This is a genomic window from Stenotrophomonas sp. 05N37 (genome assembly GCF_056397365.1).
The window spans coordinates 283,229-338,944 of record NZ_JBFTNG010000001.1 but is presented as its reverse complement, the minus strand read 5'-3'; the positions used below and the strand labels follow the sequence as shown (position 1 = coordinate 338,944).

The 55,716-nt window shown below is 66.1% G+C and carries 53 protein-coding genes and 2 pseudogenes; 31 read left to right on the top strand and 24 right to left on the bottom strand.

Annotated features, from left to right (window positions below; all coding sequences use genetic code 11):
- Positions 1-324 precede the first annotated feature (324 nt).
- From AC1DGC_RS01535 to AC1DGC_RS01490, 10 genes are all read left to right on the top strand, one after another.
- Complete coding sequence (locus AC1DGC_RS01535; protein ID WP_478047077.1) at positions 325-624, top strand: YciI family protein; 300 nt, start codon at positions 325-327, stop codon at positions 622-624.
- A complete protein-coding gene (locus tag AC1DGC_RS01530) occupies positions 621-890 on the top strand; it encodes a BolA family protein (protein ID WP_478047076.1) in 270 nt (89 codons plus the stop codon). Before AC1DGC_RS01535 ends, AC1DGC_RS01530 begins: the two co-directional genes overlap by 4 nt.
- A 149-nt stretch (positions 891-1,039) precedes the next feature.
- Positions 1,040-2,077 (top strand): LacI family DNA-binding transcriptional regulator, encoded by a 1,038-nt coding sequence (locus AC1DGC_RS01525; protein ID WP_259203368.1) that lies wholly within the window; start codon positions 1,040-1,042, stop codon positions 2,075-2,077.
- A 90-nt stretch (positions 2,078-2,167) separates the two neighbouring features.
- Positions 2,168-5,227 carry a TonB-dependent receptor gene (locus tag AC1DGC_RS01520; RefSeq protein ID WP_259203367.1) on the top strand — a complete coding sequence of 1,020 codons (3,060 nt, stop codon included), beginning with the start codon at positions 2,168-2,170 and terminating at the stop codon, positions 5,225-5,227.
- A gap of 233 nt (positions 5,228-5,460) precedes the next feature.
- Positions 5,461-7,074, top strand: coding sequence for a glucoamylase family protein (locus AC1DGC_RS01515; RefSeq protein ID WP_394162555.1), 1,614 nt, complete (start codon positions 5,461-5,463; stop codon positions 7,072-7,074).
- A gap of 27 nt (positions 7,075-7,101) precedes the next feature.
- Complete coding sequence (locus AC1DGC_RS01510) at positions 7,102-8,421, top strand: sugar ABC transporter substrate-binding protein (RefSeq protein WP_478047466.1); 1,320 nt, start codon at positions 7,102-7,104, stop codon at positions 8,419-8,421.
- On the top strand, positions 8,418-9,299 hold the full coding sequence (locus tag AC1DGC_RS01505; protein WP_478047075.1) for a carbohydrate ABC transporter permease: 882 nt from the start codon (positions 8,418-8,420) through the stop codon (positions 9,297-9,299). Before AC1DGC_RS01510 ends, AC1DGC_RS01505 begins: the two co-directional genes overlap by 4 nt.
- Positions 9,296-10,132, top strand: coding sequence for a carbohydrate ABC transporter permease (locus tag AC1DGC_RS01500; protein ID WP_259203364.1), 837 nt, complete (start codon positions 9,296-9,298; stop codon positions 10,130-10,132). The genes AC1DGC_RS01505 and AC1DGC_RS01500 overlap by 4 nt, the downstream gene beginning before the upstream one ends.
- A gap of 47 nt (positions 10,133-10,179) precedes the next feature.
- Positions 10,180-13,314: a discoidin domain-containing protein gene (locus tag AC1DGC_RS01495; RefSeq protein WP_259203547.1), complete on the top strand. Its 3,135-nt coding sequence runs from the start codon at positions 10,180-10,182 to the stop codon at positions 13,312-13,314.
- A 53-nt stretch (positions 13,315-13,367) separates the two neighbouring features.
- Positions 13,368-14,243 (top strand): endonuclease/exonuclease/phosphatase family protein, encoded by an 876-nt coding sequence (locus tag AC1DGC_RS01490; protein WP_394162696.1) that lies wholly within the window; start codon positions 13,368-13,370, stop codon positions 14,241-14,243.
- 78 nt (positions 14,244-14,321) lie between these two features.
- On the opposite strand, the gene AC1DGC_RS01485 is transcribed toward AC1DGC_RS01490, so the two are convergent.
- Both AC1DGC_RS01485 and AC1DGC_RS01480 read right to left on the bottom strand, forming a co-directional pair.
- Positions 14,322-14,768 carry a hypothetical protein gene (locus AC1DGC_RS01485; RefSeq protein WP_449335898.1) on the bottom strand — a complete coding sequence of 149 codons (447 nt, stop codon included), beginning with the start codon at positions 14,766-14,768 and terminating at the stop codon, positions 14,322-14,324.
- A 60-nt stretch (positions 14,769-14,828) separates the two neighbouring features.
- Complete coding sequence (locus tag AC1DGC_RS01480) at positions 14,829-18,308, bottom strand: Rne/Rng family ribonuclease (protein ID WP_478047074.1); 3,480 nt, start codon at positions 18,306-18,308, stop codon at positions 14,829-14,831.
- A gap of 407 nt (positions 18,309-18,715) precedes the next feature.
- Between AC1DGC_RS01480 and AC1DGC_RS01475 the strand changes: the two genes are divergently transcribed.
- On the top strand, positions 18,716-19,693 hold the full coding sequence (locus AC1DGC_RS01475; protein ID WP_478047073.1) for an RluA family pseudouridine synthase: 978 nt from the start codon (positions 18,716-18,718) through the stop codon (positions 19,691-19,693).
- 42 nt (positions 19,694-19,735) lie between these two features.
- Here the strand turns inward: AC1DGC_RS01475 and zupT are convergent, their stop codons facing one another.
- The 3 genes from zupT to AC1DGC_RS01460 form a co-directional block, all read right to left on the bottom strand.
- Positions 19,736-20,545 (bottom strand): zinc transporter ZupT, encoded by an 810-nt coding sequence (gene zupT, locus AC1DGC_RS01470; protein ID WP_259203357.1) that lies wholly within the window; start codon positions 20,543-20,545, stop codon positions 19,736-19,738.
- Between the two features lie 89 nt (positions 20,546-20,634).
- Positions 20,635-21,051: an energy transducer TonB gene (locus tag AC1DGC_RS01465; protein WP_259203356.1), complete on the bottom strand. Its 417-nt coding sequence runs from the start codon at positions 21,049-21,051 to the stop codon at positions 20,635-20,637.
- Positions 21,052-21,055: 4 nt separating this feature from the next.
- Positions 21,056-21,397 (bottom strand): 4a-hydroxytetrahydrobiopterin dehydratase, encoded by a 342-nt coding sequence (locus AC1DGC_RS01460; RefSeq protein ID WP_259203355.1) that lies wholly within the window; start codon positions 21,395-21,397, stop codon positions 21,056-21,058.
- 102 nt (positions 21,398-21,499) lie between these two features.
- On the opposite strand from AC1DGC_RS01460, the gene AC1DGC_RS01455 reads away from it, so the two are divergent.
- Positions 21,500-22,099, top strand: a complete 600-nt coding sequence (locus AC1DGC_RS01455; protein ID WP_478047072.1) for an NfuA family Fe-S biogenesis protein — start codon at positions 21,500-21,502, stop codon at positions 22,097-22,099.
- 9 nt (positions 22,100-22,108) lie between these two features.
- Positions 22,109-23,824, top strand: coding sequence for a hypothetical protein (locus AC1DGC_RS01450; protein WP_478047071.1), 1,716 nt, complete (start codon positions 22,109-22,111; stop codon positions 23,822-23,824).
- Positions 23,825-23,846: 22 nt separating this feature from the next.
- Here AC1DGC_RS01450 and AC1DGC_RS01445 read toward each other — a convergent pair whose 3' ends face one another.
- Complete coding sequence (locus AC1DGC_RS01445) at positions 23,847-24,287, bottom strand: barstar family protein (protein WP_394162565.1); 441 nt, start codon at positions 24,285-24,287, stop codon at positions 23,847-23,849.
- Positions 24,284-24,745, bottom strand: a complete 462-nt coding sequence (locus AC1DGC_RS01440; protein ID WP_478047070.1) for a guanyl-specific ribonuclease — start codon at positions 24,743-24,745, stop codon at positions 24,284-24,286. The genes AC1DGC_RS01445 and AC1DGC_RS01440 overlap by 4 nt, the downstream gene beginning before the upstream one ends.
- A 246-nt stretch (positions 24,746-24,991) precedes the next feature.
- Here AC1DGC_RS01440 and AC1DGC_RS01435 point away from each other — a divergent pair, with 246 nt between their 5' ends.
- Positions 24,992-25,603 carry a superoxide dismutase gene (locus AC1DGC_RS01435; RefSeq protein ID WP_259203346.1) on the top strand — a complete coding sequence of 204 codons (612 nt, stop codon included), beginning with the start codon at positions 24,992-24,994 and terminating at the stop codon, positions 25,601-25,603.
- A gap of 103 nt (positions 25,604-25,706) precedes the next feature.
- Here the strand turns inward: AC1DGC_RS01435 and AC1DGC_RS01430 are convergent, their stop codons facing one another.
- Entirely contained in the window at positions 25,707-26,558 is an 852-nt protein-coding gene (locus AC1DGC_RS01430; protein ID WP_394162569.1) for an endonuclease/exonuclease/phosphatase family protein, read from the bottom strand.
- A gap of 174 nt (positions 26,559-26,732) precedes the next feature.
- On the opposite strand from AC1DGC_RS01430, the gene AC1DGC_RS01425 reads away from it, so the two are divergent.
- On the top strand, positions 26,733-28,295 hold the full coding sequence (locus AC1DGC_RS01425; protein ID WP_259203341.1) for a POT-type proton-dependent oligopeptide transporter: 1,563 nt from the start codon (positions 26,733-26,735) through the stop codon (positions 28,293-28,295).
- A gap of 8 nt (positions 28,296-28,303) precedes the next feature.
- Complete coding sequence (locus AC1DGC_RS01420; protein WP_478047069.1) at positions 28,304-28,927, top strand: rhomboid family intramembrane serine protease; 624 nt, start codon at positions 28,304-28,306, stop codon at positions 28,925-28,927.
- Between the two features lie 163 nt (positions 28,928-29,090).
- Here the strand turns inward: AC1DGC_RS01420 and AC1DGC_RS01415 are convergent, their stop codons facing one another.
- Entirely contained in the window at positions 29,091-29,267 is a 177-nt protein-coding gene (locus AC1DGC_RS01415; RefSeq protein ID WP_259203337.1) for a hypothetical protein, read from the bottom strand.
- A gap of 213 nt (positions 29,268-29,480) precedes the next feature.
- On the opposite strand from AC1DGC_RS01415, the gene AC1DGC_RS01410 reads away from it, so the two are divergent.
- The 9 genes and pseudogenes from AC1DGC_RS01410 (at position 29,481) to AC1DGC_RS01370 (ending at position 36,220) form a co-directional block, all read left to right on the top strand.
- Positions 29,481-29,783, top strand: coding sequence for a GNAT family N-acetyltransferase (locus AC1DGC_RS01410; protein WP_259203336.1), 303 nt, complete (start codon positions 29,481-29,483; stop codon positions 29,781-29,783).
- A 63-nt stretch (positions 29,784-29,846) separates the two neighbouring features.
- The gene (locus AC1DGC_RS01405) at positions 29,847-30,710 is read left to right on the top strand and encodes a DUF3298 and DUF4163 domain-containing protein (RefSeq protein ID WP_449335731.1); all 864 of its coding nucleotides are present in this window, start codon (positions 29,847-29,849) and stop codon (positions 30,708-30,710) included.
- Positions 30,711-30,724: 14 nt separating this feature from the next.
- Entirely contained in the window at positions 30,725-31,843 is a 1,119-nt protein-coding gene (gene cfa, locus AC1DGC_RS01400; protein ID WP_478047068.1) for a cyclopropane fatty acyl phospholipid synthase, read from the top strand.
- Between the two features lie 639 nt (positions 31,844-32,482).
- A complete protein-coding gene (locus AC1DGC_RS01395) occupies positions 32,483-32,857 on the top strand; it encodes a DUF6869 domain-containing protein (RefSeq protein ID WP_478047067.1) in 375 nt (124 codons plus the stop codon).
- Between the two features lie 30 nt (positions 32,858-32,887).
- The gene (locus tag AC1DGC_RS01390; protein WP_259203332.1) at positions 32,888-33,202 is read left to right on the top strand and encodes a hypothetical protein; all 315 of its coding nucleotides are present in this window, start codon (positions 32,888-32,890) and stop codon (positions 33,200-33,202) included.
- A 943-nt stretch (positions 33,203-34,145) separates the two neighbouring features.
- Complete coding sequence (locus AC1DGC_RS01385; RefSeq protein ID WP_394162578.1) at positions 34,146-34,466, top strand: hypothetical protein; 321 nt, start codon at positions 34,146-34,148, stop codon at positions 34,464-34,466.
- An 82-nt stretch (positions 34,467-34,548) separates the two neighbouring features.
- Positions 34,549-34,725 (top strand): annotated as a pseudogene (locus tag AC1DGC_RS01380) (integrase core domain-containing protein); the annotation flags it as partial.
- A gap of 48 nt (positions 34,726-34,773) precedes the next feature.
- Positions 34,774-35,751 (top strand): RHS repeat domain-containing protein, encoded by a 978-nt coding sequence (locus AC1DGC_RS01375; protein WP_478047066.1) that lies wholly within the window; start codon positions 34,774-34,776, stop codon positions 35,749-35,751.
- A complete protein-coding gene (locus AC1DGC_RS01370) occupies positions 35,744-36,220 on the top strand; it encodes a tetratricopeptide repeat protein (protein WP_313422934.1) in 477 nt (158 codons plus the stop codon). Before AC1DGC_RS01375 ends, AC1DGC_RS01370 begins: the two co-directional genes overlap by 8 nt.
- Positions 36,221-36,245: 25 nt before the next feature.
- Here AC1DGC_RS01370 and AC1DGC_RS01365 read toward each other — a convergent pair whose 3' ends face one another.
- Together AC1DGC_RS01365 and AC1DGC_RS01360 are read right to left on the bottom strand one after the other, a co-directional pair.
- Entirely contained in the window at positions 36,246-36,800 is a 555-nt protein-coding gene (locus AC1DGC_RS01365; protein WP_478047065.1) for a SymE family type I addiction module toxin, read from the bottom strand.
- Positions 36,801-37,330: 530 nt separating this feature from the next.
- Positions 37,331-37,580 (bottom strand): annotated as a pseudogene (locus AC1DGC_RS01360) (helix-turn-helix domain-containing protein); the annotation flags it as partial.
- Positions 37,581-37,626: 46 nt separating this feature from the next.
- On the opposite strand from AC1DGC_RS01360, the gene AC1DGC_RS01355 reads away from it, so the two are divergent.
- Positions 37,627-37,899 carry a hypothetical protein gene (locus AC1DGC_RS01355; protein WP_394162584.1) on the top strand — a complete coding sequence of 91 codons (273 nt, stop codon included), beginning with the start codon at positions 37,627-37,629 and terminating at the stop codon, positions 37,897-37,899.
- 383 nt (positions 37,900-38,282) lie between these two features.
- Here the strand turns inward: AC1DGC_RS01355 and AC1DGC_RS01350 are convergent, their stop codons facing one another.
- Entirely contained in the window at positions 38,283-40,454 is a 2,172-nt protein-coding gene (locus AC1DGC_RS01350; RefSeq protein WP_478047064.1) for a M3 family metallopeptidase, read from the bottom strand.
- Positions 40,455-40,619: 165 nt separating this feature from the next.
- Here AC1DGC_RS01350 and AC1DGC_RS01345 point away from each other — a divergent pair, with 165 nt between their 5' ends.
- Positions 40,620-41,105 (top strand): glutathione peroxidase, encoded by a 486-nt coding sequence (locus AC1DGC_RS01345; RefSeq protein WP_259203322.1) that lies wholly within the window; start codon positions 40,620-40,622, stop codon positions 41,103-41,105.
- A 79-nt stretch (positions 41,106-41,184) separates the two neighbouring features.
- Here AC1DGC_RS01345 and AC1DGC_RS01340 read toward each other — a convergent pair whose 3' ends face one another.
- The 6 genes from AC1DGC_RS01340 to AC1DGC_RS01315 all read right to left on the bottom strand — a co-directional run bounded on the left by AC1DGC_RS01340 (position 41,185) and on the right by AC1DGC_RS01315 (position 48,221).
- Entirely contained in the window at positions 41,185-41,730 is a 546-nt protein-coding gene (locus AC1DGC_RS01340) for a TlpA family protein disulfide reductase (protein WP_394162588.1), read from the bottom strand.
- 157 nt (positions 41,731-41,887) lie between these two features.
- On the bottom strand, positions 41,888-42,667 hold the full coding sequence (locus tag AC1DGC_RS01335) for a ferredoxin--NADP reductase (protein ID WP_019185907.1): 780 nt from the start codon (positions 42,665-42,667) through the stop codon (positions 41,888-41,890).
- Between the two features lie 94 nt (positions 42,668-42,761).
- A complete protein-coding gene (locus AC1DGC_RS01330; RefSeq protein WP_478047063.1) occupies positions 42,762-44,633 on the bottom strand; it encodes an ABC transporter ATP-binding protein in 1,872 nt (623 codons plus the stop codon).
- A gap of 102 nt (positions 44,634-44,735) precedes the next feature.
- Positions 44,736-46,595 (bottom strand): sulfatase-like hydrolase/transferase, encoded by a 1,860-nt coding sequence (locus tag AC1DGC_RS01325; RefSeq protein WP_478047062.1) that lies wholly within the window; start codon positions 46,593-46,595, stop codon positions 44,736-44,738.
- A 250-nt stretch (positions 46,596-46,845) separates the two neighbouring features.
- Positions 46,846-47,289: a carboxymuconolactone decarboxylase family protein gene (locus AC1DGC_RS01320; RefSeq protein ID WP_394162594.1), complete on the bottom strand. Its 444-nt coding sequence runs from the start codon at positions 47,287-47,289 to the stop codon at positions 46,846-46,848.
- 35 nt (positions 47,290-47,324) lie between these two features.
- Positions 47,325-48,221 carry an RNA polymerase sigma-70 factor gene (locus AC1DGC_RS01315; RefSeq protein WP_478047061.1) on the bottom strand — a complete coding sequence of 299 codons (897 nt, stop codon included), beginning with the start codon at positions 48,219-48,221 and terminating at the stop codon, positions 47,325-47,327.
- A 171-nt stretch (positions 48,222-48,392) separates the two neighbouring features.
- Between AC1DGC_RS01315 and AC1DGC_RS01310 the strand changes: the two genes are divergently transcribed.
- Positions 48,393-49,910: a fumarate hydratase gene (locus AC1DGC_RS01310; protein WP_259203312.1), complete on the top strand. Its 1,518-nt coding sequence runs from the start codon at positions 48,393-48,395 to the stop codon at positions 49,908-49,910.
- Positions 49,911-50,069: 159 nt separating this feature from the next.
- Here the strand turns inward: AC1DGC_RS01310 and AC1DGC_RS01305 are convergent, their stop codons facing one another.
- Positions 50,070-50,705, bottom strand: a complete 636-nt coding sequence (locus AC1DGC_RS01305; protein ID WP_478047060.1) for a LysE family translocator — start codon at positions 50,703-50,705, stop codon at positions 50,070-50,072.
- 153 nt (positions 50,706-50,858) lie between these two features.
- Here AC1DGC_RS01305 and AC1DGC_RS01300 point away from each other — a divergent pair, with 153 nt between their 5' ends.
- A complete protein-coding gene (locus AC1DGC_RS01300; RefSeq protein ID WP_449335719.1) occupies positions 50,859-51,494 on the top strand; it encodes a glutathione S-transferase family protein in 636 nt (211 codons plus the stop codon).
- A gap of 67 nt (positions 51,495-51,561) precedes the next feature.
- Entirely contained in the window at positions 51,562-51,909 is a 348-nt protein-coding gene (locus tag AC1DGC_RS01295; RefSeq protein ID WP_478047059.1) for a hypothetical protein, read from the top strand.
- An 8-nt stretch (positions 51,910-51,917) separates the two neighbouring features.
- Here AC1DGC_RS01295 and arsC read toward each other — a convergent pair whose 3' ends face one another.
- The 3 genes from arsC to AC1DGC_RS01280 form a co-directional block, all read right to left on the bottom strand.
- Positions 51,918-52,271, bottom strand: a complete 354-nt coding sequence (gene arsC, locus AC1DGC_RS01290) for an arsenate reductase (glutaredoxin) (RefSeq protein WP_449335717.1) — start codon at positions 52,269-52,271, stop codon at positions 51,918-51,920.
- Positions 52,271-53,434 (bottom strand): phospholipase A, encoded by a 1,164-nt coding sequence (locus AC1DGC_RS01285; protein ID WP_259203305.1) that lies wholly within the window; start codon positions 53,432-53,434, stop codon positions 52,271-52,273. The genes arsC and AC1DGC_RS01285 overlap by 1 nt, the downstream gene beginning before the upstream one ends.
- A 158-nt stretch (positions 53,435-53,592) precedes the next feature.
- On the bottom strand, positions 53,593-54,078 hold the full coding sequence (locus AC1DGC_RS01280; RefSeq protein WP_478047058.1) for a DUF456 domain-containing protein: 486 nt from the start codon (positions 54,076-54,078) through the stop codon (positions 53,593-53,595).
- A gap of 232 nt (positions 54,079-54,310) precedes the next feature.
- On the opposite strand from AC1DGC_RS01280, the gene AC1DGC_RS01275 reads away from it, so the two are divergent.
- Positions 54,311-54,514 (top strand): cold-shock protein, encoded by a 204-nt coding sequence (locus AC1DGC_RS01275; RefSeq protein WP_019185917.1) that lies wholly within the window; start codon positions 54,311-54,313, stop codon positions 54,512-54,514.
- A gap of 91 nt (positions 54,515-54,605) precedes the next feature.
- On the opposite strand, the gene AC1DGC_RS01270 is transcribed toward AC1DGC_RS01275, so the two are convergent.
- Complete coding sequence (locus AC1DGC_RS01270; RefSeq protein ID WP_259203303.1) at positions 54,606-55,088, bottom strand: glycine zipper 2TM domain-containing protein; 483 nt, start codon at positions 55,086-55,088, stop codon at positions 54,606-54,608.
- Positions 55,089-55,206: 118 nt separating this feature from the next.
- On the bottom strand, positions 55,207-55,644 hold the full coding sequence (locus AC1DGC_RS01265) for a hypothetical protein (protein ID WP_478047057.1): 438 nt from the start codon (positions 55,642-55,644) through the stop codon (positions 55,207-55,209).
- Between the last annotated feature and the right edge of the window lie 72 nt (positions 55,645-55,716).

Here is a 55,716-nt window from a genome sequence, read left to right as displayed (position 1 = left end):
ACCGGTCGCCGTGCCGTGCCCGCGGCCGGAACATTCCGGGCGGTACGAAGGCTGGCATGACATGACACGCCTGCGTCGGCGCGGTTCCACACTTCAAACAGCAAGGCGCGCCGCGATGGGCAGCGACAGGACTACGGGGAGGTCGTCTACGTGGACTGGTGTGGGGCAGCGGGTCGGTCGTCGGGTGGCGGTGAAGCCGTCTGCCGACGGGGCTGCTGCGTCCAGCCACGTGCAATGGACCCAAGAGTACGGGTTCGGGCCGGCAGTGTCCAGCGAGGCGGGCTAGAATCGTCGGGTTCGTTTAGCTGAACCCTGGAGTTGCCTGTGTGGTACGTGATTGAAGGCTATGACGGCGCCGATGTGCTGGCCGCCCGTATGTCGGTGCGCGAGGCGCACCTGGCCCGTTTGACCGCCCTGCGCGATGCAGGCCGGCTGCTGCTGGCCGGGCCGTGCCCGGCGATCGACAGCGAGGACCCGGGCCCGGCCGGTTTCAGTGGCAGCGTGGTGATCGCCGCCTTCGATTCGCTCGACCAGGCCCAGGCCTGGGCCGATGCCGATCCCTACGTGGCCGCCGGGGTCTATATCCGCGTACAGGTGCGCCCGTTCCGCAAGGTGCTGCCGTGAACCGGGTCGAGCGCATCCGCGCGGCCCTGCAGCAGGCGCTGGACCCGGAGCTGCTGGAGGTGGAGGACGACAGCCACCGCCATGCCGGGCATGAGGGCGCGCGCGACGGTCGCGGCCATTTCAACGTGCATGTGGTCAGCGCCGCGTTCGAAGGGAAGCTGCCACTTGCGCGCCACCGGGCGGTCTATGCCGCCTTGGGCAGCATGATGGACACCGATATCCATGCGCTGTCCATCCGCGCCGAAGTGCCAGTCAAAAACGGCTGAAAGCCTTGTCCTGCCTTGTCCTGGCGAGTCCCTCCGGGGACCGTCAGGGACAGCGTTGCGTTACCGCCGTGCGACATTGGCCTAACGTAGTGTTTACATTCAGGATTGAAAACGCTTACATTCCGCGCCAAGCCCCAGATCTCTAAGCCGTGGAGGGCGGCGAAGTGAACAAGGCAGCCATCACAATCAAAGATGTAGCCCGCGAAGCCCGGGTCTCCGTGGCCACGGTGTCGCGTGCGCTCAATGGACATGAAAATGTCGCCGAACCGGTGCGCAAGCTGGTGCTGGAGGTGGCCGCGCGCCTGCGCTACACCCCGCATGCGGCCGCGCGCAGCCTGAGCAGCCGGCGCACCAACACCATTGGCGTGGTCCTGCCGGACCTGTACGGCGAGTTCTTCTCCGAGCTGATGCGCGGCATCGACCAGGTGGCCCGCGAGCGCCGCCAGCACCTGCTGGTGTCCAGCTACCACGGCGACCAGGAGCAGCAGGGCGCGGCCCTGCGCGCGATGCGTGGCCGCGTGGACGGCCTGCTGGTGCTGTCGCCCTATGCCGAGAGCCCGGGGTTCCTGACCGACAACCTGCCGCAGGCGCTGCCCACGGTCCTGATCAATACCTACCTGCCCGAGCAGGATCATCCGGTGCTGAGCATCGATGACCATGCCGGCGCGATGGCCATGACCCGCCATCTGCTCGATGTCGGCCATCGCCGCATCGCCTTCATTTCCGGCCCGGATCTCAACTTCGATGCCCGCGAGCGCCTGCGTGGTTTCCGTGACGCGCTGGCCGCGTTCGGTGCCGACGCCGCCGGCATCGAGTTGCCCGGCGACTTTGACGAAGCCTCCGGCCATCGCGCCGGACAGGAGTTGCTGGCAGCCGGTGCGCTGCCCGATGCGGTGTTCGCCGCCAACGACATGATGGCGCTGGGCTGCCTGTATGCGTTCGCGCAGGCAGGCGTGCGGGTGCCGGCCGATGTCGCCCTGGCGGGCTTCGATGACATTCCGCTGGCGCGTTTCGTTCACCCATCGTTGACCACGATGCAGGTGAGTATCGCCGAGCTCGGCGATAAGGCGATGACGCGTCTGTTGCAGTTGATGGACGGCAACAACACGGAAGCGGCCGGTGACAAGCAGACGCTTGTGCCGCGCCTGATCGTGCGTGATTCAAGCAAACCCAGAAACGAGCCGTAGGTTACGACCGTTGGTCGTGACGCCTTAAAACAACGCAATAAATAAAACGACAGGGGCCGCAACGACGGCCACCACCACCCGGAGATTCACATGACGTATTCCAATCACCGCAATCGCACGCCGGCTCGCAGCCTGCTGACGAGCGCATTGGTCACCTGCCTGATGCTGGGCGCCGCCCCGAGCGTGATGGCGCAGTCGGCCACCTCTTCGCTGCGCGGCCAGGTCGCCCAGGCCGAGGCCGGCACCGAAGTGACCGCGACCAACCTGGCCAGCGGCACCGTGCGCCGCGCGACCACCCGTGCCGACGGCAGCTACTCGCTGATGGGCCTGGATCCGGGCACCTACGACGTCGTGGCCAATGGCCAGACCCAGAAGGTGACGGTGACCGTGGCCTCGGCCGCGACCCTGAACTTCGGCGGCGCGCCGGCCAACGGCAGCACCGCCAACGCCACCAACCTGGATACGGTCAACGTGGTCGCCCCGACCCTGTTGCAGGAAGTGCGTACCTCCGAAGTGGGCAAGACGGTCAGCCTGCAGCAGATCCAGACCACCCCGCAGGTGTCGCGCAACTTCCTGGAATTCGCCGACGCGGTCCCGGGCATGATCTTCACCCGTGATGCCAAGGGCAACACCTCGCTGCGCGGCGGTGCCACCAATGCCGACGGCACCAACGTCTACATCGACGGCGTGGGCCAGAAGAGCTACGTCAAGGGCGGCGGCGTGGCCGGCCAGTCCGGCAGCGCCGGCAACCCGTTCCCGCAGCTGGCCATCGGTGAATACAAGGTCATCAGCGGCAACTACAAGGCCGAGTACGGCCAGGTCTCCAGCGCGGCCGTGACCGCGGCGACCAAGTCCGGTACCAACGAGTTCAAGGGTGAAACCTTCTACCGTTACACCAACGAAGACATGCGCGCCAAGACCCCGGCCGAGCGCCAGGCTGGCCAGACCAAGGAGGCATCGGCCGAGAAGGAATACGGTTTTGCATTGGGTGGCCCGATCATCCAGGACAAGGCCCACTTCTTCGTGACCTATGAAGCCAAGCGCTTCGACCTGCCGGTCACCATCGCGCCGGAAGGCTCGGTCACCAACCGCGTCGGCCTGCTGCCGGCAGACGCCGCCGCCGGCCTCGGCCCGTCCAGCCAGCCGTTCGAGCAGGACCTGATCTTCGCCAAGATCGACTTCGAGCCGACCGACAACGATCGCATCGAGCTGAGCTTCCAGGACCGCGACGAGACCCAGCAGCAGTTCAGTGGCCAGACCGCGCCGGAAGCCGGCCGTGAAGTGGTCAACACCGATCGTCGTTATGCGCTGCGCTGGAACCACAGCGGTGAGCGTTACTACAACGAAATGATGCTCACCCACGAAGATTCGTTCAACAACCCGACCCCGCTGACCCTGGGCAACGGCTTCACCTACACCGCGCCGGACGGCACCGAAGACCGCACCCTGGTGAAGATCGGCGGCGCCTCGGCGCTGGATTCGCAGGTGAAGGGCCAGAAGGGCTGGGCGATCGAAGACAACCTGACCCTGGATGGCATCCAGTGGGCCGGTGACCACACCATCAAGATGGGCGCCAAGTACAAGCAGATCGACCTGTACGCCTCCGATGCGGCGCAGATCAATCCGCAGTTCACCTACTCGCTGGGCGATCCGGACTTCCCGTCCGACATCCCGTACAAGGCGCAGTTCGTCAAGCCGGTGACCGGCGTGTCGGGCGTGTCCGGCGAAGTGCGTTCGAAGTCCAAGCAGATCGGCCTGTTCATCCAGGACGACTGGCAGGTCAACGACCACCTGCAGCTGAACATCGGCCTGCGCTGGGACTACGAAAAGACCCCGGCCTACCTGGACTTCGTGACCCCGCAGGCCGTGGTCGACGCGATCTACTCGCAGGATCCGCGCGCTGCTGCCGGCCAGACCTACGCCGATTCGCTGGCGCTGGGCGGGCTGGACATCAGCAACTACATCAGCAACGGCCACAACCGCAAGGCATTCAAGGATGCCTGGCAGCCGCGCCTGGGCTTCTCGTATGACATCAACGCCGACGAGCAGCACGTGATCCACGGTGGCGCCGGTCGTTCCTACGATCGCGACCTGTTCGACAACCTGCAGCTGGAAACCACCAAGCTGGCCCTGCCGCAGCCGACCATCTACTTCCGCAACCCGGCCACCGGCAGCTGCCTCAATGGCCAGGCCGCCTGCTATGACTGGAACCCGAACCTGCTCAACGGCATCGGCAACCTGCAGAGCCTGGTGGGCTCCACCAGCAATGCCGGCCTGGAAGTGGATCTGCTCAACAACAACCTGAAGGTGCCGTACTCCGACCAGTTCAGCCTGGGCATGAGCAACCAGGTCGGTGACTGGCTGACCGATGCCACCATCTCCCGTACGCTGAGCTATGACGGCTTCGCCTTCACGCTGGGCAACCGCTACCCGACCGGCCAGTTCTTCGATGACCCGCGCCTGTGCGGTGGCACCGACCCGGGCCTGAGTCAGGCCTGGAGTTGCAACGTGCCGGGCTTCGGCAGCCTGATCATCGGCCAGCAGGGCATCAAGACCCGCGCAACGCAGGTGCTGCTGTCGGCGCAGAAGCCGTTCACCCAGGAAAGCGGCTGGGGCTCCTCGATCGCCTATACCTGGACGACCGCGCGCCACAACCGCGACATCAATGAGAAGTACGCCTTCGACCGCGGCCTGATCGGCGACTACCCGACCATCCGTTCCAACGGCGCGCCGCGCCACCGCCTGGTGGTCACCGGTTCGTACGCGGGCTTCTGGGGCATCACCTTCGGCGGCAAGGTCACCCTGGCCACCCCGACCGCGGTGAACGACTGGTACCCGGTCACCCAGTCGACCGGTTACGACCTGCCGACCCCGGGCGCCGCGGTGCCCAACGGCAATGGCAAGTTCCTGCTCGGTGGCAAGATCTTCGGCTACCGTTCGGTCGACCTGCAGGCCACCAAGACGTTCAAGATGCCGGGCGATACCGAGCTGTACGCGCGTATCGACATCATCAACATCTTCAACTTCGACAACTTCTCCAACTACAACTACACCAAGACCAACGGCAAGCTGCTGGCCAGCTACAACGAGACCGGCGACATCGTCGGTACCCCGCGCCAGGTCAAGGCGGAAGTCGGCTTCCGCTTCTGATGTCGCATCACCCTGCAACGCCTTCACCGGCGTTGCAGGGGCAGCACCGCCGGCCGGCCCAGGCCGACCGGCGGACTGCACAGGCGCTTGCCGTCCCCGGATGGGCAAGCGCGTGTGCGGTCGGTGGAACGGCATCCGCCCTGGCGGATTTTTTTGGATCGTGATCTGTAAACGATTTCAGCTTGGTTGAGGCTATGCTCTCCAGCACGAACATGCGCAAAAGGTGGTGGTGGATGAATGCATCTCGGATGGTGTCGCTGGCGTTGCTGTCCGTGGCCATCGCCGGTTGCCAGCAGCAGGCGCCGCAAACCCCGGCGAAACCCAAGCCGCCGGTGATCCTGGTCGAGGCCGACGTGCCGCCGCGCCCGATGAAGCCGGAACTGCCGCCGCTGTTCGACGATATCGAGCGCCGCACCTTCCAGTTCTTCTGGGACACCACCAACGAGGTCAACGGGCTCAGCCCGGACCGGTATCCGTCGCGCCCGTTCGCCAGCATCGCCTCGGTCGGCTACGCGCTCACCGCCTATCCGATCGGCGTGGAAAACGGCTGGGTCAGCCGTACCCAGGCGGTCGACCGCACCCTGCTTACGCTGAAGTTCTTCCGCGACCTGCCGATGGGGCCGCAGCGCACCGGCAAGGGCGGCTACAAGGGCTTTTACTACCACTTCCTGGACATGCAGCAGGGCGCCCGCTACGACAGCTGGGTGGAACTCTCCAGCGTGGATACCGCGCTGCTGATGATGGGCGTGCTGTTCGCGCAGTCCTATTACACCGGTGACGACGCGCGCGAGAAGGAAATCCGCGAGATCGCCGACACCCTGTACAAGCGCGTGGACTGGCCGTGGCTGCAGCAGCGTGCGCCGCTGATCTCGATGGGCTGGTTCCCCGAGAGCGGTTTCATCGACCACGACTGGATGGGCTACAACGAGGCGATGATGGTCTACATCCTCGCGCTCGGCTCGCCGACCCATCCGGTCAGCCCGGATGCGTGGACGGTGTGGACGCGCACCTACGACAACGACTGGGGCGTCTACCAGGGCCAGGAATACCTGTCCTTCGGGCCGCTGTTCGGGCACCAGTACACGCACGTGTGGGTGGACTTCCGCGACATCCAGGATGCCTACATGCGCGAGCGCGGCAGCACCTACTTCCTCAACAGCCGCTCGGCCGCGCTGGCCCAGCGCGAATACGCCATCGCCAACCCGATGAACTGGAAGGACTACGGCGAGAACGTGTGGGGCCTGACCGCCAGCGATGGCCCGCAAAACACCACCCAGGAATACCGCGGCGAGCAGCGCCAGTTCCGCCATTACTCTTCGCGCGGCGCCGGCCTGCGCGAGAACTTCGACGACGGCACGATCGCCCCGACCGCGGCGATCGCCTCGGTGGTGTTCGCCCCGGAGGAAGTGATCCCGGCCACGCTGGAGATGCACAAGCGCTACGGCGACTACATCTATTCCAGCTACGGGTTCCTGGATTCGTTCAACCCCAGCTTCAACTACGACATCCCGATCAAGACCGGCCGGATGGTGCCTGATCGTGGCTGGGTGGCCAGCGACTACATCGGCATCGACCAGGGCCCGATCCTGACCATGATCGCCAACTACCGTAACGATTTCGTCTGGGACGTGATGAAGAAGAACGCGCACATCCGCAAGGGCCTGGAACGCGCGGGCTTCAGCGGTGGCTGGTTGACCCCCGAAGGCGAGGACCAGCCGATGGAACTGCAGAAAGATGAAAAGGCCGCTTCGGCACGCTCGGTCGGCATCGCCGAATCGCGCGCGGCGGCGGCCCAGGAACAGAAGAACAATTCCAACACCAACCGCAACCAGCAGCAGGGGAAGTAAGCAGTGCCATTGTCGTCGCGCCCGAAGCTGGGGTTGAGTCTGTTGCTGCTGCTGGTCGGCAGCGTGATGTTGGGTGGCTGCCGCAAGGAGCCGGAGGGAGTCACCGTGCGCTTCTGGGCCATGGGCCGGGAGGCCGAGGTGGTCAGTGGCCTGATCAGCGAGTTCGAAGCGGAAAACCCGGGCATCCACGTGGATGTGCAGAACATCCCGTGGACCGCCGCGCACGAGAAGCTGTTGACCGCGTTCGCCGCCGACGGCCTGCCGGATGTGTGCCAGCTCGGCAACACCTGGATCCCCGAGTTCGCCGAACTCAATACGCTGGTGCCGCTGCAGCCGTACGTGGCGCAGTCCAAGGTGGTGGACCCGGCCGATTACTTCGAGGGCATCTGGGATACCAACGTCGTGCATGACGAGCTGGTCGGCGTGCCGTGGTACGTCGATACGCGCCTGCTGTATTACCGCAAGGACCTGCTCGCCCAGGCCGGCTACGACCACCCCCCGCGCACCTGGGAGGAGTGGAACCAGATGATGGCCGCCATCAAGAAGATGCAGGGGCCCAAGCGCTACGCGGTGCTGATGCCGATCAACGAGTTCGAGCAGCAGCTGTCCTTCGCCCTGCAGCAGCCCGATCCGCTGCTGCGCGATGAGGACACCCGCGGCAACTTCAGCAGCCCGGGCTTCCGCAAGACCCTGGGTTTCTACGAAAACATGTTCGCCCAGGGCTGGGCACCGCGCATGTCCGAGACCCAGATCTCCAATGTATGGGACGAGTTCTTCCGCGGCTTCAACGTGTTCTACCTGTCCGGCCCGTGGAATATCCGCGAGTTCAAGAAGCTGCAGCCGAAGGAACTGGAAGGCAAGTGGGGCACCGCCGCGCTGCCCGGTCCGGATGGCCCGGGCGCGGGCATCGCCGGTGGCACCAGCCTGGTGATCTTCCGCTCCTCGCAGCAGAAGGAAGCCTCGTGGAAGCTGATCGAGTTCCTGTCGCGCCCGGCGATCCAGGAGCGCTTCCATTCCATCATCGGCGACCTGCCGCCGCGGCGCAGCACCTGGGACTACCCCTCGCTGGCCAACGACCCGCTGGCGCAGCCGTTCCGCGACCAGCTGGAACGCGTCAAGCCCACCCCGAAGGTGCTGGAGTGGGAGCGGATCGTGCAGGAAATGCGGATCATCACCGAACAGGTGGTGCGTGGTGGCCTCGACCAGGATGTAGCAGTGAAGGAACTGGACAAGCGCGTGGACAAGGTCCTCGCCAAGCGCCGTTGGATGCATGAACGCGATGCGCAGGAGAAGGCCGCCGGTACCGGCGTGCATTCCAGCGCCGTGGCCACGGGAGCAGCGCAATGAAACAGCGTTCGCTCGCCGGCTGGATGTTCGCCGGCCCCGCCATCCTGGTCATCGGCGTGTTCTTCGGCCTGCCGGTGTTCTCGGCGCTGGCGCTGAGCATCACCGACTTCGACCTGTATTCGCTGGCCGACAGCGGCAACCTGCGCTTCGTCGGGCTGGGCAACTACATCGACCTGCTGCAGACCCCGATGTTCTGGAAGTCGCTGTGGAACACCACCTACTTCGTGATCGTCGGCGTGCCGATGTCGATCGCGGTGTCGCTGGGCGCGGCGATCCTGCTCAACGCCCCGGCGGCCCGCTTCAAGGCGCTGTTCCGCACCGCGTTGTTCGCCCCGGTGGTGACCACGCTGGTGGCGGTGGCGGTGATCTGGCGCTACCTGTTCCATACCACTTACGGTCTGGTCAACTACGGCCTGGGCCACCTGGGGATCAGTCCGATCGACTGGCTCGGCGACCCCAACTGGGCCATGCCGACCATCATGCTGTTCGCGGTATGGAAGAACTTCGGCTACAACATGGTGATCTTCCTGGCCGGCCTGCAGGCGATCCCGCATGACCTGTACGAGGCCGCGCGCATCGACGGCGCCTCGCGCTGGAAGCAGTTCCTGCACATCACCCTGCCGATGCTGGGGCCGGTGCTGCTGGTGGTCGGGGTGATTACCGTGTCCGGCTACTTCCAGCTGTTCGCCGAACCCTACGTGATGACCCGCGGCGACCCACTGCAGAGCACCGTCAGCGTGCTGTACTTCATGTTCGAGGAAGGCTTCAAGTGGTGGAACCTGGGACGCGCCTCCGCGGTGGCGTTCCTGCTGTTCCTGATCATCCTGGCCGTGACCAGCGTCATGCTGCGTTTCGGCCGCAAGAGGCAGTTGGTATGAGTCGTGAAATCGGCCAGTCGCGCTGGCATGCATGGTGGATCAATGGCGGCCTGACCGTGCTGGCGCTGGTCAGCCTGGCGCCGTTGCTATGGATGCTCTCGGTGTCGTTCATGCCCACCGGCGAGGCGGCGCATTTCCCGCCGCCGCTGCTGCCGTCCTCGGTGACCACCGCCAACTACCACGAGTTGTTCGCGCGCACCGGCATGGGCAACAACTTCATCAACAGCCTGGGTGTCTCGCTGGCGATCACGCTGGGCTCGCTGTTGCTCAACACCATGGCCGGTTATGCATTCGCCAAGCTGCGCTTCGCCGGCCGCGAGCGCATCTTCCAGGTGCTGCTGGCCGCGCTGGTGATCCCGGCGCAGGTGGCGATGCTGCCGCTGTTCCTGCTGATGAAGCAGCTGGGCCTGGTCAACAGCTTCGGCGGGGTGGTGGTGCCGGCGCTGGCCAGCGTGTTCGGCATCTTCCTGGTGCGCCAGTACGCGCGTTCCATCCCCGATGAGCTGCTGGAAGCGGCGCGCATGGACGGGGCAGGGGAGATGCGCATCTTCTTCCAGATCGTGCTGCCGATGCTCAAGCCGGTGCTGGTGACGCTGTCGATCTTCACTTTCATGGGCGCCTGGAACGATTTCATGTGGCCGTTGATCGTGCTGACCGACCAGGAGCACTACACTTTGCCGGTCGCCCTGGCCACCCTGTCGCGCGAACACATCATGGACGTCGAGATGATGATGGCCGGTGCGGTGGTCACGGTGGTGCCGGTGCTGCTGCTGTTCCTGGCATTGCAGCGTTACTACATCCAAGGTCTGCTGCTGGGGAGTGTCAAAGGGTGAAACATGCCGTCGTCGCGGTGGGTCTGGGTCTTGGGCTGATGTGGTCGATGGCGGCCCCGGCCGCCGCGCCGGCACCGTTGCCGGCACCGAAGGTGCTGGACAGCTTCGACGACATGGCGCCCTGGAAACTGGTGGTGTCCGACCAGGTCAGCGGCTCGCTGCGCAGCGTGATCGGCAGTGGCGGCGGGCGCGCGCTGTGCGTGGACTACGACTTCCACGACGTCTCCGGGTACGTGGGCATCCGCCGCGAGCTGGGCATCGAGTACCCGGCCAATTACCAGTTCGGCCTGCAGCTGCGCGGCGACTCGCCGGCCAACGACCTGCAGTTCAAGCTGATCGACGCCAGCGGCGACAACGTATGGTGGGTCAACCGGCCCGGCTACACCTTCCCCAAGGCCTGGAGCAGCGTGCAGTACCGCGCGCGCCAGATCGAGAAGGCCTGGGGGCCGTCGAAGGAAACCTCGCTCGCCCGCAGCGCCGCGATTGAATTCACGATCTACAGCAAGGTCGGGGGCAAGGGCACGGTGTGCTTCGACCGCCTGACCCTGCAGGGCCTGCCGCCGATGGATACCTCGGCGTTGACGCCGTCGGTGATCGCCGACACCGCCCCCGCGCTGCAGAGCCGCATTGCCGATGGCAAGCCGGACACGGTGTGGATCAGTGGCGGCGTGGCCGAGCAGACCATCAGCCTGGACCTGCACAAGGTGCGCGAGTTCGGCGGTGCGGTGATCCAGTGGTTGCCGGGGCTGGAAGCCACCCGTTACGTGGTGCGCACCTCCCAGGACGGGCGCAGCTGGAAGGAAGTGCGCGAGGTGGTCGGCGGTGGCGGAGACCGCGACTGGCTGGCGTTGCCCGATACCGAGGCACGCTACCTGCGTTTCGACCTGAAGGGCGGGCCGAGCTGGCGTTACGGCATCCGTGACATCAGCCTCAAGCCGCTCGATTTCGCCGATACCCCCAACGATTTCATCCGCTCGGTCGGTGCCGACCTGCCGCGCGGTTCGGTGCCCCGTGGCTTCAGTGGCGAACAGCCGTACTGGACGCTGCTGGGCCTGGACGGCGGGCGCGAACAGGCCCTGATCGGCGAAGACGGCGCGCTGGAAGTGGCCAAGGCCAGCTTCAGTGTCGAGCCGTTCGTGCAGGTCGATGGCAAGAAGCTGCTGAGCTGGGCCGACGTGACCAGCACGCAGTCGCTGCAGGACGACTACCTGCCGATCGCCAGCGTCGACTGGGCCCACGACAAGGCCGCGCTGCGGGTGACCGGCTTCGTGCAGGGCACGCCCGACAAGGCCCAGCTGATCGGCCGCTACACCCTGCGCAACCCGGACAAGGTGGCCCACGAGTACACCCTGGCCCTGGCCGTGCGGCCCTGGCAGGTCAACCCACCGACCCAGTTCCTCAACACCGTGGGCGGCGTGAGCCGCATCGACAACCTGTCGGTGGACGCCACCGACGTCGAGGTCAACGGCACGCCGCGCCTGTACCCGGCGCAGGCCCCGGATGCCACCTTCGCCACCACCTTCGACGGCAAGCTGGACGTGGTGCACCTGGCCAGCGGCAAGCTGCCGGGCACCACCGAAGTGCGCGACCCCACCGGCCTGGCGTCCGGCGCGCTGCTGTACCGCTGGAAGCTGGAGCCGGGCCAGAGCCGCGAGATCGCGGTGGTGCTGCCGCAGACCGGCAGCTGGACCATGCCCAAGGACTTCGACGCCGCCAAGGCGCAGCAGGCCGTGGCCTCGATGTGGCGGACCAAGCTGGACCAGGTCAGCCTGCAGCTCCCGGCGGCCGGCAAGCCGTTGGCCGATACCCTGCGCACCGCGCTGGCACACATGCTGATCTCGCGGATCGGGCCAAGCATCCAGCCGGGCACGCGCTCCTATTCTCGCAGCTGGATCCGCGATGGCGCGATGATCTCCGAGGGCCTGTTGCGCATGGGCCGCAGCGATGCGGTGCGCGAGTACGTCACCTGGTACGCCCCGCATCAGTTCGAGAACGGCAAGGTGCCGTGCTGCGTCGACCCGCGCGGCAGCGACCCGGTGCCGGAGAACGACAGCCACGGCGAGCTGATCTTCAACATCGCCGAGTACTGGCGTTACACCGGCGACAGCACCTTCCTGGAACTGATGTGGCCGCACGTGCAGGGCGCCTATGGCTACATGGAACGGTTGCGGCTCAGCGAGCGCACCGAGGAGAACCGTGCGCGCAACCCGGCCTTCTACGGGATGATGCCGGTGTCGATCAGCCACGAGGGCTACTCGGCCAAGCCGATGCACTCGTACTGGGACAACTTCTGGGCATTGCGCGGCTACAAGGACGCCGCGGTGATCGCCAGCACGCTGGGCAAGGTCGACGCGCTGCAGATCAGCGAGTCGCGCGACCAGTTCCGTGACGACCTGCAGGCCTCGTTGCTGGCCGCCGTGCAGCTGCACAAGATCGACTACCTGCCCGGTGCTGCCGAGCTGGGTGATTTCGACGCCACCTCCACCACCATCGCGCTGGCCCCCGGTGGCGAGCAGGGCCGCCTGCCGCAGCCGTACCTGGACAACACCTTCGAGCGCTACTGGAAGCAGTTCGAAGAGCGTCGCGACGGCAAGCGCGAGTGGAAGGATTACACCCCCTACGAGTGGCGCAACGTGGCCGCGTTCGTGCGCCTGGGCTGGCGCGACCGCGCCTGGCAGGCCACCGAGTTCTTCTTCAAGGATCGCGCGCCGCAGGCCTGGAACCAGTGGGCCGAAGTGGTCTCGCACACGCCGCGCAAGCCGTTCTTCGTCGGCGACCTGCCGCATGCCTGGGTGGCCTCGGACTTCGTGCGCTCGGCGCTGGACATGTTCGCCTACAACCGCGATGTCGACGACAGCCTGGTGCTGGCCGCCGGCGTGCCGACGCGCTGGCTGGACGGCAAGGGCGTGGCGATCAAGGGCCTGCGCACCCCCAACGGCCAGCTCAGCTATGCGCTGAGCCGCAGCGACAAGCAGCTGGTACTGGAGGTCTCGGCCGGGTTGGTGCCACCGCACGGCGGGGTGATCCTGCCGTGGCCCTACAGTGGCGAGCCGGGCGAGACCCGGGTCAATGGCGAACCGGCGCAATGGCTCAACGGTGAGCTGCGCATCACCCAGGTGCCGGCCAAGGTCGAGATCGAGGTGCCGTCGGCGGTCCGTCGCGCAGAGCGCAAGGCCCCGTAATGTCGACCGCGTCCCCGCCTGCACGCCTGCGTCGTGCCTTTGTCCATGGCGTGCTGCTGGCTTCGCTGCTGGCAGGCGCGGCGCACGCGGCCGGGCAGGCCGCTGCGGCGGTCACGCCTGCGCCGCCGTCGGCCGTGGCCAGCGCCGCCCCGGGCATGAGCATGGTCACCTTCAACCTGCACCACGACCGCGAGGACTGGCCGGCACGGCGCAAGGTGATCCTGCGCGAACTGCTGGCGCTGCGCCCGGATGCGATCGCGCTGCAGGAAGTGATCCAGAAGCCCCATGTGCGCAACCAGGCCGCGTGGCTGGCGCGCAAGCTGGGCTACGACTACCAGTTCGTCTCCACCGATCCGCCGGGCCGCTTCAAGCGTTACGGCAACGCCCTGCTGACCCGGCGCCCGGTGCTGGCGCGCAACGAGCACCTGCTGGCCCCGCGCGGCGACTACCGCACCGTGGCGCACCTGCGCATCGACGTCGACGGCCAGCCGGTCAACGTGTATGCCACCCACCTCAACGAACGCTCGGACGACAGCGGCAGCCGCATCCGAGGCGAGCAGGTGGCCGACCTGCTGGCGTTCATCGCCAGCACCGCCGGCACCGCGCCGGTGGTGATCGCCGGCGACTTCAACGCGCTGGTCGATGCCGGTGACCTGAGCGCGCTGCGCAACCAGTACGGTGACAGTTTCGGCAGCGTGCACGTCAACAACGAACTGGCCCAGGTCAGTACGCTCAACCGGCACTACTACGACGCGCCGTCGCGCATCGACCACATCTTCTTCCAGCAGGACCGGCTGCTCGCACGCGAGGCCAAAATCCTGTTCGACCAGCCCTACGCCGACGGCCGCTGGGCCTCGGACCACTACGGCGTATGGACGCGCCTGCAGTTCGCGCCCAGCCCGGGCAGCCCGGCTGCCACCACGCCCTGAGCCGCTCCTGCGGCAGCGCCAGCGCCAGCGCCACGCTATGCGCGGCGAACCTGCGCCGGAAGCGCGCGACCGGCCCCGTTACGGAATCGCGTGCTCGCTGATCTTCTCCCAGGTCACGCCATCGCGGGTGCGCCAGGTGCCGCCCGTGGCGCAGCAGCCTCCCGCACCCACCGCCATGCGCCCCAGCACCGCGATCACCGTGCCGTCTTCGTGGCGCATTGACTGTCGATCGCAACTGCTGAAAAACGGGTAGGGCGGCGGTGCCAGCACCTCGGTGAGGGTGACGGCCTGTTCGGCGCCGCGCGTGACCCGGAACACCTTGCAGTCCTGCACCAGCAGTTCAACGTCCACACCCGCGAGCCGACCCACGAAGAGATCCTCCGGCGCGGCATCGCGCACCCGGATGGCCGCGTCACTGAGTGGCGCAGGGGCGGGCTGGCAGGCCGACAGCACCGCCAGCATCGCGATGCACGGCATGAGGCGGGCGTGTCGATCCATGCGCCGAGCATGCCACAGCCACGCCATGCCCCACATGCAGACAGCGGCCCGAAGGCCGCTGTCTGGTACTACGTGACGCGTGGCGGATCAGGCCTTGTCGTTCTTGTCCTGATCCTGCTTGGCGTCTTCATCGGTCTGCGCGACATCGGTGGGGATGTCCTCGCGCGCCTCGGCCTGCGCCGCGTGGGCGGCGGCATCGGTGCTGGCCGGGGCGTCGCTGGCGGCGCTGCCGAACAGCTGGCCGCTGTGCACCACCGGGGCAGCCGGAGCGGCTTCGACGCGTGCCACCGGCGCTGCCGGTGCCACCTTCTCCGGCGCGGCCGGGATCGGGTCGACCGCATCGAGCATGCTCGACTGGACCGGACGGGCCTGCTGGCCTGCATCGGTGGCCACCGGTGCCGCGTCGACCACCGGGGCGGCGTCGACAGCCTTCGGGGTTTCCACGACCGGGGCAGCTTCGACGGCCTTCGGGGCTTCCACCACCGGAGCGGCTTCGACAGCCTTCGGGGTTTCCACGACCGGGGCAGCTTCGGCAGCCTTCGGGGTTTCCACGACCGGGGCAGCTTCGGCAGCCTTCGGGGTTTCCACGACCGGGGCGGCTTCGACAGCCTTCGGGGCTTCCACCACCGGAGCGGCTTCGACAGCCTTCGGGGTTTCAACCACCGGGGCGGCTTCGACAGCCTTCGGGGTTTCCACCACCGGGGCGGCTTCGACAGCCTTCGGCGATTGCACGACCGGGGCGGCTTCGACGGCCTTCGGCGTCGCGACCACGGCCGGCGCCGGCGTCGGCGATTCCACGAACGGCACGCGGTCGGTGTAGGACGGCGTGGCGGCTTCCGCGGCCGGGCTGGCCTCGGCGTGACCGGCGGTCACCACCGGGCTGCTGACCACTGCCAGCGGCGCGGCGGCGGCGACGGCAGCCACCGGGGCCGGGCGCGGGGCCTGGACCGGTGCGGCAGCCGGCGCGGAGCCGGTTTCATCGTCGAATTCAAACTCCGGCTGCGGCTGGCCGTTGTTGGCCACGGCACGCTCGGCCTGGACGGCATTGCCACCGTCCTGCTCGCCGTCCTGCTCGTCGGACTCATCGTCCAGACCGTTGTCATCGCTCAGCCCATCGCCGCCGGCAGCGGCGTCACCGTTGCCGCGACGACGACGACGGCCACCGCGACGGCCGCGACGGCGACGCGAGCCGCCTTCGCCATTGGCGTCGTCGCCGTTGCCCGGGGCATCGGTCTGCTCGCCGGTATCGGCGGCCAGCACTGCCTCATCGCCAGCGACCGCGGCAGTCGCTGCGTCGTTGTCCAGCGTCGGTGCCTTCGGCGCCACTGCCTCGGCAACGCCGACGGCAGCAGCGGCGACCACGGCCGCGTCGGTGACCGGTGCGGTGTTGACCGGCTTGGGCGCGTCGGCCTGCGGTTGGCGGGCCGGCTTCTCGCTGGCGGCCGGCTTGTCGCCGTCTGCCTGCTGCGGCTTGCCCTGCGGCGGATTCTGCTTCTGCTTCAACTTCGGCTGCTGCTGCTCATTGCGCGGCGGCTTGGGCTGCTGCTCACCGCGTGGCTTGCCCTGGCCCGGTGCCTGCACCTGGGCGGCGTTGCCGGCCACCGGTGCGGCCACGTCCTGGCGACGCTCGTCGCGGCGCTCGTTCTTGCCGCCACGTTCGCCACGCTCACCGCGGTCCTTGTTGCCACGACCCTGGCCCTGGCCTTGGCTCTGGCCGTTGCCGCCGCGCTCACCGCGCTCGTCACGACGACCGTTGCGGTCCTTGTTGCGATCCTTGTTGCGGTTGTTGCGGTTGCCATCCTGGGCCGGGCGGGCGCTCGGCTGCGGTGCGGCGGCCGGGGCCGGTTCGCCACCGAAGATGCGCTTGAGCCAGCCGACCACGCCAGTGGCGGCCGGGGCGGCCACCACGACAGGCGCGACCGGCGCCGGTGCGGCTTCGGGTTCCGGAACGTCGCGCACCGGAGCGGGCTGGCTGTGCTTGACCTGGGTCACCACCGGGGCGACCGGGATGTTCAGCTGGGCCTTGGTCAGGGCGTGCACCGGCAGCTTGCGCGGCGTGCCGCGCTGGTAGCTCGGCTTGCCGCTTTCTTCGCCCAGCTCGTTCTCGCGCAGGCGGGTCACTTCGTAGTGCGGGGTGTGCAGCTGCTCGTCGGCGACGATCACGATCGGCGCGTCATGGCGCTGTTCGATCTCGCGCAGCGCGCTGCGCTTCTCGTTGAGCAGGTAGTTGGCGATCTCGACCGGGGCCTGGACCAGCACCTGCCCGGTGTTCTCCTTCATCGCATGCTCTTCGGCCACGCGGATGATCGACAGCGACAGCGACTCCACGCTGCGCATGCGGCCATGGCCGTCGCAACGCGGGCACACGATCTGGCTGGATTCGCCCAGGCTCGGACGCAGGCGCTGGCGGCTCATTTCCATCAGGCCGAAGCGCGAGATGCGGCCCAACTGCACGCGCGCACGGTCGTACTTGAGCGCGTTCTGCAGGCGGTTCTCGACTTCACGCTGGTGCTTGTTGGAGGCCATGTCGATGAAATCGATGACCACCAGGCCGCCCAAGTCGCGCAGGCGCAGCTGGCGGGCCACTTCTTCGGCCGCTTCCAGGTTGGTCTGGAAGGCGGTGTCCTCGATGTCGCTGCCCTTGGTGGCGCGCGAGGAGTTGACGTCGATGGCGGTCAGCGCTTCGGTCTGGTCGACCACGATCGAGCCGCCCGACGGCAGGCGCACGTTGCGCTCATACGCGCCTTCGATCTGCGATTCGATCTGGAAGCGGTTGAACAGCGGGATGTCGTCGGTGTAGTGCTTGAGCTTGCGCAGGGTCTGCGGCATCACCTGCTGCATGAACTCGCGGGCGGTGTCGTACAGCTCCTGGGTATCGACCAGGATCTCGCCGACATCCGAGCGCAGGTAGTCACGCAGGGCACGCACGATCAGGCGCGACTCCTGGTAGATCAGGAACGCGGCCGGCTTGGTCAGCGCCGCTTCGGCGATCGACTTCCACACCTGCAGCAGGTAATCCAGGTCCCACTGCAGTTCTTCGGCATCGCGGCCGACGCCGGCGGTGCGGATGATCACGCCCATGTCGTCGGGGATGTTCAGCTTGTCCAGCGCTTCCTTCAGCGCGGCGCGGTCTTCGCCCTCGATGCGACGCGACACGCCACCGGCGGTGGGCGAGTTCGGCATCAGCACCATGTAGCGGCCAGCCAGGGAGATGAACGTGGTCAGGGCGGCGCCCTTGTTGCCACGCTCTTCCTTGTCCACCTGGACCACCACTTCCTGGCCCTCGCGCAACAGCTCGCGGATGCCGGCCTTGTTCGGGTCGACGCCAGCCTGGAAGTAATCGCGGGAGATTTCCTTCAGCGGCAGGAAGCCGTGGCGGTCGGCCCCGTACTCGACGAAGGCCGCTTCCAGCGACGGCTCAAGGCGCGTGATGCGGCCCTTGTAGATGTTCGACTTCTTCTGTTCCTTGGACGGCTGTTCGATGTCGATGTCGTACAGCGTCTGGCCATCCACGATGGCTACCCGCAGCTCTTCAGCCTGCGTGGCATTGATCAGCATTCGCTTCATTCTTGCGTTCCTCGCGCGCTGCTACCGCGCGGAACGCCATGGGGTTTCGCTTCTGGTCACGCTTCGACGCCCATCGCGCAGGCGCGGGGAGGGCGGCTTGGGTTTCCAGCGCTACGACACCACGGCAGGCCGCGGGAGCGCTTCATTTTGTTTTGGTTTGGGTGTAACGGGCCGGAGGCAGCTGTCAGACAGGCTGGAGCGCCACAGGGACATGTTTTTTCAGCACAGACGCTTGTCAGGCATCCGGCGATGGCCGGGACCGCCGGTGAGCCGCTAACATGGCCGCCCCGGGGGCGGTGGCTGCGCACTGTGCCGGAATCGCGGGAAGTCGGGCTTCTGGCCCAGAGCAACTTCCAACGAAATCAATCCCTTATCTCGCCCGCCGAGTGTAACAGAATAAAAGGCCAATGACCGTTACCGAGCCCACCCCCAAAGCCGCTGAAGCCATGACCAGCGTACGTATCATCACTGTCCCGGCCGATCGCGCCGGGCAACGCCTGGACAACTTCCTGCTCGGCCAGCTCAAGGGTGCACCGCGCAGCCTGATCTACAAGCTGGTGCGCAGCGGCCAGGTGCGGGTCAACGGCGGCCGCGCCAAGGCCGAGCGCAAGCTCGAGCCGGGCGACGAGGTGCGGGTGCCGCCGGTTCGTCTCACTGAGGAAGGAGACAAGGCCGGCCCGCCCGCCGCGTTCATGAAGCGTCTGGAAGATGCCATCGTGTTCGAGGACGATCGGCTGCTGGCGCTGAACAAGCCATCGGGCGTGGCCAGCCACGGGGGCAGCGGGATCAGCTTCGGCGCCATCGAGACCCTGCGTGCGCTGCGCCCGGGCAAGACCCTGGAGTTGGTGCACCGCCTGGACCGCGATACCTCCGGCCTGTTGATCGTGGCCAAGAAGCGCTCGGCCTTGAGTGAGCTGCAGGCGCTGCTGCGTGAAGACCACGGCGCCGGCATCCGCAAGCGCTACCTGACCCTGCTGGTCGGGCGGATGCCCGACGGCACCATGACCGTGGATGCCCCGCTGCACGTGGGGCTGCGCCAGGGGGGCGAGCGCCATGTCCAGGTCAACCCGATCGGCAAGGCGTCGATCAGCCACTTCAGCGTGCTGGAGCGCAAGGGCGGCCATTCCTACTGCGAGGTGCGTATCGAAACCGGGCGCACCCACCAGATCCGCGTGCATGCCCAGCACCTGGGCCATCCGGTGGCCGCTGATGACAAGTACGGCGATCCGGACGTCAACAAGCGGCTGCGCGAGCAGATCGGGCTCAAGCGCCTGTTCCTGCATGCGGCCACGCTGGAGTTCGCCCTGGATGACGGTCGCACCCCGTACCTGCTCAACGCGCCGCTGGCCGATGAACTGGTCGAGGTCCTCAACCGCCTGAAGTAACCGCGCCCGGTCCTGCCGGCCGGCGCCAGCGCCGGTTCCGGCTCACCATTTGAACAGCACCAGGCTGATCGCCAGGCTGCCCATCCCCGCCACCAGCCCGTACACGGTCTCGTGGCCCTTGGCGTAACGCTTGGCCGCCGGCAGCAGTTCGTCCAGGGCCAGGAACACCATCACCCCGGAGATCAGGCCGAACACCCAGCCGAAGGTGGCGTGGTTGAGCATGCCCGACAGGGCGAAATAGCCGATCGCCGCGCCGATCGGCTCGGCCAGGCCGGATAGCAGGCTGGCCCCGAATGCGTACCCTTTGTTCTGCGTGGCGAAATACACCGGCACCGCGATCGCGATGCCCTCGGGGATGTTGTGGATGGCGATCGCGAAGGCCAGCGGCATGCCCACCGCCGGGCTTTCCAGGGTGGCGAAGAAGGTGGCCAGGCCCTCGGGGAAGTTGTGCGCGGTGATCGCGATCGCGGTCAGCATGCCGACCCGCTTGATGTAGGCCTTGTTGTTGTCGCGGAACAGCGGGTCCTGCTTGTCCAGGCTCTCGTGCGGGTTGGGCACCAGGTGGTCGATCACCACGATCAGCAGTACCCCGACCAGGAACGCGGCCGTGCCGTAGGCGAACCCCAGCCGGGCGTCGTAGGCCTGGGTGAACGAATCGATCGCCTTGTTGAGGATCTCGGTCAGCGAGACGAACACCATCGCGCCGCCGGCGAAGGCCAGGCCGAACGCCAGCAGGCGAGGATTGGGGCGGCGCGAGAACAGCACCATCAGGCTGCCCAGGCCCGTGGCCAGGCCGGCGGCCAGGGTCACGCCGAGGGCGACCCAGACGTGTTCAGCGGATATGTCGAGCATGTGCCACAGCGTCCTTGTAGAAGTGCAACGCGCCCCGGGTGGGGCGCGCGAAGGCGAGGCTGGCTGCGGCTGACCTCAATACAGGGGCATCAACCGCCGCGGCGGAGCCGCTCTTCGACCGCGAAGCACTCGTCCGGCTTGGGCTGCGGCGGATTGAAGCTCACCGGCACCTGGATGGTGGTGGACACGGTCTGACCATTGCGGGTAGCGGCCTTGAACTCCCAGCCTTCCACCGCCTTGCGGGCCTGCTCGTCGAGCTGGGCATTGCCGCTGCCGCTCACCTGCGCCACCTGGCTGGGCTTGCCGGTGGCGGCGATCACCACCTTGAACGTGCTGGTGCCGCCGATGCCCTGGCAGGCCAGTTCGATCGGGTACTGCGGCGGCGGAGTCTTCACCGCGGCCACGTCGGTGGGCGCGGCCACCGGCGCCTCGGGGGCGGCGGGTTGGTTGCAGCCGCTCAAGGCGGCGAGGGCGATGCTGGACAATACGAGGGTCTGCAGTTTCATGGGGTCACTCCGTCAGGGCCGAAGCCTTGGCTGCACAGATGAAGTCGTTTTCGCTCAGGCCGCCCACGTCGTGGGTGGAGAAGCGCACCACGGCACGGTCGTAATGCACGCCCAGGTCGGGGTGGTGGTCCTCGCGATGGGCCACCCAGGCCAGGGCGTTCACGAAGGCCATGGTCCGGTGGTAGTCCTGGAAGCGGAAGGTGCGGGTGAGCGCCTGGCCGTGCTCGGCCAGCTCCCAGCCCGGGACCTGCGCCAGCAGCTCGGCTACCCGGGCCTCGCCGAGCTTGTGGTCGCTGCCCTTGCGCGGTACGCAACGGGCCTGTGCCAGCGGAATCCGGTCGGCCATGAAATCCTCCACTCCCTTTCTTCTTGCAAGATGCCTGAACGATGCGCCGGCCAGTGTATAAACCGAATGAGCGCATAACATGTGATTGGCTAGAATAGCCCGATGATCCAGATATCCGACACTGCCCAGACCTATTTCCGCAAGCTGATCGAGCGTGAGGGCGTGCCCGGCATGGGCGTGCGTCTCAGCGCCGTCGATGCGGGCACCCCGCGCGCCGATGCCCGCCTGGAGTTCGCCGAGCCCGCCGAACTGCTCGGTGACGAGTGGGCGGTGGACTGCGACGGCTTCACCCTGTACGTCGATGCGCCCAGCGTCGGCTGGCTCGACGGGGCCGACATCGACATCGTCAGCAATGCCGCCGGCGGCCAGCAGCTGACCATCAAGGCGCCCAAGATCAAGGGCGAAGCGCCCGGTGACGCGTCTTCGCTGGTCGAGCGCGTGCGCTGGGTCGTGGAAAACGAAGTGAACCCGCAGCTGGCCTCGCATGGCGGCAAGGTTGCCGTGCAGGAAGTCTCGGCCGACGGCGTGGTGCTGCTGCGCTTCGGCGGCGGCTGCCAGGGCTGCGGCATGGCCGATGTAACCCTCAAGCAGGGCATCGAGAAGACCCTGATGGGGCGTGTTCCCGGCATCACCGCGGTACGCGACGCGACCGACCACGACAGTGGCAACGCGCCGTACATCCCGCGCGGCACGACCGCCTGATCGCGCTGCGTGCCACTGCGCCGGGCTGACGACATCCTCGCTTGGCTGCTGGCTCGCCAGCCGGACAAGCGCATCCTCGAAAAAACCACGGGCCTCCCCTACGGGTGGGGCCTGTGGCTGCGCGCGTTGACCCCCTTGCCGCGTCCGTTCCGCTCCAGCGAGGTCATCGCCACGCTGATCGATCGCCCGTTGCCCGGGTCGCCTGGCCGGCTGCCGCAGCTGGGGTTCCTGCAGTCGGTGCGGCGCCTGCTGTGGCAGGGATGGGACCCGGCACCGCGTGACCAGCGCTGGATGCGCTGGAGCTCGGCGGCCCTCAGCCTGCTGCTGCACGTGGTGTTTGCCGCCTTGCTGTTGTGGGTGGCGCTGATCCGTCCGCCAACCGAGCCGGAGCAGGGTGGGGAAAGTGGGCGCATGCAGGTCGAGCTGGTCGGCCGCGGCACCCCGCAGGAGGACGGCGGTGGCGAGCCCGCGCCGGCCGCCGCCGCTGCCCCGACCGCGGCCAGCGCACCGCCCCGTCCGCCCACCCCCACCGCCGAGCGTCCCACCGCCGTGGCCACCGCGCCGCAGCCCCGTGCCGAGGCCGCACCGCCAAGCGAGCCGCAGCCGGCGCCGGCGACCCCGCCGGTGGAGCAGCCGGTGCAGGCCACCGAAGTGGCCGAGGCCACCACCGATTTCGTGGTGCCCCCGACCAGCGTGCCGCGCACCGAGGTGCGGGTGGTGCCGCGCCAGGTGCAGGACGTGCAGGTCATCGAGCGCCAGGTCACCGTGGTCGATGCGCCGACACCGCGTCCCAGCACACCGACGCCGCGCCCGCTGGACCCGCAGCTGCGCACGCCGCAGCTGGCGGTGCGCGAGCGCGAAGTGAGCGTGGTCGAGGCGCCGGCTACCCAGGTGACGGTGCCCGGGCCGCGCGTCGAGGTGACGGTGCCGCAGCGCGACCTGCAGGTGCGCGAGCGTGAGATCCAGCCGGTGACCGCGCCGTCGGTAGCGATGGCCAGCGTGCCGCAGCGCGAGGTCAGCGTGGCCCCCCGCACACCGCAGGTGGCCGTCCGCGAGCGCAGCGTGCCCACGCCGGCCGATCGTCCGGCGCCGGTGGCGTCCGCGGCCAGCGCGGCGACCGCAACGGCGACCGCGCCCGCTGCCAGCCGGGCGCCGTCACCCAGTACGGCCCGCGCCGCGGCGCCCGCCGCCCGTCCGGCGGTGAACCCCGGCGATTGGGCCACGCCCACGCGTGGCGACGACTGGGGCGCGGCCAACCATCCGCAGGATGCCGACCTCAACGGGCGCGCGGTCAGTGCCACCGGCAAGAGCGGCGGCAGCCTGTTCAATGCCGACGGCAGCGTGCGCGTGCCCGGCCAGGACGGCAAGGGCGACACCGAACGCGGCGCGCCGGGCGGTGACAAGGATGGCTGGACCAAGGAGCGCATCGCGCAATCGGGGACCTGGCTCAAGCGTCCGCCCTACGACTACACGCCGACGTCGTTCGACAAGTACTGGGCGCCCAACGAATCGTTGCTGGCCGAGTGGGTCCGCAAGGGCATCAAGGCGGTGGAAATCCCGATCCCGGGCACCAGCTCGTCCATTTCCTGCGTGGTCTCGATCCTGCAGTTCGGTGGCGGCTGCGGCCTGAGCGACCCGAACATGCAGGATCAGCCGGCCGTCGCGCGGCCGCCGCCGGACATCCCGTTCAAGAAAGAACTGCAGGAAGACAACGGCAGCCGCTGAAGCAGCCACGCATGGCGTGGCGTTAGGGCTCGGCGCCCGCTTCCGTGTCTGCATCCTGCAGGGCGACGAACGCCCAGAACGGCACGTTGCTCTCGCTCCAGTAGCCGCTGGCGTCGTCGAGCACATCCAGCAACGTGTCGAAGTCGGCGCCGGCATGCGCGCGCAGCGCATCGGCATCGTTGAAGAACAGCGCATAGCCGTTGGCCGGCAACCAGGCCAGGTCGCGCAGGTTGTCGGTGAGTGCATCCCAGTTGCCCCCGAAGCCGGTCGGGAAATCCAGGCGCGCTGCCAGCCGCATCAGCAGGGTGCGCTTGTCCTGGCAGCCGTCCAGGTCGATCTGCACCACGCGCAGGCCGGCATCGCGCATCGCCGCCGACAACGGACCGACGTCGCCATTGCCGATCGCATACACGCCGGCATTGTTGATGTCGTGCAGGCCCAACTCGAATCCATCATGGTTCATTTCCAGCTCCCGGCCGGTGGTACGTCAAAACTGCGGAAGGTTTCGTAGTGGTCGTCGGTGTAGAACCAGCCGGTGGGCGGAGTGCCACCGGTGACGATGCGACGCGCACCGCGGTTGCCGGCACCCGGGGTGTCGACGGTGTACTCGTGGTAGTAGCCGCGCGGGCGCGGCGGCAGGCGCTGCTCGCGGTTGCCGAAGACGCTGCCGTCCTGGCGGTGCGGGAACGGGCCGCCCTGCTGGATCAGCGCGATGGTGCGCCGGGCCTCGGCCGGCAGGAACGCCGGCAGGGCCTGCCGCGCAGGCGCGGGGCCGTCGTCCGGAACCGTAGCGGCCGGTGGCGTGGCGCCGGTCAGCGACGGGGCGAACTGGGGCGGAGGCGGGCGCTGCGAAAATTTGATCGCGGCCAGGCCGCCGATCAGCAGCACGATGGCGACCAGCAACAGCAGGGGCTTGCGCATGGGCAGGGACGGGCAGGGGACAGGCCACTACTGTAGCGTCAACCACGTTCGCGACGATGAGGCGCAGCGCAACAGCGGCGGATGCGCGGCAGCGTCGCCGTCACCGCTGCATCACATCGCCTGCACAGCTGCATGCGCAGGACCAAGTTTCCTTTACATGGCCCTTGGTAAGCTTGCCGGCCATCCCCATCATCGTCAGCGCAACGCCCGGTCTTCGCCGGGTGAGTGAGCTACCAGGAGAACCACATGGCCTACACCCTCCCCAAGCTGTCCTACGCCTACGACGCCCTTGAGCCGCATATCGACGCGGCCACGATGGAAATCCATCACACCAAGCACCACCAGACCTACATCAACAACGTCAACGCTGCGCTGGAAGGCACCGAATACGCCGACCTGCCGATCGAAGAGCTGGTGAAGAAGACCAAGTCGCTGCCGGAGAACCTGCAGGGCCCGGTGCGCAACAACGGTGGCGGCCACGCCAACCACAGCCTGTTCTGGACGGTCATGTCGCCCAACGGCGGCGGCGCGCCGGTCGGCGATGTCGGCAAGGCGATCGAATCGCAGCTGGGCGGCGTGGAGAAGTTCAAGGAAGCCTTCACCAAGGCTGCGCTGACTCGCTTCGGCAGCGGCTGGGCCTGGCTGAGCGTGACCCCGGACAAGAAGATCGTGGTGGAAAGCAGCGCCAACCAGGACAGCCCGCTGATGGACGGCAATACCCCGATCCTGGCGCTGGACGTGTGGGAACACGCCTATTACCTGAAGTACCAGAACCGTCGCCCGGAATACATCGGCGCGTTCTTCAACGTGGTCGACTGGAACGAAGTCGAGCGTCGTTACCAGGCGGCCATCGCCTGAGCGATCCTGCCGGGTAGGTAAGCCGACGGCCAGGCAGCAATGCCTGGCCGTCGTCGTTTCCGTCGTCGTGTGTGCCAGCGTGGTCCGACGCGCGCCCCGCAGGTCAGGGCGCGCTGACCGGCGCGGGCGACTGCAGCCGCAGCGTGGCCATGACGCCCAGGCGCAGCGGGCCGGCCTCGGTGCCGCCGGTGTCTGGCGGCGGCAGCTTGAGTGCCTGCTGGCCGAGCCCGTCGAAATGCTTGACCTGGAAGAGCACGTCCAGGCCATGCCCGCGTGCGCTGCCGGCCACCGACGGCGGATCCACCCGCTCGCCGGGATTGCGCCGGGCCGGCTGGAACCCCGGCGCGCTGCTGACCAGTTCGGCGGTGTCGGCGGAGAAGTCGCCGGCGATCAGCGAGGGCAGGCCTTCGGCGGTGGCACCGATCCAGGTCATCAGGTCGCTCGCCTGGTGGCGGCGCACCTGCGGCTCGTCCGGGTCCGGGCGCAGCCGCGCCACGTAGATGTTGACCAGTTCTTCCTTCAGCTTCACCCGCAGCATCCCCGCCGCGCTGTACTGGCCCGGCGGATGCAGCAGGGTAACGCCGTCCTCGCTGACCGGCAGCCGGGTCAGCATGGCACTGCCACGCCGCAGGGGCTGGCTGGGCGGATCGGCGGTGACGAAGTCGCAGCTGTAGCGCAGCCGGGTGGCCAGCCAGCACGCCGGGTTGCGCCCCTGCGCCTGCAGTACCCGCTGCACCGCGATCACGTCCGGCTGCAGGGCTTCCAGCATCTGCAGCACCTGATCGCGGCGCTGCTCCCACTGGCCTTCGTCCAGGGTGGGCAGCTCCAGGGTGGCCACCGTGAGCAGCCGCTCGCCGGCCTCGTCCTGACGCGCATGGGCCTGTGCGACCGTGGTGGCCAGCAGCAACAGCAGCAGCCAGCCGGGGCAACGTCCTGTAACAGCAGGGGGAATCATGCGCATAACGATAAGTTTACGCTTTGGCCGTCGACGCTTCGTGACTTCCGTTGCGATCTGTTGCGATCGCCTGCCATGTTCGGCGAGTGCTGTCACGTAGGGCCGCAGCGTGCGCCGGTGGGCCCCCTTCCGGTAAGCTCGCACCCTTTCGTATTTGCAGGACAGCCCCATAGGATGAGCACGATCGCAGCCGCCAGCGCAGGCAAGGGAAAGATGCCGCGCCAGATTCCGTACATCATTGGCAACGAGGCCTGCGAGCGGTTCAGTTTCTATGGGATGCGCAACATCCTGGTGCAGTTCCTGATCACCTCGCTGCTGCTGCAGGAGATCACCGCCGAAGGCCGTGCCGGCGAGGCCAAGGACATCATGCACAGCTTCATGATCGGCGTGTATTTCTTCCCGCTGCTCGGTGGCTGGCTGGCCGATAAGTTCTTCGGCAAGTACCACACCATCCTCTGGTTCAGCCTGATCTACTGCGCCGGCCACGCCTGCCTGGCCGTGTTCGAAGACAGCCGCCAGGGCTTTTTCCTGGGCCTGGGCCTGATCGCGCTCGGTGCCGGTGGCATCAAGCCGCTGGTGGCTTCGTTCATGGGTGACCAGTTCGACCAGAGCAACAAGCACCTGGCCAAGGTCGTGTTCGACGCGTTCTACTGGATCATCAACTTCGGCTCGTTGTTCGCCTCCCTGCTGATCCCGCTGGCCCTGAAGAACCTGGGCCCGCAGTGGGCGTTCGGCATCCCCGGCATCCTGATGTTCGTGGCCACCTTCGTGTTCTGGCTGGGCCGCAAGCGTTACGTGCTGGTGCCGCTGCCGCCGAAGGACCCGCATTCGTTCGGCAATGTGGTGCGCACCGCACTGTCGGCGCAGGTGCCGGGCAAGGGCCGCCCTGGCCGTACCCTGGCCATCCTTGGTGCGGTGCTGGCGGTGGCCTCGATGGGCCTGGTCGGCAGCCTCGGCATCGTGATCTGCCTGTGCATCGCGCTGGTGCTGCTGTTGGCCGGTATCGGCGGTGGCACCTGGATCCAGCTGGATCGCGCCCGCGCCGTGCACCCGGCCGAGGCGGTCGAGGGCGTGCGCTCGGTGCTGCGCGTGCTGGTGATCTTCGCCCTGACCACGCCGTTCTTCTCGCTGTTCGACCAGAAAGCCTCCACCTGGGTGCTGCAGGGCCAGCAGATGGCCATGCCGAGCTGGTTCACCGCCTCGCAGATGCAGGCGCTCAACCCGCTGCTGGTGATGCTGCTCATCCCGTTCAACAACCTGGTGCTGTACCCGGCGCTGCGCCGCTTCGGTTTCGAGCCCACCGCGCTGCGCCGGATGACCGCCGGTATCGCCTTCAGCGGCCTGGCCTGGATCGTGGTCGGTGGCATCCAGGTGATGATGGACGGCGGCAACGTCATGTCCATCTTCTGGCAGATGCTGCCCTACGCGCTGCTGACCTTCGGCGAGGTGCTGGTCTCGGCCACCGGCCTGGAGTTTGCCTACAGCCAGGCCCCGCAGGCCATGAAGGGCGTGGTGATGAGCTTCTGGAACCTGACCACCACCATCGGCAACCTGTGGGTGCTGCTGTCCAACGCGGCGGTGCGCAACGACACGGTGACCCACAAGATCGCCAGTACCGGCCTGAGTGAGGCGGCGTTCCTGATGTTCTTCTTCGCCGGGTTCGCCTTCGTGGCGGCGTTGGCCTTCGGTTGGTATGCCAGGCGCTATCGTATGGTCGACAACTACCGTACGGCCTGAGCCCTGACATGACCCCCGTCAACCTGCTGCTGATCGCCATCACCGTCATCGTGTCGTGGATGGCGTTCAAGAACCGCGCCCTCGGCGACCGCCTGATCCTGTGGCCGCCGGCGATCGACCGCCATCGCCAGTACGACCGGTTGGTGACCTACGGGTTCATCCACGCCGACCTGCCGCACCTGGCGTTCAACATGATCACGCTGTTCTTCTTCGGCGGCCAGATCGAATCGCTGATGCTGGCCCTGACCGGCAGTTACTTCACCTATCCGGCGTTCTATCTCGGCGCGCTGGTGATGTCGATCCTGCCCAGCTACCTGAAGAACCAGAAGAATCCCAACTACCTCAGCCTGGGTGCGTCGGGGGCGGTATCGGCGGTGCTGTTCGCCTTCATCCTGCTCAGTCCGTGGAGCGTGATCTTCGTGTTCTTCATCCCGGCGCCGGCGATCGTGTATGCCGCGTTCTACGTCGGCTACAGCATCTGGATGGACAAGCGCGGTGGCGACCGCATCAACCACAGCGCGCACCTGGCCGGGGCCGCGTTCGGGGTGATCTTCATGTTGGCGATGCGCCCGGCGATCTTCGATCACTTCCTGCGCGAGCTGAGCAACCCGAGCTTCCGTCCGCTGGGGTGAGCGGGGCCATCGGGTGCCGACCAACGGTCGCCACCCACCGGGACCGGGGCCACCGGCAACCCACGGCAGGCCACGACCGCTGGCCGCGACGCAGTCCGGACGGCCCCTCGGCCGCCCCCGGGGCAGGGCACGACCGGCGGTCGTGCCACTGCGAAACGACGCGTTACGCCGCTTTCTTGCCTTCCGCGCCGTAGGCGCTCAGCAGGCGGGCATACACTTCGCTGTCGATCTGGTCGAACTCCCAGCCTTGGGTCTGGCCGTTGACGGCCAGCTGGAACAGGCCTTCAAGCAACGAGCTGTCGGCGTCGGCCGGGGCCGGGGAGGCGGTTGCGTTGTCCATGTGGACCTCCTTGTAAAGCAGATTCGGGCAGGCAGGTGTCGCAAAACTCGTGCCAGCTTTCACGCCCTGTCCGTTACCGATATCGGCTTGAATCGCCGTAGCTTTAGGGCCGGATGTGACGCGCAGCGTCGCTGCTTGCCCCTGTTCAGGCTTCACGCGATCATGGCGCCATGCTGCGCACTATCGCGTCAGTCGCCGCAGGAGACATCGCCCATGGCTTCGGTCACCCCGCCCGGATTGGCGTACGAGGTGGAGCACGATCTGGCCAACCACCGGTTCCAGGCCCGCATCCAGGGGCACCTGGCGCTGCTGGATTACCAGATCAAGCGGAAGCGGATGGTCATCACCCATACCGAGGTACCCGAGCCCATCGGCGGGCGGGGCATCGCCGGGGAGTTGACCAAGGTGGCCCTGCGCTATGCGCGCGAACACAAATACAAAGTGGTGCCGGCCTGTGCGTACGCCGAGGCGTTCATGCAGCGGCACACGGAATACGATGATTTGCTGGCCGGATGAATGCGGCCGGCGATGCTTCAGGGACGAACGATCATGATGACCGGTTTCAACAAGGGGATTGCAATGAACAGCGTAGTAAACCGTCGCGCGCTGCGCGCCAGCGCCCTGGCTTTGGCCGTGGGCGTGGTGCTGCTGGCAGGGTGCAAGCGCGACGAAGGCGACACCACCGCCGCACCTGCCGCCGCTACCAGCGCGGCGCAGCCGGCCGACATCGACACCGCGGCCACCCCGGCGGCGCCGGTGGAGCTGCGCGATGTCATCGAGAACACGCCGCAGGCCGTGGTCGGAATCAGCTATCCGACCGACCTCGCGCGCTACCCGGGGTTGGCCAAGGCCCTGGCCGACTATGCCAGCGCCGCCCGCGGCGAACTGCAGCAGGCCGTCGACGGCCTGGGCAACGACAAGCCGAGCATGCCGTACGAGTTGTCGCTGAGCTTCGAGAAGGTGCTGGAAACCCCGCAGTTGGTGGTGGTCAGCGCCGATGGCAGCCGGTATACCGGCGGCGCCCACGGCGAGCCGCTGGTGGCCCGTTTCGTGTGGTTGCCCGAGCAGCAGCAGATGCTCACCGCCGACAAACTGGTGGCCGACGCAAAGGGCTGGAAGGCGGTCAGCGATTACATCGCCGACCAGCTGCGCGAGCGCGTGGCTACCCGCCTGAGCAGCGAGGACATGGACCCGGGCCAGCTGCAGGAATCGCTGCGCAGTGCCAGCCGGATGATCGCCGACGGCACCGAGCCCAGCGCGGACAACTTCAGCCAGTTCCAGCCGCTGACCGGTACCGACGGCAAGATCAGCGCGGTACGCTTCGTGTTCCCGCCGTACCAGGTCGGGCCGTACTCGGATGGCACGCAGACCGTGGATGTCCCGGCCAGCGTGCTGGCACCGCATGTCGGCACGGCCTACGCGGGGTTGTTCGCCCAGGGCTGATCGACGGAGGCGGTGTGGACGCGGGACTGCAACGACGAGTAACGCTGTTGCTGCACGAGGCCGGCATCACCGTCGACGGTGACCAGCCCCACGACATCCACGTACACGATCCGCGTTTCTATGCGCGAGTCATCGCCCAGGGCTCGCTCGGCCTGGGCGAAAGCTACATGGACGGCCAGTGGGATGCCGCCTCGCTGGACGGCTTCCTGCACCAGCTGATGCTGGCCCACCTCGACGAGCGCGTGCACGGTTGGCGCGAACTGGCCGACGCGCTCAAGGCGCGTCTGTTCAACCTGCAGGCCGGCAGCGGCAGTTTCGAGGTCGGCCGGCGCCACTACGACCTCGGCAACGACCTCTACCAGGCCATGCTCGGCCAGCGCCTGGTCTATAGCTGTGGCTACTGGCGCGACGCGGTGGACCTGGACGCGGCGCAGGAGGCCAAGCTCGACCTGATCTGCCGCAAACTCGGGCTGCGCCCGGGCCAGCACGTGCTGGATATCGGCTGCGGCTGGGGCGAGGCGCTGAAGTTCGCCGCCGAGCGTTATGGCGTGTCCGGCGTGGGCATCACCATCTCGCAGGAGCAGGCCGACTACGCACGCCAGTTGTGCACTGGCCTGCCCATCGAGATCCGCCTGCAGGATTACCACGACGTCGAAGAAACCTTCGACGCGATTTTCTCGGTCGGCATGTTCGAGCATGTCGGCGACAAGAACTACCGCGGCTATTTCGAGATGGCGCGGCGCTGCCTGCATCCGCACGGCCTGTTCCTGCTGCATTCGATCGGCGGCAACATTTCCCGGCACCGCACCGACCCGTGGATCGGCCGCTACATCTTCCCCAACTCGATGCTGCCCTCTGCGGTGCAGATCACCACCGCGTACGAAGGCCTGTTCGTGCTGGAGGATTGGCACAGCTTCGGCCCGGACTACGACCGCACGCTGCAGGCGTGGCGATTGAACATCGAACAGGCCTGGGGCGACCTCGACCCAAACCGCTACGACGCGCGCTTCAAGCGCATGTGGCGGTTCTACCTGGCCGCGTCGATGGCCAGTTTCCGCTGCCGGCACGCGCAGCTATGGCAGCTGGTGCTGTCGCCCAACGGCGTCCCGGGCGGGTACATCGCACCGCGGTAAGGCAAGAGCCACGGGCCCGTCTCCCACGCGTCTCCGCGTAGAGCCACGCCATGCGTGGCTGAGCGAAGCCAATCCTCCCAAACTGCAATGACCTTGGCAGCGATCGCCAGCGCGTCTCCCTGCACACGCCGAAAACTGCGATACGCAGGCTCCAATCCAATCATCAATTTGGATCCGTCAGGGCTGAGCACGCTCTCGATGTGCGCCCGTCCCGAGAATGTTCTGGGCTGCGCAGCCGCGGGAATTGGTTCATCTGGAAGCGCTGGAACGTCCTCATCCGGCTTCGGTGCAGCCGGTGTTGCAGCTCCGGCATCGCTGGCGAGAGATGGCGCAAAGACTCATGATGACTGCCCCTTGCAGGATATGTGTGAAAAAATCCATGCGACGATCAGGACCATCCTGGCAGTCATGAAGAAAAGGTATCGGGGATATGCGCCAGGATGGCATGGACCTGTTCACTGCTCGGCCAACCGGAAAGATGTCATGGGCGGGCAGCAGCAACAGTTCCGATCTTGGCAGGTGCATCTTCGCGGGTACCTTGAGCTGGCAGGTGCGATGAACTGCAAAGGTTATCCTTCCGACGCTTGGGAGTGGGCAACGAAGCCAGTCCCGACTCAGCCTGCACCGAGGTAGTTTTTGATGGAATTTTTGAACCGCCATGCTTTGGCAAGTGCTTGGGTTGCCTTGCAGGGCGCCACTGATGATTCCGCTCTACAAAGCGATTCCCAATGGTCTGCCATTCAGCTCAATATGATGTGTATAGAGGATCCTGAACAGGCATGGAGAGTGGTTGTAGAGATATTTGAATTGAGCTCCGACCCTTGGGTGCTGGAAAATCTGGGGGCTGGCCCTGTGGAAACGCTGTTGAGCTTGCATGGCCAATTTGCACTGAACGCTATTGAATCGTACATGTCGGAGAAGAGGGCTTTTTTGGGTGTCTTGGCCCACGTGTGGCGCGACGCACTGTCGCCGGAAGTCGCACAAGGATTGATGTCTCTAACCAAGAGACGGTGAGCGCGCGAATTCATCTTGGATTGGTAATGTATGAATGATGAAATGTTCGAGAGGGATGATCTGCACGATGCCTTGCTTCACCGCATCTGCATTGACTTGTCATCTCGTTTGGTCGAAATAGAGATGGCGTACTACGCTTCAAGCGGTGACAGGCAAAGGACGCCGGGAGTTCTTCGAATAGAAGGGGTCGGCTCGCTCTCCGCAATCCTGGGTTTGATGTCCCTTGAATCGCATGCCAAATTTGGCAATTTTGTCTCTTGGGTTCCATCTGCGCGTGGCCATGGATATCTCTATCTTGCGAACGGCTGCATTCAGGTGGCATACGAGAGGTACGAGATCTGCTGAATTGGGCGTAGGTGTATCCAGCGTGGCGGCGAATTGTGCCTTTGCCAATAGCGTCGTGGAACGGCCAAAAAGTCCGGTTCTATCGCACTGAATGACGCCTCTGCTGTAGCTCCAGCCGCAGCCTTGCGATGTACGGCAGAACCGAGGTGTTGGGCGCAGTTCAGATCCACACTGTGGTCGCACGCGGGAGTTCTTGCGGCGAAGGCCGCCGGCTGGACCTCAGCTACGATTTGGGCTGGCGCCCGAAGGCTCCGCGCAGGCCAATTACCGACACAACGCGGCAGGCCAGCGCGTGTTGCAGCAGGTGGGTACTGAAAAGACGCCGTACCTGCATGGTGAGGGAGGCGAATGGTTCGGCCAGTATGGTGCAAACGGTGCCCCGGAACAGCAGGTCGTATGGCCAGGTTCCCGGCCTGTCGGACTGATTCAGGCGGGTAAGGTGCTCCATATCGAGTCCGACCATCTCGGGTCGCCGCGTGCATTGATCGATCCGCAGCGGGATGTCTCTGTATGGCGCTGGAGCCTGCTTGGTTGCGCATGGAATTGCTCGTGGCAACTGGGGTTTTGCAGGAGCCAAGTACAATTTCCACTTGGAATCGGAGTGCGTTAACGGAAAAGGGGGTATCGTTGACTTGGATGTCTACTGGTTCGGTGCCGGTTGTGGTGCTCCAGTTACATATACAATTTCAAGGGTGGTGCTTGAGGATGGCGCGGCGGACGTGAACCCCGAACATCTGATTGGCCCTCCTGTCCTTTACGGTGGCGGTCTCTCGCTTAGCGGCGGGGCAAGCTGCTCAGACTTGATGCTCGGATCTGCGCGATCTGAGCTTTCGTGGGCTGGGCAATGCGGCGTCGACGCTTCCGTCTACGCCCATCCAAAAGGTATCTCAATGTTTGATGGGCATCCTCAGGTCATCAATTACGGGCGTGGTTTCTAGAAGCAATGGATGAACTGGTTCCGTACATCTTCTACTGCATGGTAGTTAACGTGCTTAGTCGAACCTGTGCGATAGTCATGGCCAAGCGAGAGCGCGACAGAACATCCGGTGAAGAGCAGCTTGCTGCTCTCCCGGCACTGCCATCGCGGGACTCAATGGAAATGCGCGACGCATTCTTCGGGTGCGTTGCCATCATTAGGGAGCGGAGATTTAGAAGTCCGATCGCTATTGTTGCGTCCATTCACCTTTGCTCGCTGGCTGCGTTCGTCATGATGCTTCTCGCTATGGGCTTCGTTCCGTTGTTGCAGTATTTCCTGGATGGCTGATAACCGACAAGACGCTGCACCTGACGGGCAAGGGCGGCGAGTGGCTCGGCCCCGGCCCAGCAGGTTGTGTGGTTGAGGTCTCAACGAATGCCTCAACGAGCACTGGTTCCCGACATTGCGTCATGCCCATACCAGCATTGAAAGCTGGTGGCGCGATTCCAACGGAGAAAGACCCAAGCGATCGCTTGGCGGGCTGACACTACCCGGTACGCCGCGCAGTTGGCGGCGAAGGAGGGATAACGTCGGCACCGGACGCTAAACGCCCCCGCTACTCAAGCTGGGGTTACGTCGCGACCATTTGCAGCAGGTGGATACTGAAAAGACGCTGCACCTGCATGGTGAGGGGGGCGAGTGGCTCGGCAGCTATGGTGCGACCGGTACTCCGGCACGGCAGGTCGTGTGGTTGGGGTCTCAACCAGTCGGCCTGATTCAAGCGGGCAAGCTGCCATACATCGAGTCAGATCACTTGGGTTCGCCGCGCGTAGTGGTCGATCCGCAGCGGGATGTCGCTGTGTGGCGCTGGAGCCTTCTGGGAGAGCCTTTTGGATCAGGCATACCGGCCGAGGATCCAGATCAGGATGGAATCCTACAGTTCTTTGATCTCCGCTTCCCCGGTCAGCGCATGGATTCGTCTTCAGGGCTGAGCTACAACTACTTCAGGGACTATGAGCCGGGCTGTGGGCGCTACGCGCAAAGCGATCCTATCGGTTTGGCGGGTGGTGAAACGACCTACAGCTACGTCGAGGGGGATCCAGCTGGATCCGCCGACCCAGCTGGTTTGCAACGAGCTAGGTCAATCCCCACCCCTACTCCTGGCCCGGTTGGGGGCTACGATTATTACAATGAGCGCTACTCCAGCGATGGCAATGGGTACTCAGGATCCGGCGGTCCGGAGAATGCTCCGATCGGTCAAGCTATTGGTCTCGCGTTTGAACTGTCTCGCCCATCTGGATGGCTAGACCCCAATGGCTTTGGTCAGACTTTCGGCGGCTTGGCCTTAAGGAGCTTGTGGTCTGAAAGCAGCGGACGTGCCGTCCCTTATCCTGATCGAAAGAAGGGTTACTACACATGTATATGCAGGGCCAATCGGGACGGAAGAAGTGAGGGGAACTGTTCAATTGACGATAAGGAGTATGCTTTTGGCTATGGTGTGGGCCTAACACTGATGGAAGCAAAGCGCATGGCTGAGAAAGATGCCAAAGAGAAGCTCGGCGCGCGTTCCACACATCACATCCAATGCCGCTGTAGGTCACCGAAGGGTGACAAGGTGACCCCGCATGGTTAGTCTGCCAACTGAAGTGACTGTTGAGTATGACCGTCTGCTAATGGCGGATGACTGGGATGGCGTGAACTTGCTACTTGCTCCCCTGGTAAGGTCCAGAGACGCAGAAGGGTTGTATTTGTGGTCTATGTCGAGCCTGCCGGAGGAGGATGAAGAGGCATACAACGCACGCCATCTCAGCCTTGTTGGTGAGGCTGCGGAGTTGGGATATGCCCCGGCGCAGTTCACTCGCGGTATGTATTATTTGTTTGGAGACTTGGGGCCGTTGGATTTAGAGCTAGCCGCGAAGTGCTTCGCCGCTGGTTCAAGTCAAGGATACCCTCCAGCCCAGTATGAATATGGACTAGCGTTGCTACATGGGGTTGGCGTTGCCAAGGATGGTGTGGAAGCGATGCGTTTGATTCACGCTGCCGCTGACGCGGGGAATGAAACTGCGAAGGAATTTCTGCAAATTAACCATGGCAACAGCTAGAAGCGTGCTGAGATTCGGCTTGTGCTCAGCTCCACGTCACTGATCGATGCTTATGCTGTAGCTCCAGCCACAGGCGCTGCGAGGTGTGGCAGAACGGCCCCAAGCGTTGAGCGAGGTCCGGGTCCACGTCGTGGTCGCCGGCGAGGAAGCACTCGGCGAAGTCCTGCGACACGCCGATGGCGTGGGCGAAATCCAACGTCGAGGCGCCCATGGGGGCGAGGATTTTTTCGCGTACCAGCCAGCCGGGATGGTCGTGCTCTACGTGGTCGCCAGGCTTCGCGCGGGCAAGCTTGGCAATATGTCTCTCAAACGCGCTGGAATGACGCGGTTCTGTTGAATCGGGGAACTCAAGCAGAGTGATGAGCAGTTGGCCGACAGTTGCTTCAACGTTTACGCTTGCGCCAACCTTGAAGCCTGCGTTCTCCAGCCAGTGGCCGTGTACCGACAGGCAGGGCGCAGTGCCACCGCCGAAGGTGTCCATCCATGCGTATGTGTGCGCGCGGACTGTGTAGTGGCGCGGTCGTGAGGAAGTCGGTAGGTGGATTTCGGGGAAGAGTGGGGTGTTGCGTGCCGAGCGCATGGGAAGCCTCCATGGGGAAATCTCCCTTGCCGCTAGAGCAAGGGAGCCGGGAGGTTCAAATCCGCTTACGTGCGTGCGGCATGGCGTATTTCCCCGAATGAGGGGTCTTGTATTGCCACTCTCCCGACATGGGACGTCCATAATTTTGCATGTACATGGAGATTTGAAGCTCCGTCGCACACCATGCACGGTGATGCGATCGATGGCTAATCGCTTGTGTTTGTTGGTTGTTCGGGGTTTAGTAGGCGTTGCCAACATCGTGCCGCGAGCGGCTCGGGTTTGGCAGACAGTGCGACGGCGGTGCCGTTTTGTTGGGACGTTGGCGTCATGTTGGCCGAGTATTGCGTTGGACACGCATGGCGTGTCTCTACGCGGGTGGCTACGTGCACGTGACGGGCAGCGACACGCCATGCGTGTCCACCGCAATGCCGGGCGATGCGGGTGCGGTTGGCGCCCGTTGGATATTGGGTGTTGCGTTGTTGCGTAGCAGCCACGCAGGGCATGGCTCTATGGTCAATCCTGGCCAGGATTCAATCCGTCCCCAACTTCTTCAGCTTGTACGCAGTGCCCGGAACGTAATCCCCAACTGCGCCGCCGTCCGGGTCTTCCTCCACTGGTTTTCTTCCAGCGCCTTCTGGATCGCGGTGCGCTCCATCTGCTCGATGTAGGAGGGCAAGGCGCCGTTGCCGGGGGACAGGTCTACCACGGCTCTTCCACCGCGGTATTGCTGCCGGGGCGTACGCCGCCGTGCTGGGGCAGGCGTAGGTCGCTGGCGCCGATGCTCGGTGTCGGTCAGATTCCATTCCAGCCTGAAAGCAGGTGGGGCGTGGAGCTCGACGGCAAATTTGGTGGTATTGCTGGAAGGCTCGAGGACTACGCGAGTTCTGCCTATGCCCCCAATGTGGGCTTGCAGGAAGTGGCACGCGCCACTTGTTGTCTACATTACGGCCCGCTTGACGTGGAGCTGCTCGCTGATCGGTGGGCGGGTGCAACTCAGGATCTCTCCATGTATGTCGATCCGCGCTCGCTCACCATCCTGCTGTCTGAGTTTAGTGAACTGGCGGAGACTCGTAGAAACCCTTCTGGTTTCCGATGTTAGTGGTGGCGAAATGTCCGCGAAGTCCTGGCCGGTCCAGCTTTGAGTCCAATCCTCAATCACCAGGAGATTGGACATGGAGAGGCTTCGATCGGGGTCAGCACGAGCAAGCGCTTGCGCCGCTGCAACGGGCGCTGGCGTTGAGCAGCCGGGATGGAAAAGCATATTTCAACCTGGGGGGGCGTTGATCAACCTGAGCGAGCCGGCACGCGCGATGACAGCGTTCCCCCGAGCCTGCACGCTGTAGGCATTGCTCTGCACGTGGAAAGCGGACTTTGATCCACAAGCCCATTGATGGGGGGAGGGATCCTCTCAAGTGATCGACAACAAAAAACCGCCCGGCAATGCCGGGCGGTCCTGGTTACACGCGTCGTTGAATCAAACGCTTACTTCTTGCCATCCCCACCGGTCAAACCACGCTTCTCCAGCAGCGGCTCGATCTGAGGAGCGTGCCCGGCGAAGTCCTGGAACAGCTGCATCGCGTCCACGCTGCCGCCCTTGGACAGCAGCGCCTTGCGGAAGTGGTCGCCATTCTTGCGGCTCAGGCCGCCGTTCTCGCGGAACCACTTCTGGGTGTTGGCGTCGAGCACTTCGGACCAGATGTAGGCGTAGTAGCCGGCCGAGTAGCCGCCCATGATGTGGCTGAAGTACGGGGTCTTGTAGCGCGGCGGAACCGGCGCGTAGTAGATGCCGTCCTTCTCCAGCGCGGCGCGCTCGAAGGCCATCACGTCCTTGGCGGCCGGCACCTGGTCCGGGCCGATCTGGTGCCAGCGCTGGTCCAGCATGGCCGCGCCCAGGTACTCGGTGGTGGCAAAGCCTTGGTTGAACTTGGCCGCGGCAATCACCTTGTCCAGCAGCGCCTGCGGCATGGCCGAGCCGTTCTGGTAGTGCTTGGCGTAGTTCTTCAGGATGGCCGGGTTGTCCGACCACATTTCATTGACCTGCGAGGGGAACTCGACGAAGTCGCGCGGCACGGCGGTGCCGGAGAAGTACGGGTACTTCACGTTGGAGAACATGCCGTGCAGGGCGTGGCCGAACTCGTGGAAGGTGGTGGTCACTTCATCCCAGGTCAGCAGCGAGGGCTGGCCCGCCGGCGGCTTGGGGATGTTGAGGTGGTTGGCCACCACCGGCTTGAAGCCGGTCAGCGCGGACTGGGACACATACGAGTTCATCCAGGCGCCACCGCGCTTGGAGGCGCGTGCGTACGGGTCGAAGATGAAGATCGCCAGCTGGCTGCCGTCGGCATCGAACACGTCATAGACGGTGACGTCGTCGTGGTAGACCGGCAGGTCGGTGCGCTGCTTGAAGGTCAGGCCGTATTCCTGGTTGGCGGCGAAGAACACGCCGTTTTCCAGCACGTTCTTCAGCTCGAAATACGGCTTGAGCTGGGACTCGTCGAAGTTGTACTTGGCCTGGCGCACCTTCTCGCTGTAGAAGGCCCAGTCCCACGCTTCGAGCTGGAAGGTCGGCTTACCGGCCGCCTTCTGTTCCTTGTCGATCATGGCCTGCAGGTCGGCGGCTTCGCGCTTGGCGTTGGCCACCGCAGCCGGGGCCAGCTGGCCGAGCATGGCGTTGACCGCTTCGGGGGTCTTGGCGGTCTGGTTGGTCAGGTTGTAGGCGGCGAAGTTGGCAAAGCCCATCAGCTTGGCCTTGTCGGCGCGCAGCTGCATGATGCGCGAGACCAGTGCGGTGTTGTCGAACTCACCGCCGCGGCTGCCACGGGTGATGGAGGCTTCGTAGATCTTCTGGCGCAGGTCGCGGTTGCGCAGGTTGGTCAGCGGCGGCTGGCCGGTGGTGTTGAGCAGGGCGATGACGTACTTGCCGTCCAGCTTGCGGGCCTTGGCGGCTTCGGCGGCAGCGGCGATCTGCTCGTCGGATAGGCCGTCGAGCTGCTTGACGTCGTCCACGACCACGGCCGAGGCGTTCACTTCGTTCTGCACGTTCTGGCTGAACTTGGTGCCCAGGTTGGCCAGCTCGGCGTTCATCGCCTTGAGCTTGGTCTTGTCGGCTTCGTTGAGCTTGGCGCCCGAGCGGACGTAGCTGTCGTAGTACTTCTCGACCAGGCGCACGCCTTCGGCGTCGAGGCCGAGCTGGGTGCGGGTGTCGTACAGGGCCTGGATGCGGGCGAACAGCTTGCCGTTGAGGGCGATGGCATCGCTGTGCGCGGCGAACTTGGCCGAGTAGTCGGCCTGCAGCTTCTTGCGCGCGTCGTTGGTGTCGGCGCCGACCAGGCTGAAGAACACGGTGGTGGCGCGGTCCAGGGTGTCACCGCTCTTTTCCAGGGCGATGAGGGTGTTGTCGAAGGTCGGCTTGGCCTTGTTGTTGGCGATCGCGTCCACTTCCTTCAGCTGCTGCGCCATGCCGGCGTCGAAGGCCGGGGCGAAGTCGCTGTCCTTGATCTTGTCGAACTGCGGGTAGTGCAGCGGCAGTGGGCTGTCGGCGAAGAACGGGTTGGCCTGCTGGGCGGCCGCGGCGGCGGGGGCGGCGGCAACGGCGGAATAGGCGGGCAGGGCAAGGCCGAGGGTCACGGCGACGGCAAGGGCAAGACGGGTGGTCAAGGGGAATTCTCCGGTCAGACAAGTGCCCGAGGGTAACCCGGGGCGACGGCGGCGGGCTTGTGTCGAAAGGCATGTTGCCCACGCAGCGGGATCCGGTCGGCGGCCGTTGACCCGCCCCGACGCCCGGCGGCGCTAAGATGCCCGTCTACCGCCTGAGCCGACCCCATGACTACTGCCTTCGATTTTTCCTTCGTTGACCTCGCCGGCGAACCGCAGGCGCTGGAGCAGTATCAGGGCCAGGTCCTGTTGCTGGTGAATGTGGCCAGCAAGTGCGGGTTTACCCCGCAGTACGAAGGACTGGAAGCGCTGTGGCGGGAATTCGGGCCGCGCGGGCTGGTGGTGATCGGCTTCCCCTGCGATCAGTTCGGCCACCAGGAACCGGGCGATGCCGAGGAGATCCGCGCGTTCTGTTCGTTGACCTACGCGGTGGACTTCCCGCTGTCGGAGAAGGTCGAGGTCAACGGCGAGGGTGCCCATCCGCTGTGGCAATGGTTGAAGGCGGAAAAATCCGGGGTGCTCGGCACGCGCGGGATCAAGTGGAACTTCAGCAAGTTCCTGATCGGCCGCGACGGCCAGGTACTGCAGCGCTACGCCCCGACCGACAAGCCCGAATCACTGCGCGGCGACATCGAGGCCGCGCTGGCCGGGTAATGCCGGTCGTTGGCCGGCTGCTCGCATCAATGATCCCCGCGCGCCCACCGACGCAGGGCGCGGTGCGGCGGGACGCGTATCAGCCGCCGGCCTGCCGGTTGCGCACGTCCTCGGGCAGCAGCGCCAGGATGTCCTGGACGATCTCGGGCAGGCTCTGTTCGGAGTAGCCGCGATGCACGCGCGCGATGCGGCCGTCGTGGCCGATGATGAACATGTGCGGGATCGCCTGGATGCCGTATTCGTCGCTGACCACGCCCTTGGCGTCGTGGATGTAGTCCAGCGGCGGGGCGGTGCGGCTGCGGGCGATGGCGGCGAAATCGTTGCGCGGTTCCTTGAGATTCACCGCATACACCTGCAGCGCGTCATGCCCGATCACCTTCTGCAGGTGGCCCAGGATCGGCAGCTCCTTGCGGCACGGGCCACACCAGGACGCCCAGAAGGTGACGATGACGATCTTGCCGCGCTGGCTGGCCAGGTCGACGACGTTGCCCTCGCGGTCCTTGCCGAGGATCTGCGGCGGGATGTCGCCGGCTTTCGGGGATGGATTGGTGGGCGCGGCAGCGTGGGCGGCCAGGCCCACGGCAAGCAGCACGCAGGCGAGGGCGGGGCGGATCTTCCTGATCATCGGGCGCGGTTCCAGGTCAGGCCCGGCCGGTGCAGGGCTGACGCGGAATATAGCCGAACGGGGGCCTGGCGGGTTGGCGGGGGACCCGGGCAGCGGTCGGCGGTCCCGTGGACGGCCGCAGCCACGCATGGCGTGGCTCCACCGGTGCGCCACGCGCTTACTTCTCGACGAACGCGCGCTCGAACACGTAATGGCCCGGGGTACCGATGCGCGGGGAGGTCTGGAAGCCGCGGCTGTCCAGCACGGTGCGCAGGTCGGCCAGCATCTGCGGGCTGCCGCAGATCATGGCGCGATCGTTTTCCGGGTCCAGCGGCGGCAGGCCGAGGGTCTTCTGCATTTCCCCGCTTTCCATCAGAGAGGTCAGCCGGCCCTGGTTGGGAAAGGCTTCACGGGTGACGGCCGGGTAGTACAGCAGCTTGTCGCCGATCATCTCGCCGAGGAATTCGTGCTCGCGCAGTTCCTTCTCGAACAGGTCGCGGTAGGCGAGGTCCTTTTCGTAGCGCACGCCGTGGGTGAGGATCACCTTGTCGAAACGCTCGTAGGTTTCCGGGTCCTTGATCACCGACAGCCACGGCGCCAGGCCGGTGCCGGTGCCCAGCAGGTACAGGTGCTTGCCCGGGTGCAGGTCGCTGATCAGCAGGGTGCCGGTGGGCTTCTTGCCGACCAGTACCTTGTCGCCCGGCTTGATGTGCTGCAGGCGCGAGGTCAGCGGGCCGTCCTGGACCTTGATGCTGAAGAACTCCAGGTTCTCCTCCCAGTTGGCACTGGCGATGGAGTACGCACGCAGCAGCGGGCGCGCCTCGGTTTCCAGGCCGATCATCACGAACTGGCCGTTCTCGAAGCGGAAGCCGCTGTCGCGGGTCGTGGTGAAGCTGAAGTAGGCGTCGGTCCAGTGACGGACCTCAAGCACCGTTTCGGCGCCGAAAGCGGAAGACATGGGGGTGGGGTCTGATCTGTGTTGTCCGGCCCAGTTTATCTCAAATGAGATAAATTCTCATTGACTGGCCGGAAAGGCAGGTGGAATGGGGGTTTCAACGATACCCGGCGGCCTGCAGCTCGAACAATTCGGCATAGCGGCCGCCCTGGGTCATCAGGTCGGCATGGGTGCCGCTGGCCTCGATCCGGCCGTCGGCCAGCACCAGGATGCGGTCGGCCATGCGCACCGAGGAGAACCGGTGCGAGATGAGCACGGCGGTGCGCTGTTCGGACAGTTCCTTGAAGCGCTGGAATACCTCGAACTCGCTGCGCGCATCCAGCGCCGCGGTGGGCTCGTCCAGGATCATCACCTGTGCATCGCGCATGTAGGCTCGGGCGATGGCGATCTTCTGCCACTGCCCGCCGGACAGGTCCACGCCCTGCTTGAAGCGCCGGCCGATCAGCTGCTCGTAGCCGTGGGGCAGGGCGTTGATGACCTCGTCGGCCATGCCGCGGCGGGCGGCATCGCGGATGCGCGCGTCGTCGGTCATCGCCTCGACCAGGCCCACCCCGATGTTCTCGCCGGCGCTCAGGTTGTAGCGCACGAAGTCTTGGAAGATTACCCCCATGTTGGCGCGCAGGTCGTCCAGGTCGTAATCGCGCAGGTCGCGGCCGTCGAGCAGGATGCGGCCTTCGTCGGGGTCGTACAGGCGTGCCAGCAGCTTCACCAGGGTGGTCTTGCCGGCGCCGTTCTCGCCGACCAGCGCCAGTACCTCGCCGGCGCGCAGCTCGAAGTCCAGGTGGCGCACCGCCCAGCGCTCCGCATCCGGGTAGCGGAAGCCCACGTCCTCGAACACGAAGCCCTGCCGGATCGGCTGCGGGATCGCCACGGCATCGGTGCGCGAGTGGATTTCCGGCTGGATCTGGAAGAACGAGAACAAGTCGTCCAGGTACAGCGCCTGCCCGGCCACCTGCGAGAAGCCGATCAGCAGGCCTTCCAGCAACTGGCGCAGGCGCAGGAAGCTGCCGGCCAGGAAGGTGAGGTCGCCGATCGAGAAGTCGCCGCGCACGGTGCGCCAGGCGATGTACGCGTAGGCCGTGTAATACCCCAGCGTGCCCAGCGCGGCCAGCAGGGTGCCCCAGAACGCGCGCTTGCGCGCCAGTGCGCGGTTGGCGTGGAAGAACTTGTCGGCCAGGAATTTGTAACGCTCGATCAGGAAGCGGTGGAGGTTGAAGATCTTCACCTCCTTGGCGGTTTCCACGCTGGCGCCGATCTGGCGCAGGTAGTCGAGCTGGCGGCGCTCGGGCGTCCACTGGAAGTTGAGCGAGTAGCCGGCCGCGTTGAAGTGCGATTCGCCGATGAAGGCCGGCACCAGCGCCACCGCCAGCAGCAGGATCAGCCACGGTGCGTACACCAACAGGCCCACCGCCAGGCTGGCCACGGTGATGCTGTCCTGCACCTGGCCGAACAGCTGGCTCATCAGGTTCATCCGGCCCATGGTCTGGCGCCGCGCACGGTCCAGCTTGTCCTGCAGGTCGGGATCTTCGAAATCTTCCAGGTCGAGTTCGGCGGCGTGTTCCATCAGCCGCACGCTGGTGACGTTGGTGAACAGCTCGGAGAGCAGCGTGTCGGCGTAGTTGACCATCCGGCCGAGCAGGTCCGAGCCGATCGCCAGGCCGAACTCCAGCGCCAGCAGGCCCAGCAGCGGATTGAGCAGGCCGCTGGACAGCGCCTCGCCGAACGGCGGGAAGCTGGCCTCGTGCTGGCTCAGGTGCAGGGCGGCATCGATGATGAGCTTGCCGACGTAGAGCATCGCCACCGGCAGCAGGGCGCGGATCAGGCGCAGTCCCAGGCTCGCGGATGCCAGCCAGGGACTGGTCTGCCAGACCTGGCGCAGGAACGGGGGCAGGTTGCGCATCGCCTGGAAGCGTTCGCGCAGGCTCGGATTCTTCTGGCCGGCAGCGCCGGCGGCGGGGGAGGCGGGCATGGGCGACATTGTGCGCGTCGCCCGCGTGGTTTGCAGATGAAGCCAGCCGCTTCCGGTGCCGATGCATGCCGTGACAGCCCATCGGCCCGTGTCGCCAACGCGCTACGGCGACGGCCTGCTGATGGGTTGGAGCAGCTGCATCTGGTCAATGATGGCGGCGGTGACGGCGGCCGTTGAGGTGGTATCCGGGATCTGGCGATAGTCGGCGTCGCGTACCTCGATGCCATAGGGCCGCACGAGCAGCGCCCGAGGGCCGACGCGCACCGCGCGCTGCGTCCATGACTCCACGAGCAGCGGGCGCATCGGTGGCAGCGGGCCGAACAGGTCCAGCCCCGCCGAATGGTCAGAGGGCGGATTGCTGCAGGCCAGCAGGTGGCGCAGCAGCGTCGGTGCAATGTCCATGTGGCTGGTGATGGCCGGCTCCGTGGCGGCTGCCCGGCCCGGCCAGCGGATCGCCATCGGCACACGGGTCTGAACATCGCTGAAATTTCCGTTGTGCCCCCAGTCGTTCTGGCCGAGATCGTTGAAGGACTCGCCGTGGTCACTGGTGATGATCACCACGGTATCGTCGCCGCGACCGCTGTCATCCAGGGCCTGCAGCAACTGGCCGATCAGGGTGTCGGCCTTGAGCACGGCATTGCGGTAGCGGTTGAACAACGGCGCGGGGTCCGTGCCGCGATGGGTTTTGAGGTGATCACCGGATCTGGCCTGGGGCAGGAACCGGTGGTCTGCATCGGCCGGAACGGCATAGGGCACATGGGCACTGTCCAGCAGCATGAACCCGAAGAACGGTGTATCGGCGGGCTGCTCGAGCAGGGCAGCGGACAGCTTATTCACGACGTAACGATCACGCAGATCCTGGGCGACATCACTCGGCGCAGTATGCAGCGGCGCGGTGACCTGCGCGAACACGGCCCGGTCCATGCGGGCGCCCTGCAATGAAGCGCCACCATACAGATGGAACTGGTAGCCACGCTTGTCCAGCTGGCGCAGCAGCTCCGGGCCGCGGCGGTGGTGGATCATGGTGTTGGTATGCAGGGCCGGCAGGCCGTAGAACAGCCCGAACAAGCCATGCATGGTGTTGTTGCCGGTGCTGTAGTGCTGCTCTGCCTGCCATCCCTGCTCGGCGAAACGGCTGGCGTTGGGCATCTGCGCAGGCGTGAGCATGTCATGACGCAGCGAATCGACCACGATCATCAGCACGTTCATAGGCCGCTCCGCGCTGCACTGCAAAGGCTGGTGCGGGTAGTGCATGTCGCTGTTGCTGCTGGGCTTCCCGGCCAGCTGGCGTTCCATCCCGTCTTCCTGGGCCCAGCCCAGCCTGGCCAGATGGCGCCGCGCGGTAGCAGTGTGCAGCCAGGGGATGGGGCGCAGTCCGGTCATGGCATCGGCTCGGCTGCGCGCGTCGTACCAGATCGCCAGGCCTTGGGTGATCGGTAGCAGGGGGAGCAGCACCAACAGCCAGCGGGCGCGCGGGAGCGCGGCAATGCTTTGGCGCTGAAGCCAGCGTGCGAACAGCAGCTGCAGCGTGGCCATGCCGGCGAGCACGGCGCCGGCGGCCAGACAGGACACGGTGGTCAGGCCGAGCTGTTCCAGCAGCCGGCCGCTGAGCAGCAGGCCAATGACCAGACCATTGAGATGAAAACCGAACTGGTGGAAGACCCGGGCATCGACGAGCAGCACAATCCACCACAGCGTGGTCAGCGTGACCACGCTGGGCAATGCCAGCGCCCGCAGTGGCTTGATGTTGCCCAGCAACCAGCCGGGCAGGCAGCACACAGCCAGTGCGAGGATCAGTTGGCTTGCCAGTGCCACGGTGACAAACAGCCGCGCGTCGATGGCGGCAGGCCATGCGACGTTCAACAGCACCGGCAGGGAAGACCCGACCGCGTTGATGAGCAGATACGCGGTCAACCACGTAGTCGGGTGTGGATGAAGCGTTGCGCTGCGCGTGTGTGTCATGCAGTCCGGTCCTGCCCAAAAAGAGGGCGGACCGTACTGCGAACCGTGGCGTGGCTGAGGTGTTATTTGAACAAGAAATCAGCGAGGTGTTTTGGATAGGCGCACCCACTGTTTTATGTCGTGAAAGCCCGATTTCCATGTCAAAAATACCCCGCCTTACGCTCACGCGTTGCGCGCGCGCATGCAGGTGCGATTCAGTCATTACGTGCCACAGCGCACACGGGCAACTCAGCGCGTTCCCACCCGCACATCACGGCAAAGGCGGCAACAGCCCGGCGCCGAGGCGGTTCCAGGCATTGATCACCGCGACGCCCATGCTGAGGTCACTGATGCCCTTTTCATCGAAGTGCGGCAACAGTGCCTCGTACGCGGCATCCGAAGGCGCTGCGCTGCTCAACCGCGTCAGTGCCTCGGCCCAGCCCAGGGCGGCGCGCTCGCGTGCGTCGAAAAAACGGCTCTCGTGCCAGGCCGGCAGCGTATCGAGCTTGCGCGGCTCGATGCCGCCCTTGCGCAGGGCCGTGCCGTGCATGTCCATGCAGTAGCCACAGCCGTTGATCTGCGAGACGCGCAGGAACACCAGCTCCATCAGCGTCGGGTCGATCGAGCTGTCATGCACGGCCTTGCTGGTGGCGAGCAGGCCTTTGATGGCCTCGTTGGCCAGACGGAAATACGGAACGCGGGGCGAGGTGGACATCACGGACTCCATGACGGCCACACTGGCCGTCTTCATCAGGAGGACGCGCCCGCATCGCCCGCTGTGACAAGTGCGGTCAGTTTTTCCGGATTGAGCACGCTCAATACCTGCGCGATCCGCTCACCGTCGATGCTGACCAGGGTGATCGAGTGCAGGTGCGCCCCCTGGAAGCGCAGGATCGCGGGCTCGCCGTTGACGTAGCCGATCCGGGCCGGGTGCGCGCCGTTGCGCCGCGCGATGGCCCAGTACAACTGCGCGATGCGCTCGGCGCCCAGCAGGGGGCGGATCGCCGCGGTGACCCGTCCGCCGCCGTCGGACACCATCTCGGCGTTGGCGTGCAGCAGCGACAGGATCGCGGCCTGGTCGCCGCGCTGGGAGGCCTCCATGAAGCGGGTCAGCAGGTCGCGGTGCTGCGCCGGCGTGACGTCGAAGCGTGGTTTGCCAGCCTGCAGGCGCTGGCGCGCGCGATGCACCAACTGGCGGCAGTTGGCCGGGCTGTGCTCCAGCAGCGGGGCGATCTCGGGGTAGTCGTAGTCGAACACGTCCTTGAGCAGGAACGCGGCGCGCTCGTCCGGCTTCAGTTGTTCGAGCAGTGCCAGGAAGGCCACCGAGACCTCATCGGCCAGCGCGTGCCGCTGGGCCGGGTCGTGCAGCGGATCCGGATCCAGCGCGATCTCCAGCGGTTCGGGCAGCCACGGGCCCACGTACTGGACCCTGGCGTTGCGCATGGCGCGCAGCCGGTCCAGCCCCAGCCGGGTGGTGGCGGTCACCAGCCAGCCCTCCGGGTCGCGGATGGCGGCGGTGTCGGCGCCCTGCCAGCGCAGCCAGGCGTCCTGGACGATGTCCTCGGCGTCGCTGCGGCTGCCCAGCAGGCGGTAGGCCAAGGCGAACAGGCGGGGGCGGTGGGTCTGGAAGGTATCGGTCGGGGTCATGCCGGGAGGACGCCGCCGGGGGCGCGGTTGTGACGGGGCTGGGGCCACTGTGCCGCAGACGGCGCGCCGAGGCGATGCCGGGTGTCGCCCCACGGCCGATGCCCCTTGGCGGCGCGAGGGGGGTAAAATGATGGGCTGAATCCCCGCCAGCCTCCAGCAAGCGAGCAAGTCGTGACATCGATCAAGCAGGAAGACCTCATCCAGTCCATCGCCGACGCGCTGCAGTACATCTCGTACTACCACCCGGTCGATTACATCAAGAGCCTCTCCGCCGCCTATGAGCGCGAGGAGTCGCCGGCTGCCAAGGAGGCAATGGCCCAGATCCTGATCAACTCGCGGATGTGTGCCGAAGGCCACCGCCCGATCTGCCAGGACACCGGCATCGTCACCGTGTTCCTGGAAATCGGCATGAACGTCCGCTGGGACGACGCCACCATGGGCGTGGAAGACATGGCCAACGAAGGCGTGCGCCGCGCCTACAACCATCCGGACAACAAGCTGCGCGCCTCGGTGCTGGCCGATCCGGCGGGCAAGCGCACCAATACCAGGGACAACACGCCGGGCGTGGTCAACGTCAAGGTGGTGCCGGGCGACCACGTCGAGGTCATCGTGGCGGCCAAGGGCGGCGGCTCGGAAGCCAAGAGCAAGTTCGCCATGCTCAATCCGTCCGACTCGATCGTGGACTGGGTGCTCAAGACCGTGCCGACCATGGGCGCTGGCTGGTGCCCGCCGGGCATGCTCGGGATCGGCATCGGCGGCACCGCGGAGAAGGCGATGCTGCTGGCCAAGGAATCGCTGATGGAGCCGATCGACATCAACGAACTGAAGGCCCGTGGCGCCTCCAACCGCGCCGAAGAGCTGCGCCTGGAGCTGTTCGACAAGGTCAACGCGCTGGGCATCGGCGCGCAGGGCCTGGGCGGCCTGACCACCGTGCTGGACATCAAGGTCAAGGACTTCCCGACCCACGCGGCCAACCTGCCGGTGGCGATGATCCCCAACTGCGCCGCCACCCGCCACGCGCACTTCACCCTGGATGGCAGCGGCCCGGTGATGCTCGATCCGCCGTCGCTGGAAGACTGGCCGCAGATCACCTACGACGCGTCCAAGGGCACCCGCGTCGATCTGGACACGATCACCCCGGAAGACGTCGCCAGCTGGACGCCCGGCCAGACCCTGCTGCTCAACGGCAAGCTGCTCACCGGTCGCGATGCCGCGCACAAGCGCATGGTGGAAATGCTGGACAAGGGCGAGCCGCTGCCGGTCGACCTCAAGGGCCGCTTCATCTACTACGTGGGCCCGGTCGATCCGGTGCGCGACGAAGTGGTGGGCCCGGCTGGCCCGACCACCGCCACCCGCATGGACAAGTTCACCCGCCAGGTGCTGGAACAGACCGGCCTGCTGGGCATGGTCGGCAAGGCCGAGCGCGGCCCGGCCGCGATCGAGGCGATCCGTGACAACAAGTCGGCCTACCTGATGGCGGTCGGTGGCTCGGCCTACCTCGTCTCCAAGGCGATCAAGGCGGCCAAGGTGGTCGGCTTTGCCGACCTGGGCATGGAGGCCATCTACGAGTTCACCGTGCAGGACATGCCGGTGACCGTGGCGGTGGATTCCACCGGCGAGTCGGTGCACATCACCGGCCCGCGCGAATGGCAGGCCCGCATCGGCAAGATCCCGGTGGTGGTGGCCTGACCCGTTGGGGGCCGACTGTCAGTCGGCACCGCGATGGCAGAGAACGGCGCCTTCGGGCGCCGTTTCTGGTTGCGTATGCCGGCGGCGTCGCGCGGCGCGGTGTGCGCGATGGATCGCGCCAGGATCGGCCGGCGCGTCGGCCGGCGGGTCGGCCCGCGCTCAGCGTCGCGCGTCCACCAGCATCCGCACCGCCAGCCCGCCCAGCACCGTTCCCATCAGCCCCCGTTGCAGCGTCTGCCAGCGAGGGCGCCCGGCCAGGAACGTGGCGATGCTGCCGGCAGCCAGCACGATCAGCGCGTTGACGCCCAGGCTGGTGGCAATCTGCACCAGCCCCAGCGCCACCGATTGCGCCATCACGCTGCCGTGCCCTTGGGGCTGGATGAACTGCGGCAGCAACGACAGGTACATCACCGCGATCTTGGGGTTGAGCAGGGCGGTGAACAGACCCATGGAAAACAGCCGGCGCGGGCTGTCGCGTGCCAGTTCGCGCAGTTCGAACGGCGAGCGACCACCGGGCCGCAGCGCCTGCCAGGCCAGGTACAGCAGGTACAGCGTGCCGGCGATGCGCAGCGCGTCGTAGGCATGCGGCACCGCCATCAACAACGCGGTGATGCCGAGCGCGGCGCACAGCAGGTACACCAGGAACCCGACGGCGATCCCGGACAGCGACACCAGCCCGGCCGCGCGTCCCTGGCAGATCGAGCGCGATACCAGGTAGAGCATGTTCGGGCCCGGGGTGAGCACCATGCCCAGCGAAAGCAGGCCGAAGGCGAGCAGGTGGGAGAGGTCGGGCATGCCGCGTTCCGGTGCGCAAGGGGGTGTCGCATGCTAGGCCGGTGCCCGCATCGCCGACAGCCACAGCGGGGCGTCCGGCGCTGGTCGATCTGTATCCATCGCGGGCCGCCACAGCGGGCATAATCGGCAGCGTCCCCCCAACAGGCGCCGCGCATGCCGACCACCTTGTATGGCTCCTCCAGCACCGCATCGCTGGTGGTGCACTGGTTGCTGATCGAACTGGGCATCGAGCACGAGCTGGTGCTGCTCGACTTCGACACCCGCGAGCAGAAGTCGGCCGCGTACCTGGCGCTGAACCCCGCCGGCGTGGTGCCCACCCTGGTGCTGGATGGGCAGGTGCTGACCGAAGCGGCGGCGATCGCGCTGCACCTGGCCGACCTGCACCCGCAGGCCGGCCTGCTGCCGCCGGTGGGCAGCCCACAACGCGGCGAGGCGTATCGTTGGATGTTCTGGTGTGCCAACACCGTGCAGCCGGCCTACCGCGCGTGGTTTTACGCCGATGAAATGGCCGGTGCGGAGAACAGCGAGGCCACCCGACAGCATGCGCGGCGACGCCTGGAAGCGGCGTGGCAACGCCTGGCCGACCACCTGCAGGGCGCTGGCCCGTATGTGCTGGGCGACCAGTTGAGCGTGGTCGATTTCATGCTGGTGATGCTGCTGCGCTGGTCGCGCAACATGCCCACCCCGGGCGATCGCTGGCCGGTGCTGAAGGCCTACGCCGACCGCCTCAAGGCGCGCCCGGCCTTCATCGAGGTGTACCGCCGCGAAGGCATCACCGACTGGCGCTGAGCCGGTGGCGACTGCATGCGCCGGAGGCGTTTGATAACCTCGCGATGGATCCAACAGGGAGCGACACATGGCAAGGATGCTTCTGGTCACCGTACTGGCGCTGCTGTGCAGCGCCTGCAGCAGCGGCGGCGACAGCTACGACCCGCCCGGCCTGCGCGAGGTGGCGGCCGCCAACCAATGCATGGAGCAGTGCCAGCGTCATTTCGACAGCTGCATGACCAGCTCCTCGAGCGTCGACAGCAGTGACCGTTGCGGCGCCGGCGTGGCGACGCAGCGCGATACCCGCTGCGACACGATCGACAACCCGGACCTCCGCAAGCGCTGCCAGGCCAGTGCCGACTACTGCCGCAACCGCTTGCCCGCGCTCACCTGCGGCGAAAACCGCAGCCGCTGCGTGAGCCGCTGCGGCGGTTGAGGCGCGGCTTACGCCGGCAGGATCTCGAGCACCGTTTCCGGTGGCCGGCACAGGCGTACGCCCTGGGGGGTACGCACGATCGGGCGATTGATCAGTTCCGGGTGCTGCAGCATCGCCTCGATCAACGCGGCGTCGTCCAGCAGCGGATTGGCCAGCCCGAGGTCGGCGTACGCCGCCTCCTTGTCGCGCAGCAGCCTGCGTGCCCCCGTCCCCATGGCGCCCACCAGCGCCTGCAGCGTGGCGCGGTCCGGCGGGTCCTTCAGGTACTCGATGACGGTGGGTTCGATGCCCCGCCCGCGCAGGATCTCCAGGGCCCCGCGCGAGTTGCTGCAACGCGGGTTGTGCCAGATCGTCACCGCCATCAATACCACTCCAGCAGCGACACGCCGAGGCCGATGTAGGTGGCCTTGTGGTTGTAGTCGATCATGCTTTCGCCGTAGCCATCGAACACCTGCACGTGGCCGCGCAGCAGGTTGCTGATCGGGAAGCCGTAATCGAGCTGCACCGCCCCGTGCGAACGGTCGCCGCCGCGCAGCGAATGGCGCGCCATCAACGAGACTTCGTGGCCGTTGCGGTTCCAGGTCAGGGTCGCGTCGCCGCGGCCCATGTAATCCTCGATGTCCGGGTTGTTGTCGTCCTTGCGGTCTTCCGGCAGGCGATACCAGGGGCGCAGCACCAGCGCCCAGTTCTCGCGGTCCAGGCCGATGGTGGCGATCACCCGGTTCCAGCTGCGCGACAGCGGATCGGCACGGCCATTGGACATGTGGTTGACGCCGATCCCGCTCATGCGCCCACGCCAGCCACCGATCGAGTAGCCGTTGCGGAACAGCATCATGATTTCAGGTTCGTAATTGGTTTCGCGGAACGGGCGCGAGTTCTCGGCGTTGTAGGCCTGCCAACGCGAACTCTGGGTGTACCCGGCCCAGATGTCGCCGTTGTCGCCGAACAGGTTCTCCACCACCTTGGTCTTGAAGCTCAGCTGGAACTTCAGCTCGTTGCTGTCCAGCAGCTGCGGGGTGGTCACGGTGTTGGCCGGGTTCGGCGACTGCGGCGTCTGGTTCTTGTCGCTGGTCCAGAACGCCGGCAGCAGGTACACCGGCTTGTAGGCACGCAACTGGAACGCGCCCAGCTTGGAGTCCTGGGCCAGTTCCCAGCGGCTGTCCAGCAACGAACCCTTGCCGGCGTTGGCCAGCGCCTGGTCGTGACCGTCGCTCTTGAACAGCTCGCCCAGGCGCTGCTTGGCACGCTGGGTGGCCGGTGCATCGGCCTCGGCGCTGCGCGCGGCCTGGCGTTCTTCACGACGGGCTTCCTGGGCAGCGGTGGCCGCCGCGTCGGCCGCCACGGTTACGCCGCGGGTATGGCCGAACAGCTTGTCATAGCACGCCAGGCGCGCCGCGTCGGTATCCACCAGGGCGCAGGCTTCCGGCGAGGCCGGCGTGGGCGCGGCTTCCTGCGCGGCCAGCGGCAGGCTTGGGCTGGCCAGGGCCAGGGCGGTGAACAGGGCAGTGCGGGGGCGCAGGATCATCATGAAAGCGAGGCCAGGTGGCGAGAATGAATGGGGTCGACCGGGACAGTGTGGCCGCTGGCCCTGGATCCCGCCAGCGGACATGCGTCGCAGCCCTCCGCGCGTTTATGCCGGGCGGTGGTGTGCTCGGGGCGTGAAGCCTGCCGCAGCGGTCGGACTCAGAGCCACCAGGCGAAGGCGAACAGTCCCAGCATCGCCACCACCAGGGCCATTTTCAGCGCCACCCCCAGCAGGATGCCCAGCCAGGTGGCCAGGCCCACCTGGGTCGACCGGCCCAGCTCGCGGGTGTGCCAGTACTCGCCGGCCAGCGCACCCAGCAGCGGGCCGGCCAGCAGGCCGATCGGCATGAAGAACACCCCGATGATGCTGCCGATGAAGGTGCCCCAGAGCGCCTTACTGCTGGCGCCCACCCGTTTCGCGCCGACCACGGTGGCCAGGATGTCCACCGCGAACGACAGCAGGGTGAGCAGGCCGAGCAGGGTGAGCGGCAACCAGCCCACGTGGACGAAGCCATCGGTCCAGGCCGCCAGCAGCAGCCCGGCAAACACCAGCGGGATGCCGGGCAGGGCGGGCAGCACCACGCCCGCGATGCCGATCAGGACCAGCATCAGGGCTAGCAGATAGAAGATGAATGAATAGTCCATGCTGTACCGTATTGTATAGGAAACAGGGTTGACATCCGAAAGGATTTGCCAGTTGATTTTTCGTTTTGCCCGGGTTAAGTTGCAGACGCTGAGCTTGGCAAGGTCACCGTGGATCGTGGCCTGATGATGGTAGATCTTCCGGATCCGCTGCATCGTTGCACCTCGCTTCCCCCTTGCTGTCAGCCGCCTGTACCGGCGTATCCAACAACAAGACAGTTAGGGAGTAGCTAAGATGGCTGAGAAGGGCACCGTCAAGTGGTTCAACGACGCGAAGGGTTTTGGGTTCATCAGCCGTGAAAGCGGCGAAGATGTGTTCGTGCACTTCCGTGCGATCGAATCCCAGGGCTTCAAGAGCCTGAAGGAAGGTCAAGCGGTGGAGTTCGAAGTGGTCACCGGCCAGAAGGGCCTGCAGGCCGACAAGGTGAAGCCGCTCTAAGCGCACACCGCATGCCAGCATGCATGCAACACGAAAAGGGCCCGCGCAAGCGGGCCCTTTTTTTATTCGGCGGCGGTGGGGCCAGGCGCGATCAGCGCAGGATCACCTTGCCGTTGACCACGCGCACGTAGGTGTTCTCGCGGATGCCGCCGAGGTCACGCTGGTTGACCACCACGGTGCGACCGTCGTCCATGCGCACGGTGATGTCGAAGGTATCGCTGGTCACGTTCTTCTGGATCTGGTTGCCGGCCAGCGCACCACCCACCGCGCCTGCGGCGGCGGCGACGTTCTGGTTGCCCTTGCTGCCGCCGGTATGGTCGGAGATTTCATGGCCGGCCACGGCACCGACGATGCCGCCGAGGATCGCACCGGTGGCGGACGGCGCAGTGCGCCCGGAGGCGACCTGGTTGATCCGGGTCACCATGCCGCAGTCGGCGCAGCGGCCGTTGTTGTAGCCGTTGTTGTTGCCATAACCGTTGTTGTAACCACTGCTGCCGTAGCCGGGCGAGGTGGTCGCGCAGCCAGCCAGTGCGACGGTGGCGACGGCGGCGGCAGCGATGAGTTGGATCTTCATGGTGGTTCTCCTGGCCAGAGGGGTGGTCGAATGCGTCTGGGGCGCATGCCGCAGATCCTGTCCTGTGCTACGTGAACAGCGCGCCAATCTCCCGCCGCCAGCGTGGCTGGCAGATGAATCAGCGGAAATCCTGGTGGCAGGCCTGGCAGTCGGACTGGATCTTCTCGACCAGCTCGCCCATGGCGATGCAATCGCCCGGCGGCGCCGCCAGCGCCTGGTTGAGGGTGGCGCGCAGGCCGCTGGCGTGCTGCTGGAAGCCCTGGCTGTCCTTCAGGGTGGGGAACGCCAGGTCGACGTCGTTGGACAGCGACCGCAGCGTCTGCAGGCGCGGCACGCTGTCGGCCAGGCTGCAGCGGTTTTGTGCCTGGGCATCGTGCAGCAGCTGCACCTGCCGGTTCATCACGTGCATGAGCGCATCGGGGAACGGGTCCTGGCGGGCCTGGATCGCACGCGCGACCATGATCGTGGCGACCAGGCCGACCAGCAGCCCGAGCACGCCCACCAGCAGGTAGCGATAGGCGGCGGAGTGACGGTGGGGCGGGGCGGGCTGGTTCATGCGGTGGCGTCCTTGAGGGGGGCTGCCCCTGATCTTACGGTGCGTCCTGTGGGTGCGGCGTACGGGTCGGGC

What these genes read in the sequence shown, in the direction of transcription:
- AC1DGC_RS01520 (WP_259203367.1), top strand. Translation starts at nt 2,168, where the DNA reads ATGACGTATTCCAATCACCGCAATCGCACGCCGGCTCGCAGCCTGCTG.
- AC1DGC_RS01515 (WP_394162555.1), top strand. Translation starts at nt 5,461, where the DNA reads ATGAATGCATCTCGGATGGTGTCGCTGGCGTTGCTGTCCGTGGCCATC.
- AC1DGC_RS01505 (WP_478047075.1), top strand. Translation starts at nt 8,418, where the DNA reads ATGAAACAGCGTTCGCTCGCCGGCTGGATGTTCGCCGGCCCCGCCATC.
- AC1DGC_RS01500 (WP_259203364.1), top strand. Translation starts at nt 9,296, where the DNA reads ATGAGTCGTGAAATCGGCCAGTCGCGCTGGCATGCATGGTGGATCAAT.
- AC1DGC_RS01495 (WP_259203547.1), top strand. Translation starts at nt 10,180, where the DNA reads ATGGCGGCCCCGGCCGCCGCGCCGGCACCGTTGCCGGCACCGAAGGTG.
- AC1DGC_RS01485 (WP_449335898.1), bottom strand. Translation starts at nt 14,768, where the DNA reads ATGGCGTGGCTGTGGCATGCTCGGCGCATGGATCGACACGCCCGCCTC.
- AC1DGC_RS01480 (WP_478047074.1), bottom strand. Translation starts at nt 18,308, where the DNA reads ATGAAGCGAATGCTGATCAATGCCACGCAGGCTGAAGAGCTGCGGGTA.
- AC1DGC_RS01475 (WP_478047073.1), top strand. Translation starts at nt 18,716, where the DNA reads ATGACCGTTACCGAGCCCACCCCCAAAGCCGCTGAAGCCATGACCAGC.
- zupT (WP_259203357.1), bottom strand. Translation starts at nt 20,545, where the DNA reads ATGCTCGACATATCCGCTGAACACGTCTGGGTCGCCCTCGGCGTGACC.
- AC1DGC_RS01465 (WP_259203356.1), bottom strand. Translation starts at nt 21,051, where the DNA reads ATGAAACTGCAGACCCTCGTATTGTCCAGCATCGCCCTCGCCGCCTTG.
- AC1DGC_RS01460 (WP_259203355.1), bottom strand. Translation starts at nt 21,397, where the DNA reads ATGGCCGACCGGATTCCGCTGGCACAGGCCCGTTGCGTACCGCGCAAG.
- AC1DGC_RS01455 (WP_478047072.1), top strand. Translation starts at nt 21,500, where the DNA reads ATGATCCAGATATCCGACACTGCCCAGACCTATTTCCGCAAGCTGATC.
- AC1DGC_RS01445 (WP_394162565.1), bottom strand. Translation starts at nt 24,287, where the DNA reads ATGAACCATGATGGATTCGAGTTGGGCCTGCACGACATCAACAATGCC.
- AC1DGC_RS01440 (WP_478047070.1), bottom strand. Translation starts at nt 24,745, where the DNA reads ATGCGCAAGCCCCTGCTGTTGCTGGTCGCCATCGTGCTGCTGATCGGC.
- AC1DGC_RS01435 (WP_259203346.1), top strand. Translation starts at nt 24,992, where the DNA reads ATGGCCTACACCCTCCCCAAGCTGTCCTACGCCTACGACGCCCTTGAG.
- AC1DGC_RS01430 (WP_394162569.1), bottom strand. Translation starts at nt 26,558, where the DNA reads ATGATTCCCCCTGCTGTTACAGGACGTTGCCCCGGCTGGCTGCTGCTG.
- AC1DGC_RS01425 (WP_259203341.1), top strand. Translation starts at nt 26,733, where the DNA reads ATGAGCACGATCGCAGCCGCCAGCGCAGGCAAGGGAAAGATGCCGCGC.
- AC1DGC_RS01420 (WP_478047069.1), top strand. Translation starts at nt 28,304, where the DNA reads ATGACCCCCGTCAACCTGCTGCTGATCGCCATCACCGTCATCGTGTCG.
- AC1DGC_RS01415 (WP_259203337.1), bottom strand. Translation starts at nt 29,267, where the DNA reads ATGGACAACGCAACCGCCTCCCCGGCCCCGGCCGACGCCGACAGCTCG.
- AC1DGC_RS01410 (WP_259203336.1), top strand. Translation starts at nt 29,481, where the DNA reads ATGGCTTCGGTCACCCCGCCCGGATTGGCGTACGAGGTGGAGCACGAT.
- AC1DGC_RS01405 (WP_449335731.1), top strand. Translation starts at nt 29,847, where the DNA reads ATGAACAGCGTAGTAAACCGTCGCGCGCTGCGCGCCAGCGCCCTGGCT.
- AC1DGC_RS01395 (WP_478047067.1), top strand. Translation starts at nt 32,483, where the DNA reads ATGGAATTTTTGAACCGCCATGCTTTGGCAAGTGCTTGGGTTGCCTTG.
- AC1DGC_RS01390 (WP_259203332.1), top strand. Translation starts at nt 32,888, where the DNA reads ATGAATGATGAAATGTTCGAGAGGGATGATCTGCACGATGCCTTGCTT.
- AC1DGC_RS01385 (WP_394162578.1), top strand. Translation starts at nt 34,146, where the DNA reads ATGGATGAACTGGTTCCGTACATCTTCTACTGCATGGTAGTTAACGTG.
- AC1DGC_RS01370 (WP_313422934.1), top strand. Translation starts at nt 35,744, where the DNA reads ATGGTTAGTCTGCCAACTGAAGTGACTGTTGAGTATGACCGTCTGCTA.
- AC1DGC_RS01365 (WP_478047065.1), bottom strand. Translation starts at nt 36,800, where the DNA reads ATGCGCTCGGCACGCAACACCCCACTCTTCCCCGAAATCCACCTACCG.
- AC1DGC_RS01345 (WP_259203322.1), top strand. Translation starts at nt 40,620, where the DNA reads ATGACTACTGCCTTCGATTTTTCCTTCGTTGACCTCGCCGGCGAACCG.
- AC1DGC_RS01340 (WP_394162588.1), bottom strand. Translation starts at nt 41,730, where the DNA reads ATGATCAGGAAGATCCGCCCCGCCCTCGCCTGCGTGCTGCTTGCCGTG.
- AC1DGC_RS01335 (WP_019185907.1), bottom strand. Translation starts at nt 42,667, where the DNA reads ATGTCTTCCGCTTTCGGCGCCGAAACGGTGCTTGAGGTCCGTCACTGG.
- AC1DGC_RS01330 (WP_478047063.1), bottom strand. Translation starts at nt 44,633, where the DNA reads ATGCCCGCCTCCCCCGCCGCCGGCGCTGCCGGCCAGAAGAATCCGAGC.
- AC1DGC_RS01325 (WP_478047062.1), bottom strand. Translation starts at nt 46,595, where the DNA reads ATGACACACACGCGCAGCGCAACGCTTCATCCACACCCGACTACGTGG.
- AC1DGC_RS01320 (WP_394162594.1), bottom strand. Translation starts at nt 47,289, where the DNA reads ATGTCCACCTCGCCCCGCGTTCCGTATTTCCGTCTGGCCAACGAGGCC.
- AC1DGC_RS01315 (WP_478047061.1), bottom strand. Translation starts at nt 48,221, where the DNA reads ATGACCCCGACCGATACCTTCCAGACCCACCGCCCCCGCCTGTTCGCC.
- AC1DGC_RS01305 (WP_478047060.1), bottom strand. Translation starts at nt 50,705, where the DNA reads ATGCCCGACCTCTCCCACCTGCTCGCCTTCGGCCTGCTTTCGCTGGGC.
- AC1DGC_RS01300 (WP_449335719.1), top strand. Translation starts at nt 50,859, where the DNA reads ATGCCGACCACCTTGTATGGCTCCTCCAGCACCGCATCGCTGGTGGTG.
- AC1DGC_RS01295 (WP_478047059.1), top strand. Translation starts at nt 51,562, where the DNA reads ATGGCAAGGATGCTTCTGGTCACCGTACTGGCGCTGCTGTGCAGCGCC.
- arsC (WP_449335717.1), bottom strand. Translation starts at nt 52,271, where the DNA reads ATGGCGGTGACGATCTGGCACAACCCGCGTTGCAGCAACTCGCGCGGG.
- AC1DGC_RS01285 (WP_259203305.1), bottom strand. Translation starts at nt 53,434, where the DNA reads ATGATCCTGCGCCCCCGCACTGCCCTGTTCACCGCCCTGGCCCTGGCC.
- AC1DGC_RS01280 (WP_478047058.1), bottom strand. Translation starts at nt 54,078, where the DNA reads ATGGACTATTCATTCATCTTCTATCTGCTAGCCCTGATGCTGGTCCTG.
- AC1DGC_RS01275 (WP_019185917.1), top strand. Translation starts at nt 54,311, where the DNA reads ATGGCTGAGAAGGGCACCGTCAAGTGGTTCAACGACGCGAAGGGTTTT.
- AC1DGC_RS01270 (WP_259203303.1), bottom strand. Translation starts at nt 55,088, where the DNA reads ATGAAGATCCAACTCATCGCTGCCGCCGCCGTCGCCACCGTCGCACTG.
- AC1DGC_RS01265 (WP_478047057.1), bottom strand. Translation starts at nt 55,644, where the DNA reads ATGAACCAGCCCGCCCCGCCCCACCGTCACTCCGCCGCCTATCGCTAC.